Annotated in this window: 55 protein-coding genes and 2 pseudogenes (1 of these 57 only partly in view); 40 read left to right on the top strand and 17 right to left on the bottom strand. The window is 63.9% G+C overall.

Going from position 1 to position 57,140, the window contains the following annotated elements:
• From EN818_RS28530 to guaA, 3 genes are all read left to right on the top strand, one after another.
• Positions 1-65: the 3' portion of a PaaI family thioesterase gene (locus EN818_RS28530; protein ID WP_095809001.1), read on the top strand. 394 nt of this gene lie to the left of the window's left edge; 65 of the gene's 459 nt are visible here — the last part of the coding sequence; the start codon falls outside the window, past its left edge; the stop codon is at positions 63-65.
• 4 nt (positions 66-69) lie between these two features.
• Positions 70-708 carry a 5'-methylthioadenosine/S-adenosylhomocysteine nucleosidase gene (locus EN818_RS28525; RefSeq protein ID WP_129553362.1) on the top strand — a complete coding sequence of 213 codons (639 nt, stop codon included), beginning with the start codon at positions 70-72 and terminating at the stop codon, positions 706-708.
• Between the two features lie 71 nt (positions 709-779).
• Positions 780-2,342 (top strand): glutamine-hydrolyzing GMP synthase, encoded by a 1,563-nt coding sequence (guaA, locus tag EN818_RS28520; RefSeq protein WP_135906096.1) that lies wholly within the window; start codon positions 780-782, stop codon positions 2,340-2,342.
• Positions 2,343-2,624: 282 nt separating this feature from the next.
• Here guaA and EN818_RS28515 read toward each other — a convergent pair whose 3' ends face one another.
• Positions 2,625-3,437, bottom strand: coding sequence for a LuxR C-terminal-related transcriptional regulator (locus tag EN818_RS28515; protein ID WP_135906095.1), 813 nt, complete (start codon positions 3,435-3,437; stop codon positions 2,625-2,627).
• A gap of 118 nt (positions 3,438-3,555) precedes the next feature.
• On the opposite strand from EN818_RS28515, the gene EN818_RS28510 reads away from it, so the two are divergent.
• The 5 genes from EN818_RS28510 (at position 3,556) to EN818_RS28490 (ending at position 8,362) form a co-directional block, all read left to right on the top strand.
• Complete coding sequence (locus EN818_RS28510) at positions 3,556-4,692, top strand: ABC transporter ATP-binding protein (RefSeq protein WP_135906094.1); 1,137 nt, start codon at positions 3,556-3,558, stop codon at positions 4,690-4,692.
• Positions 4,673-5,836 (top strand): spermidine/putrescine ABC transporter substrate-binding protein, encoded by a 1,164-nt coding sequence (locus tag EN818_RS28505; RefSeq protein WP_135906093.1) that lies wholly within the window; start codon positions 4,673-4,675, stop codon positions 5,834-5,836. Before EN818_RS28510 ends, EN818_RS28505 begins: the two co-directional genes overlap by 20 nt.
• Positions 5,837-5,913: 77 nt before the next feature.
• Complete coding sequence (locus EN818_RS28500; protein ID WP_135906092.1) at positions 5,914-6,777, top strand: ABC transporter permease; 864 nt, start codon at positions 5,914-5,916, stop codon at positions 6,775-6,777.
• The gene (locus tag EN818_RS28495) at positions 6,777-7,589 is read left to right on the top strand and encodes an ABC transporter permease (RefSeq protein WP_129553256.1); all 813 of its coding nucleotides are present in this window, start codon (positions 6,777-6,779) and stop codon (positions 7,587-7,589) included. Before EN818_RS28500 ends, EN818_RS28495 begins: the two co-directional genes overlap by 1 nt.
• 11 nt (positions 7,590-7,600) lie before the next feature.
• Positions 7,601-8,362: a glucose 1-dehydrogenase gene (locus EN818_RS28490; protein ID WP_135906091.1), complete on the top strand. Its 762-nt coding sequence runs from the start codon at positions 7,601-7,603 to the stop codon at positions 8,360-8,362.
• A 156-nt stretch (positions 8,363-8,518) separates the two neighbouring features.
• Here the strand turns inward: EN818_RS28490 and EN818_RS28485 are convergent, their stop codons facing one another.
• Both EN818_RS28485 and EN818_RS28480 read right to left on the bottom strand, forming a co-directional pair.
• Positions 8,519-9,775 (bottom strand): ABC transporter substrate-binding protein, encoded by a 1,257-nt coding sequence (locus EN818_RS28485; RefSeq protein WP_135906090.1) that lies wholly within the window; start codon positions 9,773-9,775, stop codon positions 8,519-8,521.
• 331 nt (positions 9,776-10,106) lie between these two features.
• Entirely contained in the window at positions 10,107-11,147 is a 1,041-nt protein-coding gene (locus EN818_RS28480) for an aminopeptidase (RefSeq protein WP_135906089.1), read from the bottom strand.
• A gap of 247 nt (positions 11,148-11,394) precedes the next feature.
• On the opposite strand from EN818_RS28480, the gene EN818_RS28475 reads away from it, so the two are divergent.
• The 16 genes and pseudogenes from EN818_RS28475 (at position 11,395) to EN818_RS28400 (ending at position 22,605) form a co-directional block, all read left to right on the top strand.
• Positions 11,395-11,874: a hypothetical protein gene (locus tag EN818_RS28475; protein WP_135906088.1), complete on the top strand. Its 480-nt coding sequence runs from the start codon at positions 11,395-11,397 to the stop codon at positions 11,872-11,874.
• A complete protein-coding gene (locus EN818_RS28470; RefSeq protein ID WP_129553251.1) occupies positions 11,871-13,091 on the top strand; it encodes an Nramp family divalent metal transporter in 1,221 nt (406 codons plus the stop codon). The genes EN818_RS28475 and EN818_RS28470 overlap by 4 nt, the downstream gene beginning before the upstream one ends.
• Positions 13,091-13,450 (top strand): hypothetical protein, encoded by a 360-nt coding sequence (locus tag EN818_RS28465; protein ID WP_129553250.1) that lies wholly within the window; start codon positions 13,091-13,093, stop codon positions 13,448-13,450. Before EN818_RS28470 ends, EN818_RS28465 begins: the two co-directional genes overlap by 1 nt.
• A 2-nt stretch (positions 13,451-13,452) precedes the next feature.
• Complete coding sequence (locus tag EN818_RS28460) at positions 13,453-13,794, top strand: hypothetical protein (protein WP_135906087.1); 342 nt, start codon at positions 13,453-13,455, stop codon at positions 13,792-13,794.
• A gap of 150 nt (positions 13,795-13,944) precedes the next feature.
• Entirely contained in the window at positions 13,945-14,559 is a 615-nt protein-coding gene (locus EN818_RS28450; RefSeq protein WP_245518910.1) for a hypothetical protein, read from the top strand.
• Positions 14,556-14,948 (top strand): phage holin family protein, encoded by a 393-nt coding sequence (locus EN818_RS28445; protein ID WP_095807959.1) that lies wholly within the window; start codon positions 14,556-14,558, stop codon positions 14,946-14,948. The genes EN818_RS28450 and EN818_RS28445 overlap by 4 nt, the downstream gene beginning before the upstream one ends.
• Before the next feature lie 53 nt (positions 14,949-15,001).
• Positions 15,002-15,778, top strand: a complete 777-nt coding sequence (locus EN818_RS28440) for a hypothetical protein (protein ID WP_245518909.1) — start codon at positions 15,002-15,004, stop codon at positions 15,776-15,778.
• A gap of 129 nt (positions 15,779-15,907) precedes the next feature.
• Positions 15,908-16,237: pseudogene (locus EN818_RS28435) on the top strand (DUF892 family protein); the annotation flags it as partial.
• Positions 16,149-16,403 carry a hypothetical protein gene (locus EN818_RS33890; protein WP_245518913.1) on the top strand — a complete coding sequence of 85 codons (255 nt, stop codon included), beginning with the start codon at positions 16,149-16,151 and terminating at the stop codon, positions 16,401-16,403. The pseudogene EN818_RS28435 and the gene EN818_RS33890, both read left to right, overlap by 89 nt.
• A gap of 73 nt (positions 16,404-16,476) precedes the next feature.
• Complete coding sequence (locus EN818_RS28430) at positions 16,477-17,505, top strand: ABC transporter substrate-binding protein (protein ID WP_135906085.1); 1,029 nt, start codon at positions 16,477-16,479, stop codon at positions 17,503-17,505.
• Between the two features lie 11 nt (positions 17,506-17,516).
• On the top strand, positions 17,517-18,284 hold the full coding sequence (locus tag EN818_RS28425) for an ABC transporter permease subunit (RefSeq protein WP_135906084.1): 768 nt from the start codon (positions 17,517-17,519) through the stop codon (positions 18,282-18,284).
• Entirely contained in the window at positions 18,284-18,961 is a 678-nt protein-coding gene (locus tag EN818_RS28420) for an ABC transporter ATP-binding protein (protein WP_189523976.1), read from the top strand. Before EN818_RS28425 ends, EN818_RS28420 begins: the two co-directional genes overlap by 1 nt.
• Entirely contained in the window at positions 18,958-20,133 is a 1,176-nt protein-coding gene (locus tag EN818_RS28415) for an ABC transporter substrate-binding protein (RefSeq protein WP_135906082.1), read from the top strand. Before EN818_RS28420 ends, EN818_RS28415 begins: the two co-directional genes overlap by 4 nt.
• Complete coding sequence (locus EN818_RS28410; protein ID WP_135906081.1) at positions 20,121-21,083, top strand: PQQ-dependent catabolism-associated beta-propeller protein; 963 nt, start codon at positions 20,121-20,123, stop codon at positions 21,081-21,083. Before EN818_RS28415 ends, EN818_RS28410 begins: the two co-directional genes overlap by 13 nt.
• A complete protein-coding gene (locus EN818_RS28405; RefSeq protein ID WP_135906080.1) occupies positions 21,080-21,805 on the top strand; it encodes an ATP-binding cassette domain-containing protein in 726 nt (241 codons plus the stop codon). Before EN818_RS28410 ends, EN818_RS28405 begins: the two co-directional genes overlap by 4 nt.
• A complete protein-coding gene (locus EN818_RS28400) occupies positions 21,802-22,605 on the top strand; it encodes an ABC transporter permease (protein WP_129553240.1) in 804 nt (267 codons plus the stop codon). Before EN818_RS28405 ends, EN818_RS28400 begins: the two co-directional genes overlap by 4 nt.
• Here the strand turns inward: EN818_RS28400 and EN818_RS28395 are convergent, their stop codons facing one another.
• The 11 genes from EN818_RS28395 to EN818_RS28345 form a co-directional block, all read right to left on the bottom strand.
• Positions 22,606-23,022: a c-type cytochrome gene (locus tag EN818_RS28395; RefSeq protein ID WP_129553239.1), complete on the bottom strand. Its 417-nt coding sequence runs from the start codon at positions 23,020-23,022 to the stop codon at positions 22,606-22,608.
• Positions 23,003-23,881, bottom strand: coding sequence for a cytochrome c oxidase assembly protein (locus tag EN818_RS28390; protein ID WP_129553238.1), 879 nt, complete (start codon positions 23,879-23,881; stop codon positions 23,003-23,005). The genes EN818_RS28395 and EN818_RS28390 overlap by 20 nt, the downstream gene beginning before the upstream one ends.
• The gene (locus EN818_RS28385) at positions 23,878-24,156 is read right to left on the bottom strand and encodes a hypothetical protein (RefSeq protein WP_245454821.1); all 279 of its coding nucleotides are present in this window, start codon (positions 24,154-24,156) and stop codon (positions 23,878-23,880) included. Before EN818_RS28385 ends, EN818_RS28390 begins: the two co-directional genes overlap by 4 nt.
• Positions 24,157-24,220: 64 nt before the next feature.
• Positions 24,221-24,826, bottom strand: coding sequence for a cytochrome C oxidase subunit III (locus tag EN818_RS28380; protein WP_095807971.1), 606 nt, complete (start codon positions 24,824-24,826; stop codon positions 24,221-24,223).
• Positions 24,823-26,796 carry a cytochrome c oxidase subunit I gene (gene ctaD, locus EN818_RS28375; protein WP_135906079.1) on the bottom strand — a complete coding sequence of 658 codons (1,974 nt, stop codon included), beginning with the start codon at positions 26,794-26,796 and terminating at the stop codon, positions 24,823-24,825. The genes EN818_RS28380 and ctaD overlap by 4 nt, the downstream gene beginning before the upstream one ends.
• A complete protein-coding gene (gene coxB / locus EN818_RS28370; protein WP_135906115.1) occupies positions 26,793-27,788 on the bottom strand; it encodes a cytochrome c oxidase subunit II in 996 nt (331 codons plus the stop codon). The genes ctaD and coxB overlap by 4 nt, the downstream gene beginning before the upstream one ends.
• A 14-nt stretch (positions 27,789-27,802) precedes the next feature.
• Positions 27,803-28,336 carry a c-type cytochrome gene (locus EN818_RS28365; protein ID WP_095807974.1) on the bottom strand — a complete coding sequence of 178 codons (534 nt, stop codon included), beginning with the start codon at positions 28,334-28,336 and terminating at the stop codon, positions 27,803-27,805.
• The gene (locus EN818_RS28360) at positions 28,333-29,133 is read right to left on the bottom strand and encodes a substrate-binding domain-containing protein (protein WP_245518908.1); all 801 of its coding nucleotides are present in this window, start codon (positions 29,131-29,133) and stop codon (positions 28,333-28,335) included. The genes EN818_RS28365 and EN818_RS28360 overlap by 4 nt, the downstream gene beginning before the upstream one ends.
• A gap of 46 nt (positions 29,134-29,179) precedes the next feature.
• Positions 29,180-31,054, bottom strand: coding sequence for a methanol/ethanol family PQQ-dependent dehydrogenase (locus tag EN818_RS28355; RefSeq protein ID WP_281036018.1), 1,875 nt, complete (start codon positions 31,052-31,054; stop codon positions 29,180-29,182).
• Positions 31,055-31,059: 5 nt separating this feature from the next.
• Positions 31,060-31,785 carry a heme-binding protein gene (locus EN818_RS28350; RefSeq protein ID WP_245518907.1) on the bottom strand — a complete coding sequence of 242 codons (726 nt, stop codon included), beginning with the start codon at positions 31,783-31,785 and terminating at the stop codon, positions 31,060-31,062.
• Between the two features lie 382 nt (positions 31,786-32,167).
• Complete coding sequence (locus EN818_RS28345) at positions 32,168-32,413, bottom strand: hypothetical protein (RefSeq protein WP_095807976.1); 246 nt, start codon at positions 32,411-32,413, stop codon at positions 32,168-32,170.
• A 194-nt stretch (positions 32,414-32,607) separates the two neighbouring features.
• Here EN818_RS28345 and EN818_RS28340 point away from each other — a divergent pair.
• From EN818_RS28340 to EN818_RS28275, 14 genes and pseudogenes are all read left to right on the top strand, one after another.
• A pseudogene (locus EN818_RS28340) lies at positions 32,608-32,921 on the top strand (hypothetical protein).
• Between the two features lie 460 nt (positions 32,922-33,381).
• The gene (locus EN818_RS28335) at positions 33,382-34,356 is read left to right on the top strand and encodes a sugar-binding transcriptional regulator (RefSeq protein ID WP_135906077.1); all 975 of its coding nucleotides are present in this window, start codon (positions 33,382-33,384) and stop codon (positions 34,354-34,356) included.
• A 45-nt stretch (positions 34,357-34,401) separates the two neighbouring features.
• Positions 34,402-35,847 carry an extracellular solute-binding protein gene (locus EN818_RS28330; protein WP_135906076.1) on the top strand — a complete coding sequence of 482 codons (1,446 nt, stop codon included), beginning with the start codon at positions 34,402-34,404 and terminating at the stop codon, positions 35,845-35,847.
• Positions 35,848-36,005: 158 nt separating this feature from the next.
• The gene (locus tag EN818_RS28325; RefSeq protein WP_135906075.1) at positions 36,006-36,929 is read left to right on the top strand and encodes a sugar ABC transporter permease; all 924 of its coding nucleotides are present in this window, start codon (positions 36,006-36,008) and stop codon (positions 36,927-36,929) included.
• A gap of 9 nt (positions 36,930-36,938) precedes the next feature.
• Positions 36,939-37,796: a carbohydrate ABC transporter permease gene (locus tag EN818_RS28320; protein ID WP_095807981.1), complete on the top strand. Its 858-nt coding sequence runs from the start codon at positions 36,939-36,941 to the stop codon at positions 37,794-37,796.
• A 5-nt stretch (positions 37,797-37,801) separates the two neighbouring features.
• On the top strand, positions 37,802-38,920 hold the full coding sequence (locus EN818_RS28315; protein WP_135906074.1) for an ABC transporter ATP-binding protein: 1,119 nt from the start codon (positions 37,802-37,804) through the stop codon (positions 38,918-38,920).
• A complete protein-coding gene (locus EN818_RS28310) occupies positions 38,917-40,041 on the top strand; it encodes an ABC transporter ATP-binding protein (protein ID WP_129553231.1) in 1,125 nt (374 codons plus the stop codon). Before EN818_RS28315 ends, EN818_RS28310 begins: the two co-directional genes overlap by 4 nt.
• Positions 40,041-41,594, top strand: a complete 1,554-nt coding sequence (locus tag EN818_RS28305; protein WP_135906073.1) for an FGGY-family carbohydrate kinase — start codon at positions 40,041-40,043, stop codon at positions 41,592-41,594. Before EN818_RS28310 ends, EN818_RS28305 begins: the two co-directional genes overlap by 1 nt.
• A gap of 8 nt (positions 41,595-41,602) precedes the next feature.
• On the top strand, positions 41,603-42,643 hold the full coding sequence (locus EN818_RS28300) for a 2-hydroxyacid dehydrogenase (RefSeq protein WP_135906072.1): 1,041 nt from the start codon (positions 41,603-41,605) through the stop codon (positions 42,641-42,643).
• Positions 42,644-42,688: 45 nt separating this feature from the next.
• The gene (locus tag EN818_RS28295) at positions 42,689-44,206 is read left to right on the top strand and encodes a glycerol-3-phosphate dehydrogenase (protein ID WP_135906071.1); all 1,518 of its coding nucleotides are present in this window, start codon (positions 42,689-42,691) and stop codon (positions 44,204-44,206) included.
• Complete coding sequence (locus tag EN818_RS28290; protein WP_135906070.1) at positions 44,206-45,279, top strand: class II aldolase/adducin family protein; 1,074 nt, start codon at positions 44,206-44,208, stop codon at positions 45,277-45,279. The genes EN818_RS28295 and EN818_RS28290 overlap by 1 nt, the downstream gene beginning before the upstream one ends.
• On the top strand, positions 45,276-46,550 hold the full coding sequence (locus tag EN818_RS28285; protein WP_135906069.1) for an FGGY-family carbohydrate kinase: 1,275 nt from the start codon (positions 45,276-45,278) through the stop codon (positions 46,548-46,550). Before EN818_RS28290 ends, EN818_RS28285 begins: the two co-directional genes overlap by 4 nt.
• On the top strand, positions 46,547-47,413 hold the full coding sequence (locus tag EN818_RS28280; protein ID WP_245518906.1) for a TIGR01459 family HAD-type hydrolase: 867 nt from the start codon (positions 46,547-46,549) through the stop codon (positions 47,411-47,413). The genes EN818_RS28285 and EN818_RS28280 overlap by 4 nt, the downstream gene beginning before the upstream one ends.
• Before the next feature lie 15 nt (positions 47,414-47,428).
• On the top strand, positions 47,429-48,394 hold the full coding sequence (locus EN818_RS28275) for a TIM barrel protein (RefSeq protein ID WP_135906068.1): 966 nt from the start codon (positions 47,429-47,431) through the stop codon (positions 48,392-48,394).
• Between the two features lie 55 nt (positions 48,395-48,449).
• Here EN818_RS28275 and EN818_RS28270 read toward each other — a convergent pair whose 3' ends face one another.
• The 3 genes from EN818_RS28270 to EN818_RS28260 form a co-directional block, all read right to left on the bottom strand.
• Positions 48,450-49,238, bottom strand: coding sequence for a hypothetical protein (locus tag EN818_RS28270; RefSeq protein ID WP_135906067.1), 789 nt, complete (start codon positions 49,236-49,238; stop codon positions 48,450-48,452).
• A gap of 242 nt (positions 49,239-49,480) precedes the next feature.
• Entirely contained in the window at positions 49,481-50,203 is a 723-nt protein-coding gene (locus tag EN818_RS28265; RefSeq protein ID WP_129553223.1) for a hypothetical protein, read from the bottom strand.
• Positions 50,204-50,300: 97 nt separating this feature from the next.
• A complete protein-coding gene (locus EN818_RS28260; RefSeq protein ID WP_135906066.1) occupies positions 50,301-53,093 on the bottom strand; it encodes a glycosyltransferase family 25 protein in 2,793 nt (930 codons plus the stop codon).
• Positions 53,094-54,258: 1,165 nt separating this feature from the next.
• Between EN818_RS28260 and EN818_RS28255 the strand changes: the two genes are divergently transcribed.
• Together EN818_RS28255 and EN818_RS28245 are read left to right on the top strand one after the other, a co-directional pair.
• A complete protein-coding gene (locus tag EN818_RS28255) occupies positions 54,259-54,573 on the top strand; it encodes a hypothetical protein (protein ID WP_135906065.1) in 315 nt (104 codons plus the stop codon).
• An 85-nt stretch (positions 54,574-54,658) separates the two neighbouring features.
• Positions 54,659-57,140: DUF4347 domain-containing protein (locus EN818_RS28245; RefSeq protein WP_189523978.1), on the top strand; the 2,482-nt coding region annotated here is incomplete at its 3' end.

Genomic DNA, 57,140 nt, shown 5'->3' with positions numbered 1-57,140 from the left:
AGCTGATCGCAACCATGACCGGCACCATGATGACGGTGGTCGGCCGCGACGGCATCGAGGGGTGATCTCATGGCAAACACCGCGCGGATAGCGCAGAAATCCGTTCTCTTCGTCATGGCGGCCGACGCCGAATATGGGCCGCACCTCAAAAGACTGTTCACGCCGCTGATGATCGGCGTCGGCCCCGTTGAGGCCGGCGTTCGCCTGGGCGCCGAGCTCGCGGCGTCGAAGGGGCAGGGCGCGCTCCCCGATCTCGTCGTCTCGCTGGGTTCCGCGGGCAGCCGAACCCTTGAGCAGGCCGAGATCTACCAGGCGGTGTCGGTCAGCTACCGGGATATGGACGCTTCGCCGCTGGGCTTCGAGAAGGGCGCCACGCCGTTCCTCGACCTGCCGGTGACCGTGCCGCTGCCGTTCGTCATCCCCGGCATCAAGAGCGCCACGCTTTCCACCGGCGGCGCGATCGTGACCGGCAACGCCTATGATGCGATCGCCGCCGACATGGTCGACATGGAGACCTTCGCCTGCCTGCGCGCCTGCCAGTTGTTCGGCGTGCCGCTGATCGGCCTGCGCGGCATTTCGGACGGCGCCTCCGATCTCCGGCATGTCGGCGACTGGACCGAATATCTGCACGTCATTGACGAGAAGCTTGCCGCCGCCGTTGGGCAGCTTGAACAGGCCATCCTGTCCGGCGCGGTTCGCCTCGCCTGAGGCTGGAAAGGACCGAAAGCCGCAGCGCGCAACCCATTGCGCCGACTCGTTTCTTTCTCTAAAGGCTCGCCATGACGACAGCCAATCATCCCGACTCCGTACTGATTGTCGATTTCGGCAGCCAGTTCACCCAGCTTATCGCCCGCCGCATCCGCGAGGCCGGCGTCTTTTCCGAGATCGTGCCGTTCCAGTCGGCGGAAGCTGCTTTCAAGCGCATGAAGCCGAAAGCGGTGATCCTGTCCGGCGGCCCAGCGTCGACCGGCGACATCGGCAGCCCGCGCGCGCCGCAGATCGTCTTCGACGCCGGTGTTCCGGTGCTCGGCATCTGCTACGGCCAGATGGCGCTCTGCGTGCAGATGGGCGGCGTCGCCGAGAGCTCCAACCACCGTGAATTCGGCCGCGCCTTCGTCCACATCGAGAAGGAGAGCCCGCTGTTCGAGGGGCTGTGGGCACCAGGCCAGCGCCATCAGGTTTGGATGAGCCACGGAGACCGCGTGATCGAACTGCCGCCGGGCTTCGAGGTATTCGGCAAGTCGGAAAGCTCGCCCTTCGCCATTTTCGGCAATGTCGAGCGCCGGATGTACGGCATCATGTTCCACCCCGAGGTGGTGCATACGCCGGATGGCGCCAGGCTCCTGAGGAACTTCGTCCACAACATCGCCGGCATCGAGGGCGACTGGACGATGCGCGCCTATCGCGAGCACGCCGTCGAGGCGATCCGCAAGCAGGTCGGCAAGGGTAAAGTGATCTGCGCGCTGTCAGGCGGAGTCGATTCCTCCGTTGCGGCGCTCCTGATCCACGAGGCCGTCGGCGAACAGCTGACCTGCATCCTTGTCGATCACGGCCTGATGCGCAAGGACGAGGCGCAGAGCGTGGTGGAGATGTTCCGCCAGCACTACAATCTGCCGCTGATTCTAGTCGACGCTTCCGATCGTTTCATCTCGGCGCTAGAAGGCGAGTCCGATCCCGAGAAGAAGCGCAAGACGATCGGCCGCCTGTTCATCGAGGTCTTCGAGGAAGAGGCCAAGAAGCTCGGCGGCGCCGACTTCCTGGCTCAGGGCACGCTCTACCCCGACGTCATCGAGAGCGTCTCCTTCTCCGGCGGCCCGTCGGTGACGATCAAGTCGCACCACAATGTCGGCGGCCTGCCCGAGCGCATGAACATGAAGCTGGTCGAGCCGCTGCGCGAGCTGTTCAAGGACGAGGTCAGGGCGCTGGGCAAGGAACTCGGCCTGCCGGAGAGCTTCATCGGCCGCCATCCCTTCCCGGGTCCCGGCCTTGCCATCCGCTGTCCGGGCGGCATCACCCGCGAGAAGCTGGAGATCCTGCGCGAGGCCGACGCCATCTATCTCGACGAGATCCGCAAGGCCGGCCTTTACGATGCCATCTGGCAGGCGTTCGCCGTGCTCTTGCCGGTGCAGACCGTCGGCGTCATGGGCGACGGCCGCACCTACGAGTTCGTCTGCGCGCTGCGCGCCGTCACCTCCGTCGACGGCATGACGGCCGACTTCTATCACTACGACATGAACTTCCTCGGCGCCGCCGCCACCCGCATCATCAACGAAGTGAGGGGCATCAACCGCGTCGTCTACGACGTCACCTCAAAGCCGCCCGGCACAATCGAGTGGGAGTAAAGCCTGCCATCCCAGGCTTTGCATGGGTTTAGCCATGCCGCGGGCATTCGTCACCTCTTGTGCGTGATTTCACTGGGTCTGTCGGAACCAGGAAGTGTGATTGGAGGAACCATTGAGATCGGCGGCCTTTGTCTGCGCGCGCGCCCGGCATGGTCTCACCGTACCGTATGCCGACCACATCGGGTCCGGCTCGAGGTGTTGCGGCATGGCAATCGCATGTGGCGCGGCCAGTTCGCCAGCAAGCTGACCGATCGGCACGTCCCACATTGCCATAAGCCCTGGTCAGCCGATGCGCGCGTCGATGATCTCGACGAAGCGACCGAAGAGGCCGGCCTGGGACTTGATCTTGAGCTTGCGGTAGATGTTGCGGCGGTGGACCTTGACGGTCCCGGGCACGATCCTGAGCGCCCTGGCGATCGATTCAGTCGAGTGGCCCTGAAGCACCAGGTCAACGACCTGCTTTTCCCGCGAGGTCAGCGACAGGCTTTTCCAGATATGTGCGCGATCGAGTTCGCTGGCTGGCGCAACGATCTCGCCCGGCGATGGGATCGCGATCTCGTCAGCAGGCAGGGCCGGCCAGCGCAGCCTGCAGAAACCAATCACCGCCGGCGCCATGTCGCGCAGCCGCCTGGCGTCGGCGGTGCCGAACGGCCCCGAGGCGCGCTGGCGCATCAGCGACAGCACCAGCGCATCATTGCCGGCCAGCGGAACGAAGAAGCCGACCTCCTCGGCGAGCCGGGTCTGGCTGTAATAGGAACGGTAGTATTCGCTGGCATAGAAGCGGTCCGGTGCCAACTCGCGCATGCGCCAGAAACCCTCCTTGCGCTCGACCGCGGCGTGATGGAAGGGGTCGAGCAGATAGGGCCCTTCCTGATAGAGCGCGACGAAGACATGGCTTTCGGCCGGCGAGAAGGTCTCGAACAGCAGCGGCGGCCGCGCGGCACCCCGATAGCCGAAGATCACGCAGTGGTCGAAGCGGACATGACCGCGTAGCCAGCCGACGATCGCCTTGCCGAAATGGTCGCCGCCGGTCTCGCGCGCCGCGGCGATCACGGCGGCGAGCGCATTGTAGTCGTCACTGCGGGAGGTGGCCAATCCATACCCCTCTAAACGATAAAATCGGCTAAATATACCACCTGGGAGGTATATACTAGCCAGTATTGGCTCTGCTAGCGTCGTGACATTGCCTCACGCTGTCGCTGGAGCCCGTGGCTTGACTGCAGTGCCCGATATCGAGTTCCGCGCGGTCACCAAGCGCTACGGCGCCGTCACCGCGGTGAGCGGTATCGACCTTGCCATCCCGCCTTCCGCCTTCGTGGCGCTGCTCGGACCCTCCGGCTGCGGCAAGACGACTTGTCTGCGCATGATCGGCGGCTTCGAGCAGCCGAGCGAGGGCCAGGTGCTGATCCGCGGCCGCGACATGGCTGGAACGCCGCCCTATCGGCGCCCGGTCAACATGGTGTTCCAGCAATACGCGCTGTTCCCGCATCTCGATGTCGAGGAGAACATCTCCTACGGGCTGCGTCAGGCGAGGCCGCGGCTGTCCTCCCGCGACATCGCCCGGAAGGCGGGCGAGGCGTTGGCCATGGTGCAGCTATCCGGTTACGGGCGCCGCAAGATTCACGAGCTTTCCGGCGGCCAGCAGCAGCGCGTCGCGCTCGCCCGGGCGCTGGTCAACAAGCCGGCGGTGCTTCTTCTCGACGAGCCGCTGGCGGCGCTCGACAAGAAGCTGCGCACCGACATGCAGATCGAGCTGCAGAACCTGCAGCGCGAGATCGGCATCACCTTCGTTCTGGTCACCCACGACCAGGAGGAAGCGCTGTCGATGAGCGACTTGGTTTGCGTCATGAATGGCGGCCTTGTGGTGCAACTGGGCCAGCCGAGCGAGATCTATGACGAGCCGGCCGATCTGTTCGTTGCGGATTTCGTTGGCAAGACCAATCTGCTCAGGGGCAAGGTGACGGGGCTCTGCGGCGACCTCGTCGATGTCGCGCTCGACGACGGCACGGTGATTGCGGCGCGCAAGCGGGTGCCGCTCAGCCGTGGCGAGGCCGTTTCCGTCAGCCTGCGGCCGGAATCGCTGAGCCTTTCAGCACCCGGCAGGGGCAGCCTGCAAGGCGTCGTCCGCAACCGCATATTCCTCGGCTCGACCGCCGAATACGCGATCGAGGTGCCCGGCATCGGGTCGCTGCTCGCCAAGGCCGATCATGTGATGGGCGGGGGCAATCTCTTCAAGCCGGGCGAACCCGTCGCCATCGGCTTTGCCGCCGGAGCGCCGCTGGCGTTTTCGCAGCCCAAGAACAACGGGACCAACCAGAGGGAAGACCAACATGTCGAAATCGTATCGTGACGGACTGCCGATAAGCCCTGAAAAATTCGTCGACCAATTGATGCGCCTGAAACGCGGCTCGATCAGCCGGCGCGACTTCCTGGGCCTTACCGGCCTTGGCGTCGCCACGGCGGTAATGGCGCGCGAGCTCGGCATCATGCCGGCGCCCGCCTTTGCTGCCGAGAGCCTTGGCGATCGCATGTCGATCGCCACCTGGCCGAACTACCACGATCCGGCGACGTTCGAGAGCTTCAAGGCTGAGACCGGCGTCGCCGTCGAGGTCAACGTCTTCGGATCGAACGAGGAAATGCTGGCCAAGCTGCAGGCCGGCGGTTCGGGCTGGAGCCTTTTCGTGCCGACCAACTACACCATTTCGACCTACAAGAAGCTCGGCATCATCGAAGCGCTGGATATGGCCAAGCTAGGCAATTTCGACGGTTCGCAGGAAGATGCGCGCTTCACGGCCGAAGGCACGATCGATGGCACGATCTACGCCGTGCCGAAGAACTGGGGCACGACCGGCTTTGCCGTCAACACCAAGAAGCTCGCCAAGCCGATGTCGAGCTGGAAGGAGTTCTGGGACACCGCCATGGCCGAAGGCGACGGCCGCAGCATGGTGCATGACTACCAGCTGACCACCATCGGCAATGCGCTGAAATACTATGGCTATTCCTTCAACTCGCTGAAGCAGGACGAGCTCGCCAAGGCAGAGGAATTGCTGCTCAAGGTCAAACCGCATCTGTTCGCGGTGTCGAGCGACTACCAGCCGTCGATGCGCTCCGGCGACGCCTGGATGACGATGTGCTGGACCAATGACGGCGCGCAGCTCCATCGCGACATTGCCGAGATTGCCTATGTGCTCGGCAAGGAAGGCGGCGAGATCTGGACCGACTTCTACGCCATCCCGAAGGATGCGCCCAACAAGCCCGCCGGATACGCGCTGCTCAACTACCTGATGAACCCGAAGATCGCTGTGAAGGAGCATCTGGCCAATGGTGCCCCCTCGATCGACGCGCGGGTCAATGCGCTGCTGCCGAAGGAGGTGCTCGACAATCCGATCCTCTATCCGGCCGCCGATCTTCTGAAGCCGCTCGAGTTCGGCGCCGCGGCGACACTGACCGATCCGGGCCGCGCCGAGCTGATGGCGCGCTTCAAGTCGGCTTGAGCCGGACCGGCGTCAAGTCCGATCCAGACAAATTGACCGGCGGATGTTCGTCCGCCGGTGCCGAAACGGCTTTCTCGATGCGCGGTACTCGTTTTCGCAAAAATCTGGTGACGGCGCTGCTGCTTGCTCCAGCAGCGCTGTGGCTGATTGTCTTCCTGGTGCTGCCCTTCATTGCCATCGCCATCTTCAGTGTCGGCGAGCGGGCGCCGGAAGGCGGCTACCAGGCCGCGCTCACATTCGCGCAATATGCAAATCTGCCGGCGCGGGCGAACGCGTTCTGGAACACGATGGTGCTGGCGCCGGTCGGTGCGCTGGGCTGCCTGCTCGTCGCCTACCCCGTCGCCTATTATCTTGCGCTGCGCGCGCCGCAGCGCTGGCGGCTGATCCTGCTCGCCCTGATCGTCATCCCGTTCTGGACCAGCCTTTTGATGCGCACCTATGCCTGGCTGTACATCCTTGGCGGGCGCGGCATTCCGGCCCTGCTTGCTTATGTCGGGATCGAGGATCTGCGGCTGATCAACACGCCGGGGGCAGTGCTGCTCGGGATCGTCTACGGCTACCTGCCGCTGATGATCCTGCCGATCTATGTCAGTCTGGAGCGGCTGGATCGTCGGCTGCTGGAGGCGTCCGCCGATCTCGGCGCGACGCCCTTGTCGACATTCATCGGCGTGACGCTGAGGCTGTCGCTTCCGGGCGTGATGACCGGCTTCTCGCTGGTGATGATCCTGCTGCTCGGTGAATATCTGATCCCGACCCTGCTCGGCGGCGGCAAGGTGTTCTTCATCGGCAACGCCCTGGTCGACCTCTTCCTGCAGTCGCGCAACTGGCCGTTCGGTTCGGCCATCGCCATCACGCTGGTGCTGGTCTCGGTGGTGGTGCTGATCCTTGCCAACCGCATCTCGACCCGGCTCTCCGGCGCCCGCCCCGTGGACTTGATCTGATGCGAGCCTTCGTCGTCGCCGTTTTCGCCTTCCTCTATCTGCCGATCGCACTGGTCGTGCTGTTCTCCTTCAACGCCGGCCATCACGCCAGCGAGTTCACCGGCTTCTCGACGCAATGGTACGGCAAGGCGCTGTCCAACCCGTTCCTGGTCGAGGCGCTGAAGAACAGCCTGATCATCGCCACGACCAGCGCTCTGCTTGCGGCCTTCTGTGGCACCGCCGCGGCGCTCGGGCTGCAGCGTGTCGGAGCGCGCACGCGGGCGCTGTTCGAGGCGCTGCTGGGTGCCGCGATCGTCGTTCCGGGGGTCGTGATCGGCATCTCGACACTGGTCGCTCTGGTACAGCTCTTTGCCGTCGTCAATCCGTTCCTCGCTTCGCTATGGCCGGCCGACCAGCCGCCGCGGCTTTCTCTCGGCTATGGTTCGATCATCGCCGCGCACGGCCTGTTCTCGATGGCGCTCGTGACGATGATCGTCGGCACGCGGCTGAGCAGCCTCGACCGCAATCTGGTCGAGGCGTCGAGCGATCTTTACGCTACGCCGCTGACGACGTTCCGCGCCATCGTGCTGCCGCAGATCATGCCCGCCGTGATAGCGGGCTTCCTGCTCGCCTTCACCTTCTCTTTCGACGACTTCATCGTCGCCTTCTTCGTGGCTGGCGCGCAGACGACCTTGCCGATCTATGTCTTTGCTTCCATCCGGCGCGGCGTGACGCCGGAGATCAACGCCGTCGCGACGATCGTGCTAGCCGCGTCGGTGCTGCTCGTCCTGCTCGCGCAATGGCAACTCGGCCGACGAAAACCATCGCCTTGAAAGACACATCCATGATTCTCAAAGATCGTATCGCCGTGGTGACCGGAGCCGGCTCGGGCATCGGACGCGCCGGCGCCACAATCATGGCAAGCGAAGGGGCGGTCGTCGTGGTCGCCGACCGGGACCTCGTTGCGGGCGAAGCCACCGCGTCCGGCATTCGCGATGCCGGCGGCCGCGCCGAAGCTGTCGGCACCGATGTCGGCGACGACAGGGCGGTGGAGGAGCTGATCGCGGGAACGCTCGGCAGGCATGGCCGGATCGACATCTTGCACAGCCATGCCGGCATCCAGGTCGGCGGCACGCTGACCCAAGTCAGCACCGACGGCATGGATGCCTCGTGGCGCATCAATGTGCGGGCCCAGTTCCTCGCGGCCAAGGCGGTCATGCCGGCGATGATCGCGCAGGGCGGCGGCGTCATCCTCAACACCGCCTCGAATTCGGGCGTCTTCTACGACCGCGAGATGATCGCTTATGCCACCTCCAAACACGCAGTGGTGGCGATGACGAGACAGATGTCGCTCGATTACGCAAAGTATAATGTGCGGGTCAACGCGCTTTGCCCCGGCTGGGTCGACACGCCGTTCAATGAGCCGTTCATTGCCCAGATGGGCGGGCGCGACGCTATCGAACGTTACGTGCGGATGAAAATTCCGATGGGGCGCTGGGCAAGCGCTGAGGAGATCGCCGAAGCCATACTGTTCCTCGTCTCCGATCGCTCTTCCTTCATGACTGGCCAGGCGCTGGTCGTCGACGGTGGAGAGAGCATCGGCTGAGCGCTGGCTCGCTTTGATCTCTCGGGCGGTAAGCAGGAATTCGGTGCACGATCGGGTGGAGCGCCGCTATCGTCTACCTGCGCTGGCGGCGACCTTGGGCCGGCTGGCCGATCGGCACGTAGCTTGCGGCTTCGCCGCGGATTGGCGTCGCCGGCATCAGGATACCGGGCCATCGTACCCCTTGTCGGGCAGGCAACGCACCCTGACGCCGACAATCTCGTCCCAGCCGTTGGTTATGACGTCCCTCGCCCTCTCCTGGTCCTCGAGCGTCGGAAATATCTTGTCTGGATCGTGGATATCGGGATGTTGGAGCCTCCCGCGCCAATCGATTGGGACCGATCCATTGCGAACGAGGTCTGCGATCCGGATCGGATAACATTGGCCTTTCAACCATGCGAGCTGCACCTCGTCTGAGTAAAGGTATTCCATCCAAAGCCGCGCAGCGTTCGGATGCTGAGCACTGGCGCTGATCGCCTGGACATAGAGACCCGCGGTGAAGCCGGTCCTTGGCCTGACGACTTCGATCCTCGCTGTCCCGCCAAGGCGGTCGCGGTCGGCGAGCGCAAGGTAATCCCAGCGAATCAGGATCGGCGTGCGGCCCTGAACAAGCGAGTTGGGATCCCCGATTACGGGCACGAAATTGCCTTTCTCATTGAGATCGGCGAAGAACTTCAGCCCCTGAGCGGCGGCTTCATCCGCATTGCCCTTTGTTCCGGACAAGCCCGCCGCCAAGATGCTCTGGATTGCTTGATTTGAAGAGACGTTGCCGGCGAGTCCAACCGAGTTTCGATACTCCGGCGCAGCAAGATCCGTCCAATCCTGCGGGATCTTGGCGACGAGGTCAGCGTTGATCTCGAAGGCGATGGCTCCATAGTAGCCGCCATACCAATGCGCTTGCGCATCTTTGGCGCCTCCCGGGATTGTCTCCCACTTTGAGACTTTGTACGGCAGCAACAGGCCTTCCTGTTTTGCCGATGAGGCGAACGACACGCCGACCTCGATTACATCCGGGATCTGGTAGTCGGCCTTGGCTCGCCCGGCCTTGATCGCCTCAATCTGATCGGCTGAGCTGGCACTGGGTCGAAGTTCTTTGACCGTAAGACCGTATCTGGCCTTGAAACCATCTATGATGGCGCCGTATCCGCACCAGTCGCGCGGCAATCCCATGACGGCAAGCTGCCCTTCCGCTCTGGCCGCTGCGACCAGGTTTTGCATCGGATCGGCGGCCGCTGCATGGGCGCAGACCGATACGGCGCCTGTTGACAGCGCGGCAGCTCCGGCCAGGCCTGCTGCCTTGAGCGCATCCCGGCGACTTATCGGTCGATGATCATCAAGAGATTCAGTGCTGTCTGTATGTTCTGCGCTTGATCCACGTCTCACGGTGCAATCCTCCGCTGGCTGGGTTCGTCGCATCTCCACGTTGTCGGTCTTTTGGGCGTCGATAATCGTTCTGCAGGGTGGTGGCACGCATTCGCGTCACGTGTCCCGAGGGCGACTATAGCATTTTGCGAAGCCGGGATATGCAGGTGAGAGCGGACAATGAAGGTCTGTTGATCGCGCTCGCCGTCGCTCACAACTGGTACACCGGTTACCATGATCCGGTCACCGGCTATGAATGCTGCGACGACAAGAAGGACTGTGGGGTCATCAACCCGCGATTTGTCGAGCCGCTGCCCGGCGGCGGTTTCAATGTGCGCACCGACAGCGGCAGCAAAGCGCCGCTGCCCATCCTTGCTGGTTCATGTCAATCACATGTATCTGCAGCCCTGAGCGCTGCAGCACGGGAAGGCTTGTGCAAATCCGCGATCCGTCGAACAGAAGCGTAGAACCTTGGATAGTCCCCGGAGCACAAGTCGAACAAACGAAGAAACGCCGGAACCTGTTCGCCGTAGACAGCAGTCGCGGCGAGCTTTGCGTTGTTGATCGGCGCCTCGAACCAGGCGTCGTATCCCCGGTATCCGGCCCACTGCTTGTCGCGCATGTGCCGGTAGCGGATCCGCAGCTTTTCGATCGTCGCCGCTTTCGCAGCCGCCATCCGCTCCGGGCTACGGGAACTTTCATAGACCTGCCTCAACTCGTCCCGAGCATTCGACACCAGTCCGAGAAAATCGGCCCTGCGCTTGCGATCGGCTTCGTAGCGGCGCAATCCGGCGCGATCGCCGGCTGCGCGGAGCCATTTCCTGACGCCGGTGGTTTCAACGGCAACAGCGAACGCCTCGTTGAACGCGGAGTCGTCATCGACATAGATGCGCTGATGCGCCAGTTCATGAAAGATAAGGCTTGCAAGATACGTGTCGTCCTGACGGAGCATGGTGCTTAGCAGCGGGTCGCTGGACCAGCCCAGTGTGGAATAAGCGGTGACGCCCGTGACATAGACGTCCAACCCCTGTCTATGAAGCTCGAGGGCGCTTTCAGCCGCGGATTTGCGAGCAAAGTAACCCCGGTACGGAACGCAGCCGAAAACCGGAAAGCACCATGTTCTTGGCGCGAGCGAGAATTGCGGCGCGGCAAAAACGGCCCAGGTCACAGCGTCCCGACCGATGTCGACATAGCTGCGGTAGCTGTTGTTTTCGGGCAGTGCCAGTTCATCGGTCGCAAACCGTCGTATGGCGCTGGCCGACGTCAACTTGGTGCGCAAAGCTTTAGGCGTCGAAGGGTCATGGATCAACTTCCCGACATTCCTTCGCGCGGCCATGATCTGCGCATGACCCTCCAACGACTGCGCGTAGTAGGAGATGCTGGTGCAGCCGGCCACTCCGCAGGCCACCAGCACCGCGGCAAGCATTCGAAGAACGCGCTTCACAGCCTGCCCACCGCTGCTCATCTCCCCTGGAGCAAATGTCTTGATCCCCGCTCTCAAACAGGCGCAGGAATTTTCGTCAAGGTCTGGCGGGGCAGCGGGTCCGACTTTCGACTTCGGCAGGATTGGCAAATGCTGCCCCACGCGGGATGCCGCGCTCCTCTCGAAGCTGCCAGATTAGCGGCTGCAATCTGGCCCTCGCGCCGTTCCCCCTGACGGCGGAACTTTCCAGGTGGCAACCGCTTTTATCTTGATGGTTCCTGGCGGTCGCGACGAGGGCAAGGTATGGGGTGGCGTTGCTCGGGCGATCCGTCTTGCCCTGCCGCTGGCGGCACTCGCATCCTGCTCATCGTCCGAAACCATCGACGAGCAATCCAAGCTTGCCGCCTCGACAGCCCAGTCCGCTGTGCTGGTGACCGACGCCTGGATTGCGGGCGCGGCGCCGTCCCCCTACGCAAAGGCCGCCTTGCAATCCTTCGCCGAGACGCTCGGAGAGTGCGATCGACAAGTGAGGTCGATCAGTTCCCCTGATGCTACCCAGCCAACCGATCTAACGGCGGCGATGAGACGCCTGTCGGAGGCCGCGGGCCGGGCCGGAACCGCGGTCGGCGCCGACGAACGGGCACAGGCCGGCCAGGCACGGCAGGACCTTCAAGCCGCCCAATCGAGGCTCGGCGAGGCCTACGCGGCGTATTTCGCGCCGCAACGATGAAGAAGCTCCTTGAAATTTCGCTTGGCATCGTCACCAGCGTTGGCGGCTTCCTGGAGGTCGGCTCCATGGCGACGGCTGCGCAGGCCGGTGCCTTGTTCGGCTTCCAACTGGTGTGGGCGATCCTGTTGGGAACCATCTGCATCATCTTTCTCGTCGAAATGGCCGGCCGCTTCGCCGCCGTCAGTCACCACACGATCGCCGACGGTATCCGCGAACGCTTCGGCTTCAACGCTTTCCTTTGGCCGCTGCTTGCAGTCTTGCTGGTCAATTTTCTGGTTCTGTCGGCGGAGATAGGCGGCGTTGCCATTGCCGCCGAGCTTGCCACAGGGATCGGCTTTCAGTGGTGGGCGCTGCCGGTGGCCTTCGTCGCTTGGCTGCTGTTGTGGAAGGGCACATTCGGCCTCATCGAGAAGGGGGTCTCGATGCTGGGTCTGGTCACCCTCTGCTTCGTGGTCGCGGCGGTGATGCTCGACCCGGATTGGAAACAGCTTGCCGCCGGCGCCGTGCCCAGCCTGCCGCATCATGATGGGCCGAACTACTGGTTCATGGTCGTCAGCATTCTCGGCGCTTCGATATCGCCCTACCTCTTCATGTTCTATTCCTCGGGCGCGATCGAGGATCAATGGGACAAGAGCTATCTCGGCACCAATCGGGCCATTGCCTGTCTCGGCATGAGCTTCGGCGGAACGATTTCTGTCGGCGTGCTGATCGTGGCTGCGCTTGCGCTCGGCGCACATGGCGTCAACCGGGTGGACGACTACAACCAGCTCCCGCTGATGCTGATTCCCATCTTCGGCTTCTGGGGCTTCGTCCTCTTCGTCGCCTCGCTTGGCATAGCCTGCTTTGGTGCGGCGCTCGAAGTTGGCCTCCAGCAGGCCTATCTCGTCGCGCAGGGCTTTGGCTGGACCTGGGGCGAGAACCTCAAGCCGCGAGAAGATCCGGGATTCAGCTTGGTCTACACGCTGACGCTGTTCCTTGCCGCCGTCCCGATAGCGCTCGGTCTCGACCCGCTGAAGCTCACCATCTTCTCGATGGCACTCACGGCGGCCAGCCTGCCGCTGACGGTGGTCCCATTCCTCTTCCTGCTCAATGACGAGCGCTATGTCGGCAAGCATCGCAACGGCATCGTGTCGAACGCAGCCGTGATCTTCATCATCGCGCTCGGCTTCGTCCTGGCCGTTGTGAGCATTCCGCTGCAGATTTTGGGAGGCACTTGATGCAACTGCTTCGCGACATTCTGGATAAACAGGTCGTCGACCGCGAGCAGGTCAAGATCGGCAAGGTCGACAGCTTGGTCGCCGAACTGAGGCAAGGCAAACCGCCGAGGATCGTCGCCGTCGAACTTGGATCGATCGCGCTGGCTCGTCGGCTTGGCGCGAGACCAGGGCAATGGGCCGCACGGCTCACGGCAAGGTTGCGCGGGAAGCGGTACGCTCGCCCGCACCGCATCGCCTGGCGCAAGGTGCGCGACATCGGCGTCGACATAGAATTCGACATCGACGTGCGCCGCACCAGAATCTTCGCCTGGCAGGACTGGCTGCGCGATCACCTTGTCGGTCGAATCCCGGGAGCCTGAGGATGGCGAATGTAAACCTCGAGCTTCTGGCCGGTCGCCGCGTCCTCTCGCAAAGCGGCAAGAGCATCGGCCGCCTCGAGGAGATCATCGCGGAGGCGGATGGCGAGGATCTCGTCGTCACGGAATTCCACGTAGGCATCTTCGCCGCTTTCGAACGTCTGTCCGCCTCGATGATAGGCACTGCGTTGCTGGATTTCTTTGCGCTGCGCCGCCGCCAAGGCCTCTACCGCATACCCTGGAACAAGCTCGATATTTCCGATCCCGCACATCCCAAATTGCTTTGCGACGATCAGGAGCTTGCAGGCTTCAAGGCCACCGATCCCCGGCCAAAAGCTGCCCGCTAAAAAGCTGCTCATCGAAGGGAACATCGCAGCCTGCGTGGAGTTGGATTGCCATGGAGGAGCCTGCGCCATGAACAGTGTCATCTATCTCATCGGTCTCGTCGTCGTCGTGCTCGCGGTGCTCTCTTTCCTCGGCTTTCACTAGGAGGCACCATGCAGCGTGACAATGATAAGGGCCGCGAGCCCGCCGACTTCGCCCGGGCGAAGAGCGAAATTTCCGATCGTCTTCAGCAAGAAACCCAGAGCGCCGCAGAGGTGCTTCACGATGCGCGTGACGAGGCTGCCCGCAGGGCAGGCGACTATGCCTCGGAAGCCAAGCACGCCCTGTCCGAAAAGGCGGAGGAAACGCAGCGCGACATCGGGTCGAGCCTGGCGGCGTTCGGCGGCGCCTTGCGCGCCGCAAGCGAACATCTCGCCAACAATGACCAAAACGCGGCATCAAAGTTCATGCTCGAAGCCGCCGGCGGATTGGAAGGGCTTTCGTCCTCCTTGAAACAGAAGCCTTTCGGGCAGGTGCTTGAGGACATGCAATCCTTCGGTCGGCAAAATCCTGGAACGCTGATCGCCGGGTCGGTGTTGGCCGGGCTGGCACTCGGGCGATTCATAAAGGCTTCGCCGCCCGAGGCAGACGGCTCGACCCGGGCCGCAACCGGCCCCGGCAATTCGGCGCAGACACGTGTGGAACCAGGCCGGCCCCGGGACAAGTCCCCATCCTCCTGGGGCTCCGACGGTGGCTTCCCCAGCAAGGCAGCGGAGCTGAAGAGATGAGCACTCAGGACAATCCAAGCCTCGCCACGCTGATCGGCGATCTGGCCCAGCAGGTGAGCACGCTCGTCCGAACGGAAGCCAGGCTCCTGCGGGCCGAAATCTCAGAGAAGGCCAGCAAGGCTGGAGCCGGTGCCGTCGAAGTGCTGGGTGGCGCGATATGCCTGCTCGCCGCGCTGATGGTGCTGTTGCAAGCGCTGGTCATTGCCTTGACCCGCTTGGGGCTCGGCGCCGGATGGTCCTCTCTGCTCGTCGGGGTGGTGGTCGCGGGGCTGGGTGTCATCCTGATGCGGACCGGCATGGCAAGCATGGCGCCGTCCGAACTGACGCCCGACCGCACCGAGGAACAACTGAGACGCGACGCCGCCATGATCAAGGAGCAAGCGAGATGAGCGACAAATCCGCAGCCGAACTCGAACGCGAGGCCGAAGCCGCGCGGGCAAGGGTGGTGGATACCGCCGACTCCATTCGCGACAAGATGACTCCAGGACAGCTGTTCGACGAGTTTACCGAGCTGTTCGCGGGCGGGGACTCGCAGATGCTCCGCAACCTGAAGGCTCAAATGCGCGACAATCCCTTGCCGCTTGCCGTGGTCGGCGCGGGTCTTGCCTGGCTGATGTTGGGCAGCGGCCCCTCGGCTGCAAGCACCGGCTATGCAGCCCCCCGCAATCCGGGCCAGCCTGAAGGCGCCTCCGGATCCGGCGTCGGCGGCATGATTTCTGATGCGGCCGGATCGGTCACCGCTGCTGCCAGCGGAGCAGCCGACACGATCTCGGGCATGGCCAGCAGTGCCTCGGAATCAGTTGCGAGTTCTGTTGCAGGAGCAGGCTCAGCCACCAGCGACATGGCGGCGAGAGCCAGTCGCTCGGCGCAGGAACTGCTCCAGAACCAGCCGTTGGCCGCAGCAGCGGTCGGTCTCGCGGTGGGAACCGCGATAGGCGTGATGCTGCCCCATACAGCGGTCGAAGACGAGCAACTGGGCGGCTACCGCGAAAAGCTTCGCGACACCGCCGAAGCCACGCTCGAAGAAGGCCTCGACGCGGCAAAGGAGGTTGCAGCCGAAGCCTATCGGACAGCCAGCGACGAAGCTGGGCGGCAGGCGTCGGGCGAAGGCACGCTGGCGGACAAGGTTAGCGAGGTTGTCAGGTCCGCCGCCGACAAAGCCGACGAAGCAGTGCGGGAGCGGTTTTCCAATTCGGAGCCGCCTCCCCAAAAAACGTAGCCGCTGTTCAATAACCGCCTTCAAGAAAAGTCGAACTGTCTGCGGTTCGGACAAGCACCAATCCAGGAGATGACCAATGCCGCAAGCGCGCGAATGGATCATCCGATGGCTTAGGGACAAGCGGAGACGATGCTGTCCGGCCAACTGAGCCGGCTCGATCGCTGGCCCGAACTCAAGGAGCAGATTCGCGGTCACCTGGAAGAAACCACGGAACAGACCAGGCGGTTGAAGATCAGCCTCGACCGTCTCGGCGAGGGGTCCTCCATGATCAAGGATGCAGGCGGCAAGCTGACTGCGATGGCGCAGTCGATCAGCGGCATATTCGCCGGCGACGATGAAGGGGTCTCTGGCCAGCTACACGTTCGAACATATGGAGATCGCTTCCTGCACCACTCTCATCGCTGCGGCTCGCACCGCTGGCGAGCCGAGGTCGCTCGCGTCTGCGAGCAGAAACTGCGCGAAGAGGAAGCGATGGCTGAGTGGCTCAAGATCAACCTGCCGAAGGTCACGGAGACGTTCCTGGGGCGGGCCGATGCCGATCGCGAGAGCGCAAAGCGCTAAGGAGCCCGCCTCGACGCTCAAGAGACATGCGACGGCGCCACGACGTCACCATTGCCGGACCTGACCGTTTTGCGAGCAATCCAGGAACATTCCTGGCCCAAAAAGGTTGGGAGCGTTCAGTCGCGTCCGGAGCGCTCGTGCTGATCTCGAATGTCCAACAAGAGCCGGCGACCCAAGCTGTTCGCGCTTGTGTTTCGCGACGCGCGCTGCTTGCGGGACTGTCTGCCTCGCTCCTGCTCGGCACGGTTGCCGCAGCCCAATCGGCAATTGTTCGCTTTGGCGTCCTTGGCTTCGGCACCGCCGCCTGGGAGCTGGACGTGGTCCGCCGCCATCGGCTGGATACCTCGAACGGCGTTACGATCGAGGCGCGAGAACTGGCTGGCCCGGAGGCCGGCAAGACCGCACTGCTCGCCGGCAGTGTCGACGTCGTCGTCACGGACTGGGTTTGGGCCGCGCGCCAGCGCAGCGAAGGCGCCGATCTTGCTTTCCTTCCCTATTCGCGCGCCGTTGGCGCGCTGGAACTGCCCGCCGGCTCGTCCGTGCGCGGCCTGTCGGAACTCGACGGAAAAAGACTCGGCATTGCTGGAGGTCCGCTCGACAAGAGCTGGATCCTGTTGCGAGCGCTCAGCCTTCGTCAGACAGGACATGACATGGCCGAGCGCGTGCAGCCGGTGTTCGGCGCGCCGCCGCTGCTGGAGCAGGAATTCCTGGCGGGGCGGCTGGACGCGGTGCTGACGTTCTGGAACTTCGCGGCCCGGCTGGAGGTCAAAGGCGCGCGGCGGCTGCTGAGTGTTGCGCAGATCCTGCAGGGGCTGGGCGCCCCGGCCGAATTGCCGATGCTGGGCTACGTCTTCAATGAGAGCTGGGCGCGCGCAAACCCCAAGACGCTCGCCAACTTCATCAACGTCACCAAGGCCGCCAAATCCTTGCTCGCTACCTCGGACGAGGAATGGCAGCTCCTGGCGCCGCGGCTTGGGACCGGCGATCCACGCCTGCAGGCCGCGTTGCGCAATGCCTATCGGGACGGGATCCCGCATCGCTTCGGCAACGACGAACGGGACGGCGCGGCGCGTCTGTTTTCGATCCTGGCCGACCTCGGCGGCGAAGCCTTGGTCGGCAAGGCAAAGAGCCTCGATCCCGGCGTTTTCTGGACAATACCCGCCTGAGGCTCAACACCATGACCGACATCTCAGCCGCTTCCGCAGATAGCCAGCGTTGGCAGTCGACCGCGGCGATGTTCGCGATGCTTTTCGTCTGGCAGGCCGTGTCGGCGATCGTCGCCAGCCGTCTGTTTCCAGGCCCGGCGGAGGTTGTCGCGGTTCTCCTTAACGAAGCTTGGCACGGTGATCTGGCGTTCCACCTCGGCATCTCGCTCGCGCGGGTCGCGGTAAGCCTGACCATCGCCATGGTGGTCGGCGCGGCGCTGGGTTACGCCGCTGGCCGCTCGCAAGGCGCCGACCTTTGGCTAAAGCCCTGGATCGTTCTGTTCCTCAACGTGCCGGCGCTGGTCACCGTGATCCTGATCTATGTCTGGCTCGGGCTCATTGAGACAGCGCTGGTTCTGGCGGTTGCGCTCAACAAGATCCCGAACGTGGTGGTGACGATCCGAGAAGGCGCCAGCCGGCTGGACAAGGACCTGGCCGAGATGGCCGAGATCTACCGCTTCGGCCAGGCGACCGTGTTGCGCCATGTCGTGCTGCCGCAACTGGCGCCATTCTTCATGGTGGCTTTGCGCAGTGGCCTGGCGCTGACCTGGAAGATCGTCCTTCTCGCCGAACTGCTTGGCCGCTCGAATGGGGTGGGCTTCCAGTTGCAGGTCTACTTCCAGAACTTCGATGTGCCGCGCATCATGGCTTACGCCATCAGCTTCGGCATGGTCATGCTGGCGCTTGAATATGGCCTGCTGGCGCAGATGGAGCGCCGCTTGACCGGATGGCAGCGCTGATGCTGGAGATCAGGATCGAGGAGAAGGTCTTTCCGACCCAGGGCGGCCGCAAGCGCCGCGCGATCTTCCGAGATTTCGCGCTGGATGTGCCGCTGGGGCAGGTCTGCGTCCTTGCCGGGCCGTCCGGCGTCGGCAAGTCGACGCTGCTGTCGATCGTATCGGGCATCGACCGTGGATTCGGCGGGACCATAAGCGGTCGTGCGCTTCCGGTCGGCATGATGTTTCAGACCCCGAGGCTGCTGCCCTGGCTGACCGCCTTGCGGAACATTGAGCTGGCAATCCCGGGACGACAGCATGAGGCACCGCGATGGCTCGCGGCTGTCGGCTTAGAAGATCACGGGGAAGACCATCCGCAGCGCCTGTCGGGAGGCATGGCGCGGCGTGTGGCGCTTGCGCGCGCCCTTGCCGTCGAGCCGGCGCTGCTGCTGCTGGACGAGCCATTCGCTTCGCTCGACGAGACAACGGCGGAAGCGATGCGCCTGCTTCTCGGCGGTATCTTTGCAAAGCGGCGGCCGACCACTCTGCTGGTCACCCACGATCTGGCGCACGCATCGGCGCTGGCCGACCGCGTCGTCGTTCTCGAAGGCTCGCCGGCCGGCATTACGCGCGATGTCGCGATCGCCCGAAGCCATGGATCGGCGCCGCCGCGGGCGGGGCAGGGGGGCAGTGTCGGATGAGGCTGGCGCTGACTGTTCTCATGCTGCTTGCTATGGCAGTCCCCGGCTTGGCGCAGCGCCAGACGATGACGATCGGCTATCTCGGCGAGCAGCGCAATTCAGCTTTGCCGCTGGGGCCGCTCGACGAGGACGTGAGTGATGATGGCCTGCAGGGTGCGCGGCTCGGCATTGCCGATGATGACAGCACCGGCCGCTTCCTTGGCCAGCATTTCCGCCTCCAGGAGCGGATATTGAAACCGGGCGAGGCGCCGGCCGGTGCGATCAAGGACTTTGCCGGCGCAGACATCAGCTTCGTCGTCGCCGATCTCGATGCCGACCGGCTTCTGCAGGCGAGCGCCTCGCCCGGCGCGGAGCGGATGACGCTTTTCAACAGCCGCGCTCCCGACGACCGCCTGCGCCAGGAGGACTGCCGCAGCAATGTGCTGCACACCATTCCGAGCCGTGCCATGCTTGCCGACGGCCTGGCGCAATATCTGGTCTGGAAGCGCTGGCAGCATTGGTTCCTGCTCGTCGGGCCACATCCCGAGGATCAGGCGATGGCGGCCGCGTTTCGTCGGGCGGCGACGCGTTTCGGCGCCGAGATCTCGACCGAGCAGACCTGGACATTCCGGCCGGCCAACGGACGAGCCGACACCGGGCACGTCACATTGCAGACCGAGATTCCCGCCGCCACGCAGGTTGGTGACTATGACGTGCTCGTCGTCGCCGACGAGGCTGACGAATTCGGCGCTTACCTCGAAGGCCGCACGGCCTTGCCGCGGATCATCGTCGGCACGCAGGGCCTGGTCGCGACCGGCTGGAGTCCGGTCAACGAAGAGTGGGGCGCCAGGCAATTGCAGGATCGCTTCCGCAGGCAGGCCGGGCGCTGGATGCGCCCCAGAGACTACGCCGCCTGGCTCGCGATGCGCAGCATCGGCGAGGCGGCCACCCGCCTGCACGGTCTCGATCCGGTCGCGATCGGCAAATATCTGCGCAGCGATGATCTCCTCCTCGCCGGCTTCAAAGGACAGGGATTGAGCTTCCGTCCGTGGGACGGCCAGATGCGCCAGCCCATTCTTATCGCCGGCTCGCGACTGCTCGTCTCCAGTTCGCCTCAGCCTGGCTTTTTGCATCAGCGCACGCCGCTCGACACGCTGGGCATCGATCGCGAGGAAAGCGAATGCAAGTTCTGACCGCGCTTCTCCTGGCGACCTTCGCTCTTGCTGGTCCCAGCGCGGCCGAGACCATCTATGTGTCCAACGAGCAGGACAACACGGTGGCAGTGGTGGATGGAGGCAGCATGACGCTGTCGGCAACGATCGACGTCGGCCGGCGCCCGCGCGGGATGGCGCTCTCGGTCGACGGGAAGGAGCTGTTTGTCGCCGAAGGCGATGACAACCGCATCGACGTCGTCGACCTCGCCAAACGACAGGTGGTCGGCCAACTCCCTTCGGGAACCGATCCGGAATTCTTCGTTGTCCATCCGGACGGCAAGCGGCTGTTCGTCGCCAACGAGAACGACAATCTGGTCTCGGTGGTGGACATCGCGGCTGCCAAGATCGCCGGCACCGTCGATGTCGGCGTCGAGCCTGAAGGCATGGCGGTCAGCGCCGATGGCCGCTACGTCGCCTGCACCTCCGAAACCACCAGCATGCTGCATCTGATCGACGCCGGCACGCTTGAACTCGTCGACAATCTGCTGGTCGACACGCGGCCGCGCGCGGCAGCGTTCTCGCCCGACGCCAAGCAATTGTGGGTCTCGTCCGAGATCCGCGGCACGGTCACCGTGTTCGACACGGCGACACGCGAACAAACCGGCAAGATACGGTTTGAGGTGCCGGGCATCCGACGCGAAGGCGTGCAGGTGGTCGGCATCGAAATGTCCCGCGATGGGGCGAGCGCCTATGTGGCGCTCGGACCCGCCAACAGAGTTGCCGAGGTCGACGCCAAAACGCTCGCGGTCCGCCGCCTCTATCTCGTCGGCCAGCGGCCGTGGCACGTCGCGCTCTCCGATGATCAGAAGCGGCTGATCAGCGCCAACGGCAATTCCGGCGACATCTCGTTCATCGATCTGGAGAACCAGGAGGTGGTGAAATCGCTGCCGGTGGGGCGCGGCCCGTGGGGAGTCGTGATCGGGCCATGAACGCTTTGTCGGTCGCCAATCTGGGTCACAGCTTCGGGAACAGACGAGTTCTCGACGGCGTGTCATTCTCGGTAGCGGAGGGCAGGATGTGCGTCCTGCTCGGACGCAATGGCGCCGGCAAGACGACGCTGTTCTCGCTGATCACCGGCCTTTATCACGCCCGTGCCGGTTCGGTGCGCGTCTTCGATCACGCGATGGACGCCAATCCGGCCGCCGCGCTTGCGCGAATGGGTGTCGTCTTCCAGCTGCAGACGCTCGATCTCGATCTGACGGTAGGCGAAAATCTGCGCTACCACGCCGCCCTCCACGGGCTTACCAAGACGGTGAGCCACGAGTGCTCTGTCGAGGAACTCGGCCGTCTGGAGGTGCTGGACAGGATCGACGACCCGGCCCGGGTGCTTTCAGGCGGGCAGCGGCGGCGGGTCGAGATCGCGCGTGCTTTGATGCACAAGCCGCGCCTCCTGCTGCTCGACGAGCCGACCACCGGGCTCGACCTGCCGGGCCGGCGCGCGCTCGAGCGCCACGTGCGCGCGCTTTGCCGGGAGCGTGGCATCGCGGTGCTGTGGGCGACGCATTTTCTCGAAGAGCTGGCGGCCGATGACGATGTCGTGGTTCTCCACCAAGGCACGGTGCGCTGGGCCGGCCGTGGCGATCGGATCGCCGCCGATGTCGGGGTCGCCGGCATCGCCGAGGCATTCGACTTGCTGACGAGATCGCCATGAAGACGGACCACGCATTGCGGGCGCTCGATGGCATCCTGCGCAGGGAAATGCTGCGCACGCTGCGGCAGCGCGGCCGGCTGCTTTCGGCGATGGTGCGGCCGCTTGTCTGGCTGGTGATCTTCGCCGCCGGCTTCCGCTCGGTGCTCGGCCTGTCGATCACGCCGCCCTATCAAACCTATGTCCTCTACGAGGTTTACGTCGTGCCCGGACTGGCTGCGATGATGCTGCTCTTCCATGCCATGGCAAGTTCGCTGGCGATGGTCTACGACCGCGAGATGGGCAGCATGCGCCTGCTGCTGACGGCACCGCTGCCGCGCTGGTACCTGCTTGCCGCGCGCCTGCTGGCCAGCGTCATTGTCGGCCTGCCGCTGGTCTATCTCTTCCTGCTCATCGCGCGCTACTGGGACGTGCGGCCGCCGGTCCTCGGCTATCTCGCGGTTTTTCCGGCGCTTGTGTTGTCGGGGCTGATGCTCGGCGCATTCGGCCTGCTTATCTCCTCAATATCGACCCAGATGGAGAACTTCGCCGGCGTCATGAACTTCGTCATCTTCCCGATGTTCTTCGCCTCGACGGCGCTCTATCCGATCTGGCGCTTGGCCGAAGCTGGGCCGGTGCTGGCAACCGTTGCCGCCTGGAATCCGTTCAGTTCGGCGGTCGAACTGATCCGCTTCGCGCTCTACCTGCGCTTCGATCCGGTTTCCGCACTCATCGTCCTTGGCTGCCTCGGTCTTTTCTTCCTGACAGCTGTGATCGGCTATGATCCAGGCCGCGGCCTCTGGTCCCGGCGCTCTGCAAGCTGATCACTTCAAGGCGTAGAGATAGGCCGCGATGTCGCGCGCCTGCTGCTCCGTGATTTTCGTCGAGGGCATGGCGGTGTGCGGATTGATCTCCCGGGCCGAACGTATCCAGCGGATCATGTTTTGCGGATTGTTCGCCATCACGCCGCCAATGTAGACCCGGCCTGCCAGGCTTGCGTCGAGGCGCGGACCGACCTGGCCTTGCGCGCCCGCAACGCCACTGATCGTATGACAGCCGGAGCAGCCATTCGCCGTCATGATCGGAATGGCGCGCTCCCCAACGCCGCCTGTAGCGACGTCCGCCTCGTGCCTGACGCGATCGCTTCGGTCGGACCACAAGGTCATCCCGGAGATGATCGCAACCAGCAGGACAAGAGCGGCGCTGGCCCCGGCAACAAGCCTAGACAGCGCGGAGTGCATCTCTCGCCTCCCTTGTTGCGCTCGTCCGGATCCACAGCCCGGCGAGCAGCAAGGCGGCCCCGCCATAGACCAGCCCGGCCGGAACCCACATCACCAGCCCGGCAAGCTGCTGGTCTTCGAGCGGGCTCAGGTTCCATAATCCAGCGCCCGCCGCGTTCTGCGGATACCAGAGTTTCGGCGACAGCAGCAGCAGAACGCCGAGCAGGCCGGTATGCAGCGAAGTGAAGAACAGATGCATGACCGCGCTGCCATAGGCCTGCTGGCGGCCGAGGCGCGGCAGAAGCACCCACCAGAAAAGCAGGGCGGTGCCGAGGAAGCTCGCATGCTGCGCATAGTGCGGCACGCCGTGCCGCAGGGCAGCCTCGAACAGGACGGGGATGTGCCAGATCCAGATTGCAATGCCGTGGATGATTGTCGCGTTGAGGGGACGGCTGGCAAACCTCCAGAGAGCCTGCAGCACGCTGCCGCGCGTGAACTTTCGCATGCCCCGCCGAAGGGCGGCGGGCAAAGCCCAGATCAGCACGGCGGCCGGGCAGGCGGCGACCAGCAGCGGCGCGGCGACCGCCATCAGCAGTTCATGCTCGGCCATATGCGCAGTGAATATTCGTTCGCCCAAGGCGTGGATCGGGCTGACGAGCGTTCCCGTCAGCACAGCCCAGCCTGCAGCGAACAACAGCGCCTGCCGTGTCCGCAGAGGCCTGCCCTGGGCGCTGCGGCGCCACAGCCGGACCGCGCCCATCGCATAGAGGAGCGCAATCGCGGCAAGCGGAAATGTTATGGGAAGCGCGATCGTCCATCCGACCTCGGGCGCGCCGGCACCATAGCAGATCGAGGTCGAGAAGAACGCGTCGAAGCTCATCGCAGGCACTCGTCGAGAATAAGCGCGGCGCTGCCCTGCATGACGATGACGAGAGCAAACAGCGACGCCGAAAACATGCCGAGATCGGCGACGAAATCCTCGGTGCTGCGCGTGCGCTCCGGTTTGAAGGCAGCGCCGCCCCGGCGCTTCGCCTGCCACGACAGCGCACCTCCGAGAAGCGAGAGCAGGACGAGCAACAGCGCCACGGGAAGCACGACCGGCACCTGGCGATTGCACTGCCAGGGCACCAGGGCGTAGTTCAGCTGCGTCGACACGGCCCATGCCAACGGGCCGGACAGGAGCCCAGCCCAGGATATGCCTAACCGCAAAGCGCGCATCTCAGCCTAGCCTCGGGACCCAATAGATAAGCAGATAGATCGGGATCCAGGTCAGCACCACGAAATCCCAGTAAAAGACGTTGTCGCCGACGTCGCCGAAGCGGCGGCCGTTGTAACCATGGCGCGTGAACATCAGCACCGTCAGCACGATCGTATCGCCGACATCGGTGATGAGGTGCGTGGTGTGAAGGCCCAGCAGCACCCACAGCATCGAGCCGTAGGCATTGGTGTCCCAGTAGATATTCAGCGCCGGGAACTCGAACCAGCGCACGATGAGCGGGGCGATGCCGAGCAGCGACATGACCACCAGCCAGATTCGCACCGGCGTCATGGCGCAGTGCTCGGCGTGGCGGTTGAGGATGTGGTTCGGCACCACGCTGACGATCAGAAGCAGGGTGACGATGGTGCCCGGCCAATGGTTGGGTTGCGGTGCGCCGAGCGGCCATTCGGACCATGACAGCGCCAGGTAAAGATAGGCGCCGGCCGCCAGCGCGAAGCCGGTGCCTTCCAGCGCCATGAAGCCGAGCGTGCCCCACCATGTCGGGCTGCGCGGACCAACCCCAAAGCTCGGCAGGGTTGAAAGATCGGCGACGGGGCGCTGCTTCATTCCTCGTCCTCCGGATCGCCTTTCGGCCAGAACCATCCGATTAAAGTGACGGCGATTGGTACCGCGCCCCAAACGATCGCCCACGGCGTGAAGATCGAGTAGAGGAAGGTGGCGCCGACCGCGACGGCGGCAAGCAGCGGCCAGATCGATGGCGTCGCCGATTTTTCCCGGATATCGGGGCGGGCTTCGGCCACCGTGGAGATGAGCAGCTCGCGTGCATCGACCCGAAGCCCCGTCGCTACAGGCATTGCCTCGCGTTCGGCCCAGAGCGGCTCGACATGGGTGACGACCGGAATGCGCGCGAAATTGTAGCTTGGCGGTGGTGACGAAGTCGCCCATTCCAGCGTGCCGGCATCCCAGGGATTGTCACCCGCGGGCACACCCCTCATGGCGCCATGCACGAGGTTGAAGGTGAACAGAACGAAGCTCAGAAAGAAGAGCGCCGCGCCGGCGGTGATGAAGAGATTGATGTTCCCCCAGCCAAGCTCGGCCGGATAGGTGTAGACCCGTCGCGGCATGCCCCACAAGCCGACGATGTGCATCGGGAAAAAAGCCGCGTTGAAGCCGATGAAGGCCAGCCAGAAGTGCAAGCGCCCGAGGGCCTCGCTCATCATCCGCCCCGTGATCTTGGGAAACCAGAAATAGGCTGCGCCAAGCAGCGGAAACACCGATCCGCCGATCAGCACATAATGGAAGTGGGCGACGACGAAATAGGTGTCGTGCACCTGCAGGTCGAGCGGCACCGAGGCGAGCATGACGCCGGTGAGGCCGCCGATGACGAAGATGAAGAAGAAGCCGAAGACGAACAGCAACGGTGTGCGGATCACCGGCCTGCCGTCCCACAATGTCGCGAGCCAGCAGAAGATCTGCAAGCCGTTGGGAATGGCGATCATCATGCTCGACGCGGTGAAGAAGCTGGCGCCGAGCTTCGGCAGTCCCGTCGCGAACATATGATGGACCCAGAGGCCGAACGACAGGAAGCCGACCGCGATCAGCGACAGGACCAGACCGAGATGGCCGAAGATCGGTCGCCGCGCGAAGGCGGGAATGATCGCCGAGACCATGCCCGTCGCCGGCAGGAAGATGATGTAGACCTCGGGATGGCCGAAGAACCAGAACAGATGCTGGAACAGCAGCGCGTCGCCGCCCTCGGCCGGATTGAAGATGTGCGTGCCGACCAGGCGGTCGAGGATCAGGAAGGTCGAGGTGATCATCACCGCCGGCATGGCGAAGACGACGACGAAGGAGGTGACCAGCATCGCCCAGACATAGAGCGGGATCTTGTCCAGCGACATGCCGGGCGCGCGCTGCTTGAGCACGGTGACGATGGTGGCGACGGCGACCGCCAGCGACGATACCTCGGTATAGGTGATCATCTGCGCCCACACGTCGGCGCGCTTGCCGGGGGCGAATTCGGGTCCGGACAGCGGCACATAGGCGAACCAGCCGACGTCAGGCGCCATCGAGAGGGCGAAGGAAACCCAGGCAAAAATGCCGCCCGAGACGTAGATCCAGTAGCTGAAGGCGTTGAGGCGCGGGAAGGCGATGTTGCGGGTGCCGACCATGAGCGGCACCAGGTAGATGCCGGTCGCCTGCACGATCGGCACGGCGAACAGGAACATCATCGTGACGCCATGCATCGTGAACAGCTGGTTGTAGAGGTCTGGTCCGATCAGCCCGCGCCGCGGTCCGGAGAGCTGGATTCGCATCGCGACCGCGTTGAGTCCGCCCAGGCACAGAAAGACGAAAGCCGTTATCAGATAGCGCCGCGCAACGATTTTGTGGTCGACGCTTGACAGCGCGCCGACGATGCCGGACGGCGTCCGCCACGTCTGCGTCAGCCAGCGCTGCAGACTGGCGTCGTCCATGCCGGTGTCGCGCGGCCCGTCCCGTTCGGGGGCAAGATCGCCCTTACCGGCGGTGTCGCGCTGCGGCAAATCGCGCTCGCTGGTCAGGTCGGCGCTGCTCATCTCAGCCCCTCGAGATAGGCGACGATCGCGTTGAGCTCGTCGCCGTTGAGGCTGACCACCGGCATGTGGGCGCCGGGCTTGATGCCTTGGGGATCGGCTATCCAGGCGGCGAGATTGCCGCGGCTCATCGTCAGGGTTCCGGCCGCGAGCGTCTGCCGGCTGGCTATATGGGTAAGATCGGGCGCAACCGTTCCGCCGGCCCTCGTGCCGCCTATTCGGTGGCACATCACGCAGGGTCGCTTGACAAACAGGTCTCCGCCGGCCTTGGCCTCGCCGCTCGTCGGCGCGGCGGCCGGCTGCAACTGCTCGTTCAGCCAGGCATCGAATTTCGGCCGCGGCTCGGCGACGATGAATGTTCCCATATTGGCGTGCTGGGCGCCGCAGAACTCCGCGCACTGGCCACGGTAGATGCCCGGCTTGTTCGCCTCGATATCGAGCACGTTCATATGGCCGGGGATGAGGTCCAGTTTGCCGGCCAGGCTCGGGATCCAGAAGGAGTGGATCACGTCGGTCGAGGTCACAATCAGCCGGACCGGCTCGCCGGCAGGGATGTGGATCTCGTTCGCCGTCGTCAGGATCCGGCTTGGCTGCGCGTTCTCGTAGCGTACTTCCCACCACCATTGGTGCCCGGTCACGCGGATGGTCAGGGCAGCATCCGAGCCGATCGCCGCCAGCGTGCGATTGGCGAAGAAGCTGAGCAAGGTGAGCCTGATCAGGATCAACGCCGTCACGCCAAGCGCGGCTACGACCACGCGGAACTTGCGGTCGTCGGCGCCGGCGTCGAGCACAAGCGGCTCGGTGCGTTGGCGCGAGCGCAGGACCAGTGGTGCAGCCAGAGCGATCATCACCAGCACCCACACCGCCGCGCAAAGCCCGGTGAAGAACCAGATCAGCCATGCCAGCTCACTTGCCGCGGGACCTTTCGGGTCGAGCGCCGATTGCCAGCCTGCGCATCCCTGCAGAAACAAGACGCAGGCCATGGCGGATGCCATCGAGCCGAGGCGCCTCACGGCGATTTCCCCAATGTTGCGGCATCCGGCAGGCGGTTTTCCGACGGATGCACCATCATGTCGTCATTGCGCGACGGCGCGGCTGAAGAGGGCGCCTTGCCGCTCAGCGAACGCACGAAGGCGGCAAGCTCCCAGATCTGGTCGTCGGGGATCTTGTCGCGGAAAGCCGGCATGCCGTTCGGCCGTCCGTCGCGGATGGTGGCGTGGATGCTTTCCATCGAGCTGCCATAGACCCACTTTTCGTCCATCAGCGCCGGTCCCATGCCGCCGCCGCCATTGGAGTGGCATCCCGAACAGTTGAACCAACCGAACAGCCGCTTGCCTTCGCTGAGGTGAAAGGCGTTCGCCTCGAAACCGGCGGCCTTGTTGTCGCTGGGCGAGGGCCGTCCGCCGCCCGGTTCCAGCGTCGTCACCGGCGTCGGCTGCTCGCCGGACCCGAGCGAGGATTGCGGTCGCGTGTCCCGCTCCTCGCGCTGGCAAGCGGCGAGCACCAGAGACGCGCACAGCAGCATGGCGAGGCCGGGCTTCATCGCACCGGGCTCCCGGCGGCATCGAGGCGGGGAACGCTATACTGCGCCAGCACCGCGTCGATCTCCGTCTTGTGCTTGGATAGCGCGGCATCGACCTCGCCGCGCAGACGGTCGTCTTCGCGCCGGACGCCCATGGAGATGTCATAGACCATCGGCAGCAGAGGTCCGTCGATGCGGGGCGCGACCGGCCTGATCCTGAGCGGCACCTTCTGTTTCGCGGCGAAATAACCGGCGAGCGGTCCCCACACGACCGCGAGATCGATCTCGCCGCCGGCCACCGCCTCGACGATCCGCGCCGGAGGATTGGGGGCGGAATAGTCGCCATAGACGGGATAGCCGACCAGACGGCCGACGATGCCGCGGCGGCCGAGCGCCTGGACCGGCGGCGAGTTGGCGCCGTCGTCGCCGATGAGCTGAACGCCGATGCGAATGTCACGCAGGCGCGGGTCGTTGAATGACGAGATATCCGGGCCGTCCTGTCTTGTCACGAAGACGTAGGAGGAGCGGTAGTAGGGCGTGGTGGTGCGCAGCATTTCAACATTGGCCGGCGTGCCAAGCACGAGATCGCAGAGCCCGGCCTTCAGCGTGTTGCGGACGAAACCGCGTCGCTGTGCCCACCATGTGTAGGTCAGGCTGGCGCCGAGTTCGGCGGCGACGATACTCGCAATCTTGTTCTCGAAGCCCTGGCCGGCCGTGTTGGAAAAGGGCATGTTGTTTGGATCGGCGCAGACCCTGAGCTCGCGCGCTTCGGCAGCAGCCGCCGCAAGCAGCAGGGCAAGCGCCGCGACCCAGGCCATGAGGCGCTGGAACGCCTTTCGCCGGCGCAAGCTCAGGCCGAACGCATCAGGGCAGCCGGAACACATAGAGCGTGCCTCCCGGCGTGGTCACATTTTTCAGGTCCTTCATCACGTTGACGAAACCCAGCGCAGCCGTTGCGTCGCGCGGGTCGAGGTCGCCCGAGACGATGGCGCCGGCCCAGCCGCCGACGCCCGACAGGATCGCGACATACTGATGCCCGTCGGGACCGCGATAGGTGATGGGCTGGCCGATGATGCCGGACGAGGTCTTGAACTGCCAAAGCAGATCGCCGGTCTTGGCGTTGACCGCCTTGAACCAGCCTTCCATGGTTCCGTAGAAGACGACGTTGCCGGCCGTGGCGACGGCACCGCTCCATACCGGGAAATTCTCCTTCAGGCTCCAGGCCGGCTTCGCAGTGGCTATGTCCCAGGCGGTGAAGGCGCCGCGATTGCCGCCGGGCCCCGGGATCATGCGCACGTTCATGCCGACATAGGGCGTGCCGGCGATGTAGTTCACCTCGACGCCCTCTTCGTCCATGCACAAATTGTTGTGCGGGATGTAGATGAGGCCGGTCTTCGGCGAGAATGCCGAAGGCTGCCAGTCCTTCGCGCCGGAGGCGGTCGGGCAGATGTTGCGCACAACCTTGCCGGTGCCCGTCTTCTTGTCGGGGTTTTCGATCAGGCGGCCGGACTTGAGATCGACGCCCTTGCTGGAATTGACCGGCCCATAAGGCGTCGCCGAGAGGACCTCACCGGTGGCCCGATCCAGAACATAGAGGTAGCCGTTGCGCTCGGGCCGGACCAGCACCTTGCGCGGCTTGCCCTGCCAATTCATGTCGAGCAGGATCTGTTCGTTGATGCCGTCGTAATCGTGAAGGTCGTGCGGGGTCCACTGATAGAACCATTTCGCCGCGCCGGTGTCGGGATCGCGCGCGAATATTCCTGCCGTCCACTTGTTGTCGCCCGGCCGCAGGTCCGGATTCCATGGCCCGGGATTGCCGGTGCCGTGAAAGATCAGGTCGAGGTCGGGGTCGTAGGAGATCCAGCCCCACATATTGCCGCCGCCGATCTTCCACGCCTCCGGCGGCCATGTGGTGACGCCTAGGTCCTTGCCTTTGTCCATGTCGTAATGCGGCTTGAAATCGGGCCCGATCAGCACATCCTTGTCTGGGCCGGTGCCGAAGGCCGTCCAGACGACATGACCGTCGCCGGCATCGAGCGCCTTGACCCAGCCGCGCACGCCCATCTCGCCACCCGAGTTGCCGACCAGCACTTTGCCCTTCACCACCAGAGGCGCCATGGTGATGGTCTCGCCCATGTTGATGTTGCCGATATGCGTGTTCCAGATCGGTTTGCCGGTGTTGGCGTCGAGGGCGATCGTGTGGCCGTCCAGCGTATTGAAGAATATGCGTCCGTCGGAAAAGGCCGCGCCCCGGTTGACAACGTCGCAGCAGGCAACGCCTTGCGCCGCAGGTTCGGGGTTGGGCTCGTACTTCCATTTTATCGGCGCGCCGGGCTTGGAAAGGTCGAGCGCGTAAACGAAGTTGGGAAACGGCGTCACGATGTACATCGTGTTGGCGATGACCAGCGGCGCCGCTTCCTGGCCCTTGTTCACGCCGGTCGAAAAGGTGAAGGCGACCTGCAGGTTCTTGACGTTGCTTTCGTTGATTTCCGAAAGCTCGCTGTAGCGGGTCGAGGCATAGTTCTTGGCCGGCATCGTCCATTGCCCGTCATCGGGCGGCGCGGCCGATGCCGGCGGCGCTATCGCCGGTATCGCGGCGGGCTGCTGCGATGCGGCGGTCAGGAACGGGCAGCAGGCCAGCACGACGACAGCAAGGATCCTCGATCCAGGAAGGCTGCGCGCTGTCGCAGCGTCGCCAGCTCGCCGCTCGCCAAGGCACTTCTCTGTCCATTGCGGCATGCTCTTCATTTGGCAACGGAGCCCCCGACTCCAGCCCCCAGTTCCGCGGCGATATCGGCCTCCTTGCCCGCGCACAGCGGATGGCCCCAGCCGGATGCGCTTTTGCCGCCGGGATCGAGGTCGTAGACGATGGCGTCCTTGCGATTGGGATTGACGCCGGCCGGAACCTTGTCGAGGCCGAGCGCCGCCCGAACGCGCCAGGCGACATTGTGATCGGCGCAGGAGGAATCGCCGCTGATGCCAAGACCGCCGACGATCGTCTTGCCGTCATAGAGGGCGAGGCCGCCGCCAAACACCACCACGCCACCGATCGGCTTGCCGATCAGCGGATCGTTGACGCTGCCGAACGTCCTGGCCTCGCCGGCAAAGGCCGCCGCCTGGTTGACCGGATTGGTTGCCTGCAGGCCGAAGAGCGGGCCGCCCGGCTGGACGCCAGCATAGAGATTGGCCGTCGACAGAGCCATCTGAGCCAGGCTCAAGCCGTTGGCCGTGTTGGCCTTTTCGGCGGCGATCAGCCGGCTGCCGGGCCACTGCGCATCGATGCTGGGACCGCTGAAGGCGACCGCGCAGACCGTGCCGTCGCGAGCCACGATCGCAGCCCATTCGTTTGTTTCGAAGCCGCCATTGGCCGGCCCTCCGCTCGCCTTGACGCTGGCCTTCAGCGCGGAGAGCAACTTGTCGTGATCGGCCGGGCAGGGCGCTTGCGCCCAGGCCGTATCGTGCTGCAGCAAACCGATCGCCAAACCCACGAGGCTGACAGCTAGTGAAAGAAACCGACGGCGATCCATGGGCCTCAAAGCATTTTGTTGACTTCGGCACAGGCGAAGCGACCGACGCCTGATGGCGACGCCACGTCCACCATCGCTGCAGGCTGATCTCGCTCTTGCTGCGCGCCTCCGAACTGGCCTGCCGCGGCTTTGTTCCTGGTTACGCGTGGAATATTGGGCTGGATCCTGCCCCTTGGGCTGCGAACCTCACCGCAGAGTCGCGGTTCTGCTCCTCCGTTGTGACCGAAGCCTGCCCGATCCACGGGCGGGCTTCGCTCCTTCGATGGGCGGGCAAGGTTCGCTCTGGAGACGAGTAGTGCGCCAGGATTTGGCGCCAAGCGACCCGTCAGCCGGGTTCTCGCGCCGACGCTCGTGTTCTGCGATATGCCGCCAATAACGCTGCCTTGGCAGCTTCCCTGCGCTTCTTGATCTCCAGCGCTCTCAGGAAAGCGAGAGCGCCTACGTCGCAGGCATGTCTTGAAGGTCCGTTGGAACTGATGATTATTCTGGCCTGGTCCAGCGTCAGCCCATGCCTTTCCGCGAAGGCTTGTGGGTCATAGGCGTCGTTCCAGTTCGCTATCGGCTTGGTCATCTTGTCTCCTGGCTGGCTTGTGAAGCACAGAACGCGCTGGACAGGCCAAGGTTTCAAAGCCTGAAATCCGCTGGCCGTGTTGGTGAGTTCGCCGCACGCCGGGAGGCATTTCACAGCCGGGCGCCCATCATTTGTGATTGACCGCCCTCGGGTTCGGCGCGCTACCCCTTGAGCAAACCAGGATCGACGGGACCATGAACCGCCTTCTATTCCTCTTGGCCGATTTCCTGTCCCGACCGCCGGGCTTCTATCTCATCGTCGCCGCGATGGCCGCGTGCACGCTGCTGGTGCATTTTGGCCTGACCAACGTCGTCACCTATGCATTGTCGGTGGCCGCCATCATCATCACGGGCGTCGTCCTCATCCAAAACTATCGCGACACGGCTGCGATCCACGCCAAGCTCGACGAGATCGTCCTGCGATCGAATTGGTCGGTCTGGAGCACGCCGACCCGGAGGAGATAAAGTCGAAACTGGCGCAGCTTGAGGCGGAGGCAGCCTCCAAGTGAAGCTGACGGCAACGCGCTGCCAGGTTCCGGGGAACAAGCGCTGTGGTCCCGCGTTCGCACGCAAATGGAGCAGCTTCGTTCAGATTTCGCAGCGATGGCGCAGCCTGGCTATTGGATTGCCATTGGCCTTTTGCTGCTCCCTTACGGCGTGGGAGTGTTCTTCCTGGTGAGGACGTGCCACTGCCTGTGACTTAACGCCAGTTTCGATAGCGGCGAGGAGTTCCATGCGGGCGCAGACGATGCCGTCTGACGGCTAAGCGCGATCTGCACAGTCCTCAATCTGTCGTAGCGACGGCGTCCCCGCCGCCAGGCCGCTGGGATCAGAAATCCACGTGAATCGCTGTACGCCGCTCCGGGCACTGACACGGCTTTTGCGCTGTAGGGCATTCGCCCCACTTGACTTCCGCGGCGCGCTGTGAAAAATTTTGCAGCAACTGATAAAAATATCAAAAGGGCGGAAATGGTTGGGTTCGGCAACGGCCTCCTGCGCGACGACGAGACCAGCATGGCCGCCCGCGCCGCCTGGCTTCACTACGCCGGCGGCCTGACCCAGTCGGAGGTCGCCAAGCGGCTCGGCCTCACCAGCCTCAAGGCGCATCGCCTCATCACCAAGGCCAACCAGGAAGGCTTGGTGAAGGTCTATATCGACGGCGAGGTGTCGGAATGCGTCGCGCTCGAGGACGAGCTTTCTCACCGCTATGGTCTCGACTACTGCGAGGTTGTGCCGGATTTCGACACCGAGGACCTGCCGCTCAAGGCGCTCGGCATTGCCGGCGCGCAATTCCTCAAGCGCGAAGTCGAGCGCGGCGAGGACACGCTGATCGGCGTCGGCCATGGCCGCACACTCGCGGCTTGCGTCGAGTACCTGCCGCGTGCATCCGCGGACCAGATCCGCTTCGTCTCGCTGCTCGGCGGCTTGACGCGCAAATTCTCCGCCAACCCGCACGACGTCATTCATCGGCTGGCTGAACGCACCGGCGCCGAGGCCTACGTCATGCCGGTGCCGATGTTCGCCAACACCGTCGAGGATCGTGCCGTGCTGCTCGGTCAAAAGGGCATCAGCGAGGTCTTCGATCTGGCAAGGTCAGCCGACCTTCTGCTTGCCGGCATCGGCACTGCCGAGCAGGAGGCCTCGCTCGTTGCCACCGGCATGATCGGCAAGGCCGAGATGGAGGAGACCCGGCGCAACGGCGCGGTCGGCGAACTGCTCGGCCACTTCTTCGACGAGGCGGGAAGGCCGGTGGCGACCACGGTTTCCAGCCGCGCGCTGGCGTTGGCGCGCGAGGACATCGCCAACCGCAGGATCGTCGCCGTCGCCGGCGGCAAGATCAAGGTTCGCGCCATCAAGTCAGTGCTGGAGGGGCGCTTTCTCAAGGGCTTGATAACCGACGAGCGGACGGCGCGGTCGCTCGTGGAACAGACGCCGGTCGGGTAGCCGGCACCGCTTTGGTTGAAACTACCCTTTGGAGGAGAAGAGGACATGCATGAGAAAGAGAAAGACCTGATCGATGCGTTCCTGCGCGAACAAGTCGACCGCCGAGGGCTGATCAAGGGGCTGGGCGCCATGGGCCTTGCCGCCGGCACTGCCGGCATCCTGCTCAATCTTGGCCAAACGCGCGCACTCGCCGCCGATTTCGACTGGCAGGCGCACAAGGGCAAGACCATCAAGCTCCTGCTCAACAAGCATCCCTATGCCGATGCGATGATTGCCGACCTCGACAATTTCAAGCAGCTGACCGGCATGAACGTCACCTATGACGTGTTCCCGGAAGACGTCTATTTCGACAAGGTGACGGCGGCGCTCTCGGCAAGCTCGCCGGAGTACGACGCCTTCATGACCGGCGCTTACATGACCTGGACCTACGGCCCGGCCGGCTGGATCACCGACCTCAACGAATGGATCAAGGATCCGGCCAAGACCAATCCGAAATATGCCTGGGATGACTTCCTGCCCGGCGTCAGGAACTCCTGCGCCTGGAACGGCAAGCCCGGCGGTGCGCTCGGTTCAGAAGACGCCAAGCAGTGGTGCATTCCGTGGGGTTTCGAGCAGAACAACATCACCTACAACAAGGCGATGTTCGACAAGGCGGGTGTCAAGGTTCCCGGCAACATGGACGAACTGGTCGCCGCGGCTGCCAAGCTCACGAAGGATGTCGGAGGCGGCGTCTACGGCATCGGCGTGCGCGGCTCGCGTTCCTGGGCGACGATCCATCCTGGCTTCCTGTCTGCCTATGCCAATTTCGACCAGAAGGACCTCAACGTCTCGGCCGACGGCAAACTGTCGGCGGCCATGAACACCGCCGAATCCAAGGCCTTCCACAAGCAGTGGGTGCAGATGATCCAGGAGAGCGGTCCGAAGGACTGGTCGACCTACACGTGGTACCAGGTCGGCACCGATCTCGGCGCCGGCGCTTCGGCGATGATCTTCGACGCCGACATCCTCGGCTACTTCATGAATGGCGGCTCCAACAAGATGGCCGGTCAGCTCGCCTTCGCCGGCTTCAAGGCCAATCCGGCCGCCAAGGCGCCGACGCCGAACATCTGGATCTGGTCGCTGTCGATGTCCAACTTCTCCAAGGACAAGGACGCCACCTGGTACTTCATGCAGTGGGCCTCCGGGCTCGATCACTGCCTGTTCGGCGCAACCAAGATGGACTTCGTCAACCCGGTCCGCCAGGCGGTCTGGAAGGACGAGATGTTCCGCGAGAAGCTCAACAAGAGCTATCCTGGCTATGTCGAGATGTTCGACGCTTCCGCGCCAGGCGCCAGCATCAAGTTCACCGCGCAGCCGCTGTTCTTCGATCTCACCACCGAATGGGCGGCGACGTTGCAGAAGATGGTGGCCAAGGAAGTGCCGGTCGACGAAGGCCTCGACAAGCTGGCCGAAAGCATCAACGGCCAGCTCAAGGAGGCTGGTCTCGGCTGACGGTTGACAGGGCTGGTCCGCCTCGCGCGGGCCAGCCCGGAATTTGAGGACAACTTCGCGACGCGGTGCCAAAATCCGGCATCGCCATCTCGCCCCACCGGCCGCCTTGCTCCCTGGGCGGCCGGCAGGCGGTAGCACAGGATTGACGGAACAGCGCGATGACCGCGGCCACCATGCACAAAACCAGGCCCTCCGGCCTCAGGATCAGCAAGAGGGTGTTGCCCTATCTCCTGAGCCTGCCGGCCTTGCTGGTCTGCATCGGCATCCTGATCCCGTTCCTGACTTCCGTCGTCTATTCCTTCCAGCGCTATCGGCTGAGCCAGCCCTGGGCGCGCCAGTTCAATTGGGGCGACAATTACATCTCCTTCTTCACCGATCCGAAATTCTGGAACACGCTGGAGATATCGCTGCTTTATGCCGGCATCACCGTCGGGCTGGAGCTGCTGCTCGGCCTCGGCATCGCCATGCTGCTGCAGAAGCGCACGACGCTGAACAATTTCATCTCGATCATGCTCTTGATGCCGCTGATGACGGCGCCGGCGCTCGCCGCGCTGATGTGGAAGCTGATGACCAATCCGGGCTTCGGCGTGCTGAGCTATCTCGCCAGCCTCGTCGGGCTGCAGGATTTCCGCTGGGCGTCCTCGCCCTCCACGGCGCTACTCACAGTCGTGCTTGTCGACATCTGGGTCTACACCCCCTTCATCATGATCCTGCTGCTTGCCGGCCTGCGCAGCCTGCCGACGCAGCCTTTCGAGGCGGCGGCACTCGACGGGGTGCCGAGGAGCTTCGTCTTCTTCCGCATCACCTTGCCGATGCTGACGCCTTACATCCTGACGGCGACGCTGTTCCGCTTGCTCGATTCCATCCAGCAGTTCGACATCATCTACGCCATGACCCAAGGCGGGCCCGGGGACACGCTGACCGTCTTCCAGGTCGAGGCCTATCTGAACTTCTTTCAGTCGACCAATGTCGGCCGCTCAGCGGCGCTGATGATCATCCTGTGGGCGATCACCTATTTCCTATCCAACATCTTCATCAAGAACTGGCTCAGGCTGCGCGAACGCGCGCGCGGCCTGTCATAGGAGCCCGGGATGGAACACACCTCGCTTCTCGAACGTGTCCTGCGCGGCGCAGCGCTGACCCTGGTCGTGGTCTTCTTCATGTTTCCGATCGCCTGGATCTTCATGATGTCGTTCCAGACCAACGAGACGATCCTGCGCATCCCGCCGCAGCTGGTCTTCGAGCCGACGCTCGCCAACTACACGGCGCTGATCACCGGCAAGCTGGTCACCGCCGCCGGCACGCTCGACATCGCCTTCATGCGCAACCTGTGGAACTCGGTGTTCCTGTCGGTGACCTCTGTCGCGCTCTCATTGCTGCTCGGCGTGCCGGCTGCCTATGCGTTTGCCCGCCATAAGTTCCGCGGCTCTGAAGACATCGCCTTCACGCTGCTGTCGTTCCGCTTCGCGCCGGCGCTGTTGGTGCTTCTGCCTCTTACCCTCTATTTCCAGAAGCTGGGGCTGGCCAACACCTATATCGGGCTGATCTGGGTCTACCAGCTGATCTGCCTGCCGCTCATCCTGTGGATCGTGCGCGGCTATTTCGAGGACATTCCGGCCGACATCGAATACGCCTACCGCATCGCCGGCCATTCCTGGTTCGCCACCTTCCGCAAGATCGCGCTGCCGCTTGCCGGGCCAGGCATTGCGGCTGCTGGCCTGCTCGCCTTCATCTTTGCCTGGAACAATTTCGTCTTCGCGCTGGTGCTCGCCTCCGCCGACAAGCAGCCGGTGACGGTCGGTGCGCTCGCCTTCATCACCTCTTCGGGCATCCAGTACGGCCAGATCTCGGCGGCGATTGTCCTGTCGATCACGCCGACGCTGGCGCTGGCGCTCTATGCGCAACGCTATCTCGTCGAAGGTCTGTCGCTCGGTGCTGTGAAAGGGTAGTTCGGATGGCCAGCCTCGAGCTCAAGAACATCGTCAAGCGCTACAAGAGCCAGACGGTCCTCGACAACCTGTCACTGACTGTGGCCGATGGCGAGACGCTGGTCCTGTTCGGACCCTCCGGCGCCGGCAAGACCGTGCTTCTGCGGCTTGTCGCCGGCGTCATCGACCCTGACGAGGGCGAGATCCTCATCGGCGGCGAGGACATGACCGATGTCGATGCCGAATTCCGCGGCGTCGGCATGGCCTTTCAGAACTTCGCGCTGTTTCCCCATATGAGCGCCTTCGGGAACATCGCCACGCCGCTCGAGGCCAAGCGCACGTCCGAAAGCTCCATCAAAACCGGTGTTGAAAGCGTCGCCAAGCTGCTGAAGATCGGCCATGTGCTCTCCCACAAGCCGCGCGCGCTGTCCAACGGGCAGAAACAGCGAACCGCGCTTGCCCGTGCGCTGGTCGGCTCGCCGCCGCTGCTCCTGCTCGACGATCCGCTGCGCAACGTCGATGCCAAGCTGCGTTTCGAGATGCGCCTGGAGCTGCCGCGGCTGCTCGCCGACCGCGGCGCGACCGTCATCTACGTCACCCAGGACTACAAGGAGGCGATGGCGCTCGGCGACCGCATTGCCGTCATGTCGCAAGGCGTGGTCATGCAGCTCGGCACGCCCGAGCAGATCTACCGCGAGCCTGCCAATATCGAGATCGCACGGCTGTTCGGCGATCCGACCATCAATCTGCTCGACGTCAAGCCGCAGCGCGATGGCAAGGGCATCTATATCGGGCTGTCGAATGTGCAGGTGCATCTGGCGGGCGCGCCCGAGGCGGCGATCGGTCGTGACTGCATCATCGGCCTGCGGCCCGAGGCGCTGCATTTCGCTGGCGAGCGCGAACCGGGCGCCATTCCGGTAACGGTCGAGGCCGAGACGCCGCTCAATGAGAAGATCGTCACGCTGGTGCGCACCGTGCGCGGCCGCGAAATCCTCGTCTCGCGGCCGGCCGGCACGCCGGGGCACAGCGGCGGCAAGACCCATATCGCCGTCGATGCGAAGAGCGCGCTGCTCTTCGACCAGGCGAACGGCGAGCGCATCGGCTCGAAGAACGTCGTCAATCTGCGCAACGGAGAAGCGGCATGAGCACCAGTGCCCTAAGCATTTCCGGTGTCGACAAGTTCTATGGCCCGATCGATCGCGGCGTGCATGCGGTCAAGAACCTGACGATCGAGATCGCCAAGGGCGAGATCGTCGCGCTGCTGGGCTCCTCGGGCTGTGGCAAGACTTCGACTTTGCGCATGATCGCCGGCTTCGAGGAGGTCTCGCGCGGCGAGATTTCGGTGGCCGGCCGCAAGGTGCACATGCTGGCGCCGGTGAGGCGCAATGTGGCGATGGCCTTCGAGGGCTATTCGCTCTATCCGCCGCTCACCGTGCGCGAGAACATGGCCTTCGCCCTGAAGGCCTCCAGGCTGCACAAGGGCGACGTCGAAGCCAAGGTCGCCAACATCGCCAAGCTGCTCGAGATCGAGGACATTCTCGACCGCTATCCAAGCTCCATCTCGGGCGGCCAGCAGCAACGCGCCAGCCTCGGCAGGGCGTTGATCCGCAATGCCGATCTGCATCTCCTCGACGAACCGATGGGCCAGCTCGAGCCGCAACTGCGCGCCGTCCTGCGTGGCCGCATCAAGCATTTCATCAAGGAGCGCGGCCTGACCGCGATCCTGGTCACCCACGACCAGACCGAGGCCAACGCTCTGGCCGATCGCATCGCGGTGATGGAGGGTGGCGTGCTGCAGCAGTTCGACACGCCGCAAAGGATCAAGGAACGGCCGGCGAACCTGTTCACCGGTACCTTTGTCGGCGAGCCGCCGATGAATGTATTCGAAGCGTTTGTCGGAAGCGCCGCCGGCAAGGTCAATCTGCGGCTCCCCGACGGCCTCTCGCTCGACTACGACCAGGATGCCTTCAGCGCGCCGGTGCGCGACCTGCTTCTGAGCCGGGAACGAGTCGTCATCGGAGTCAGACCCTATGCGGTCCGCCGTTCCAAGGACGGCGTTCCGGCCACCGTCTCTGCCAATCAATGGTTGGGCGACCAGACGCACATCGCGGCCGATTTCGCCGGCGGCTCGCTGGTTCTGGTCGAGCATGACCGCACGCGCCTGGAACTGGGCGAGCCGATCAAGGTCAGCATCGACCCGGCCAATCTGCACGTTTTCGACCAGGCGAGCGGCAACGCCATTGCGCACGGCATGGAGCTCGCCTGATGCGGGATGTGCTGATCGGCATCGACGCCGGCACGTCTGTCATCAAGTCCGTCGCTTTCGATACGGCGGGCCGCCAGATCGCGGCCGCGGCGCTTCCGAACCGATACGAAACCTTGCCGGGCGGCGGCGCCGAGCAGGATTTGGCGCGCACATGGACCGATACAGCCACCACCTTGCGCCAGCTGGCTGAGAAGGTGCCCAACCTCGCCGAGCGCGTCATCGCCATTTCCGTGACAGGGCAGGGCGACGGCACATGGCTGATCGACAAGCGGGGCGAACCGGTTGCAAAAGGCTGGCTATGGCTCGACGCGCGTGCGGCCGGCATCGTCGACGAGATCCGCGCCAGGCCCGAAGACCGGCTGCGCTTCGAGAGGACCGGCAGCGGCCTCGCTGCCTGCCAGCAGGGCTCGCAGTTCGTGTTCATGAAACGCAACATGCCGGGCATGCTCGGCCAGGCGGCGACCGCGTTCCACTGCAAGGACTGGCTCTATTTCCGCCTGACCGGCGAGCGCGCCACTGATCCTTCCGAAAGCACCTTCACCTTCGGCGATTTTCGCACCCGCGAGTATGACGATGACGTGCTCGAGGTGCTGGGCTTGGCAGACCTCAGGCATCTGCTGCCGCCGATCGTCGACGGCACCAGGCAGAGCGCCAGTCTTTCGCAGGAGGCTGCCGAAGCGACGGGGCTCACTGCCAGCACGCCGGTCGTGCTCGCCTATGTCGACGTCGTCTGCACGGCGCTCGGCGCCGGCCTGTTCGACCGTCAGCGCAAGCCGGGCTGCTCGATCATCGGTTCCACCGGCATGCATATGCGGCTGGCCGAGACGCCGGACGAGGTGCTGCTCAACGAAGCCAAGACCGGCTACACGATGACCATGCCGGCGCCCGGCGTCTTCGCCCAGATGCAGTCGAACATGGCGGCGACGCTCAACATCGACTGGGTGCTCGGCCTCGCCTCCGGCATCCTCGCCTCGCAAGGCATCACGCGCTCGAACGGCGAGATGATCGCGCTGGTCGAACAATGGATCGCCTCGTCGCAGCCGGCATCGCTGATCTATCAGCCCTATGTCTCGGAGGCCGGCGAGCGGGGGCCGTTTGTCGACGCCAATGCCAGGGCCGGCTTCGTCGGCATTTCTTCGCGGCACAGCTATGCCGACATGGTGCGCGCGGTCTTCGAGGGCCTCGCCTTCGCGGCGCGCGATTGCTACGCCGCCATGGGTCCGCTGCCGAGCGAGATCCGCCTCACCGGCGGCGCGGCCCGCAGCCCGGCGCTGCGCAGGATTCTCGGCGCTGCCGTGGGCGCTGACATTCGCATCAGCGCGCGCGAGGAGGCGGGGGCGGCTGGCGCGGCGATGATCGCCGCCGTCTGCGTCGGCCTCTATCCGTCGATGGACGACTGCGTCGGCGAATGGGTGACACCGCTGCTTGGCCGGGCCGAGCCCAGCGACCGGGAGCTCGCCGCCAAATACGAAGCCATGGCTCCCTCCTACGCAATGGCACATGAGGCGCTGCGCCCGGTCTGGCGGTTGATGGCTGCATCGAAGGTGAATTGAGAACTGGCATGCACAGAAAGATTGCGATCATCGGCGACCGCTTCATGCTTCCGGATGTGTTCCGGTCTCAGATTGAGAAGGCGTGCGGCGACAGCCTCGACATCCGCACCCTCGAAACCGCCTGGCCCGACCAACCGATGGAGTTCGGCAATCCGGCGCTCGGCCTCGACAAGATCAAGGAGTATTTTGGCCATCCGGACGAGGTGGTCGGCTTCATCGGCGATGCCGAGATCCTGGTCACCCAGCTTGCGCCACTGTCGGAAGGCATGATGCGGCGCCTTCCGGCACTGAAGCTGGTGGCGGTTTCGCGCGGCGGTCCGATCAACATCGACATGGCTGCCGCCAGGGCCCACGGCATCCGGGTCGTCAATGTCCCCGGCCGCAACGCCAGCGCCGTCGCCGAATTCACGATCGGCGCCATCCTGGCCGAAACGCGCCTGATCCGCGTCGGTCACGAGGCCCTGCGCAAGGGCGAGTGGCGCGGCGATCTCTACCGTGCCGACCGCACCGGCCGCGAGCTCAGCGAAATGACCGTCGGCGTCGTTGGCTACGGCAATATCGGCACCAAGGTGGTGCGCCTGCTGCGCGCCTTCGGTTGCCGTATCCTGGTCTGCGATCCCTATGTGCAATTGAGCGCGGAAGACCGCAACGCGGGGGTGGAATTGGTCGCGCTGGACGACCTCCTTGGCCGTTCCGATGTGGTGACGATCCATCCCCGGGTGACCGATGAGACGAGGGGCCTGATCAACAAGGAAAGCATCGCCAGGATGAAGCCCGGCGCCATCTTCATCAACACGGCGCGGGGGCCGCTGGTCGATTACGACGCGCTCTACGACGCGTTGCTTTCCGGCCAGATCGCCAGCGCCATGCTGGAGACTTTCGCCGTCGAGCCGGTGCCTGCCGACTGGCCGTTGCTGCAGCTGCCGAACGTGACGCTCACCCCGCACATCGCGGGCGCGTCGGTACGCACCGTCACCTATGCGGCCGAGCAGGCGGCCGAGGAGGTGCGCCGCTTCCTTGCCGGCCTGCCGCCGGTCAATCCCTGCTGAAGGCGCCGCGACGATGCACAGAAGCGGTATCGGAGATCAGCGCGGATGACCGGCGGCAGCGAGATCGTCGACCTCTTCATCATCGGCGGCGGCGTCAACGGCGCCGGCATCGCCCGCGATGCGGCCGGCCGCGGCCTGTCCGTCATCCTGTGCGAGAAGGACGATCTTGCCGAAGGCACCAGTTCCCGCTCCGGCAAGCTGGTCCATGGCGGCCTGCGTTACCTCGAATATTACGAGTTCCGCCTGGTCCGCGAGGCGCTGATCGAGCGCGAGGTGCTGCTCGAATCCGCCCCGCACATCATCTGGCCGATGCGCTTCGTGCTGCCGCACAGTCCCGACGATCGGCCGGCCTGGCTGGTGCGGCTCGGCCTGTTCCTCTACGACCATCTCGGCGGCCGCAAGCGGCTGCCCGCCACGCGCATGCTCGACCTTCGCAAGGCGCCGGAGGGCGCGCCGATCAAGGATGCCTTCAAGCGGGGCTTCGAATATTCGGATTGCTGGGTCGACGACGCCAGGCTGGTGATCCTCAATGCGCTCGATGCAGCCGAACGCGGGGCGAGGGTCTTCACCCGCACTGCCTGCACCGCCGCCCGCCGCGAGAACGGCCTGTGGGTCGTCGAGATGCGCGACGGGAGCACCGGCGTGAAGACGACGGTGCGGGCGCGGGCGCTGATCAATGCGGCCGGCCCTTGGGTCAACGACGTCGTCAACCGTGTCGCCGGTCAGAACTCCAAGCGCAATGTTCGCCTGGTCAAGGGCAGCCACATCGTCGTGCCGAAATTCTGGGAAGGGCGGCAGGCCTATCTCGTCCAGAACGACGACAAGCGGGTGATCTTCATCAATCCCTACCAGAACGATCTGGCGCTGATCGGCACCACCGACATTCCCTACGAAGGTCGGCCCGAGGACGTCAAAGCGGACGGCAGCGAGATCGACTACCTGATCAAGGTCGTCAACCGCTACTTCAAACGTGGGCTTTCGCGCGGCGACCTCGTTCACTCCTTCTCCGGCGTTCGGCCGCTCTATGACGACAATGCCGACAACCCAAGCGCGGTGACCCGCGACTACATCTTCGAACTCGACGCGCCGGAAGGCCAGGCCCCGCTGCTGTCGATCTTCGGCGGCAAGATCACCACGTTTCGCAAGCTGGCCGAGCACGCGCTGGATCGCATCCGGCCCTTCTTTCCGAACATGGGCAAGGCCTGGACTTCCGATGCGCATCTGCCCGGCGGCGATATTGCCAACGCCGACTTCGAACAGTTCCTCGGCGATCTTGGCCGCGACTATCCGTGGATGCCGGCCTCCCTGCTCAAGCATTATGGCCGCCTCTACGGAACGCGCACCCGCGCCCTGGTCGGCGCCGCCAGCTCCGTCGCTGACCTCGGGCGGCAGTTTGGCAGGGACTTCTTCGAACGCGAGGCCGCTTATTTGCTCGAACACGAATGGGCTTCGACAGCCGCCGACATTCTGGACCGCCGCACCAAGCATGGGCTGCATCTTTCGCCGCCGGAGCGTGCGGCCTTCGAGGACTGGTGCGCCAATCGATTGGCGAAGGCAGGCTGATGGCTGCTCGCATCGATCAGGAGGACGCCGAGTTACAGGCGCTTCGTAGTCTGTCGGCCAGCGTCGGCGCCGATCCGCTGCTCGTCCAGGGCGCCGGCGGCAACACCTCGCTCAAGCAGGCTGGTCTGTTGTGGATCAAGGCGTCCGGCACCTGGCTGATGAATGCGGCGGCCAGCGATATCATGGTGCCTGTGGAATTGGCGCCTTTGCTCGAGGCGGTGGCGCGACGCAGCCCGGCGGCGGAGAAAGCCGACCAGTTCACGCCGGCCGATCTCAACCTGCACCGGCTGCGGCCTTCCATCGAAACCACCGTGCATGCGCTGCTGCCGCAGAAGATCGTCGTCCACGTCCATTGTGTCGAGACCATCGCCGCTGCGGTTCAGGCCAACGCCGAAGCGCTGCTTGCCGAACGCCTGCGCGGTCTCGACTGGGCTTTCGTGCCCTATCGCCGGCCGGGCCTGCCGCTGGCGCAGGGCATGGCCGAGCGGCTGGGGCCGCGCACCGACGTGCTGGTGCTCGGCAATCACGGGCTCGTCGTTGCCGGCGACACCGTCGCCGAGGCGAGCCTGCTGCTGCGGCGCGTCAGCGGCCTGCTTGCCCGCCCGGCGCGTGCCGCTCCGGCGCCCGATGTTGACGCGTTGCTGCGACTGGCCATGGGCAGCGACTACCGCCTTCCGCGTGCCGTCGAGGCGCACGCGGCGGCGACCGACCTCGTCAGTTGCCGCATCGCGGCGTCCGGCAGCCTCTATCCCGACCACGTCATCTTCCTGGGTATCGGATCAGTGATCGCTGGCCCGAAAGAGAACGCCGCCGCTGTCGCCGCGAGGATGAGCGCGTGCGGCGAGCCATCTCCCGTATCGATCCTGTTTCCCGGCAAGGGCGTCCTGATGCGGCGTGACGCCGATGCCGGCGCCGAAGCGATGGCGCGCTGCCTGGCCGATGTCGCCGCGCGCGTCGATCCGGCGGCGCACGTCAACTATCTCAGCCCGCAGGAGAATGCCGAGCTGCTCAACTGGGACGCGGAGAAATATCGCCAAGAGTTGAACCGGCGCAGCGGGGCATCGCTGCAATGACCGGGCTCGTCGTCGGCATCGACGTCGGCACCTCGGGCGTGCGCGCCGTCGCCATGGACGCGAGCTTTGCGATCCACGGCCAGGCTGGCGTCGCGCTCGCCGATTTCGGGACCGATTGGCGGGACCCGGCGACATGGTGGCGCGCGATCGAGGCGGCCCTCACGGCGCTGTTTGCTCGGGTCGATGCCGGCCAGGTTCGCGCGCTTGCCGTCGACGGCACCTCCGGCACCATGCTGCCGGTCGACCGCGCCGGCGAGCCGCTGAGCGGGGCATTGATGTATTCCGACAAGGTCGAGGACGCCGCCATTCTCTCGGCGATCGCTGCCGAGGCGCCGCCGGAAAGCGCAGCGCATGGCGCCACCTCCGGCCTTGCCAAGCTGCTGCTGTTCCAAAGCAGATTGAGGCCGGCCCGGGTTCTCCACCAGGCCGATTGGATCGCCGGCCGTCTCACCCGACGTTTCGCCGTTAGCGACGAGAACAATGCGCTTAAGACCGGTTATGACCCGGTTCGGCGCCGCTGGCCCGATTGGATCGGCAGGACCGGCGCCGACATGGCCTTGCTGCCGCAGGTCGTTCCGCCGGGGACGGCGATCGCAGCGATCAGCGCCGAGAGCGCGAAACGCTTCGGGCTGGCCGGCGATGCAGTGGTGGTCGCCGGCACCACTGACGGCTGCGCCTCCTTTCTTGCCACCGGAGCCGCCCGCGTCGGCGACGCCGTCACCGCGCTCGGCTCCTCTCTGACGCTCAAGGCACTGTGCGAGACGCCCCTGTTTGCGCCTCAGTTCGGCATCTACAGCCACCGCATCGGCGACGCCTGGCTGGCCGGCGGCGCGTCGAACACCGGCGGCAAGGTGCTGGCGCATTTCTTTCCCGTCGAGCGCATCGTCGAACTCTCCGGGTCGATAAAGCCGGACCGGCCGACCGGCCTCGATTATTATCCCTTGATTGGCCCCGGCGAACGCTTTCCGATCGCCGATGCCGGCCTCGCGCCGCGCCTCGAACCGCGCCCGGCGGATGACGCGCTTTTCCTGCAGGCGATGTTGGAGGGCATTGCCGCCATCGAAGCACGCGGCTACCGCCAGCTTGCCGATCTCGGCGGGCCGGAGCTGCGATCCGTTCGCAGCGTCGGCGGCGGCGCGCGCAACCCGGCGTGGACGGCAATCCGCGGGAAGAAGCTGGGCGTGCCCTTTCTTGATGCGCTTTGCGAGGAAGCGGCGGCCGGAACGGCAAGGCTGGCACTTCAGGGCGCACGCCAGGCGGGGCTTCTGTGAGCAGCGCCACGACCAAACCCGTGGCGCTGCGAGACCTTGCTGACCTCGCCGGCCGCTACGATCATTTCCTCATCGATCAGTTCGGCGTCCTCCATGACGGCAGCGTCGCCTATCCAGGGGCGATCGAGGCGCTGTCGAAACTGAAGGCCGCCGGGAAGTCGGTTGTGCTTTTGTCCAATTCCGGCAAGCGGTCGGCCCCGAACGAGGATCGCCTGGTCGGGCTAGGCTTCAAGCGCGGCTCCTGGGATATCTTTCTCAGCTCCGGGGAAGTCGCCTGGCGGCGATTTGCCGGGCTGGCAGGGCACCCCGGCCTTGCGTCCGGCACACGCTGCCTGCTGATTGCGCGCGATGGCGACAGGAGCGCTGTCGACGGGCTCGATCTCGAGCTGGTCGATGACGCCGGCCGCGCCGACATCATCCTGCTGTCGGCAAGTGAAGGCGACCGCTTCGAGCTCGACCACTATCGTCATTTGCTGGCGCCTGCGGCGCAGGCCGGCGTGCCGTGCCTGTGCACCAATCCCGACAGGATCATGTTGACCAGATCGGGGCCGCGTTTCGGCGCCGGCCGGATCGCCGAGCTGTACGAGGAACTCGGCGGCCGGGTCGAATGGATCGGCAAGCCGTATGGGGCGATCTACGAGGCCGCGCTCGACAGGCTGGGCAATCCTGCGCGCGAAAGCGTTGTCGGGATAGGCGACAGCGTCGAGCACGACATTGCCGGCGCTTCTGGTGCCGGCTTGTCATCGGCGCTTGTGCGTTCCGGCATACTAGCCGCGATGAGTGGTCAGGAGCTTGACGAGCTGTTTGCCGGTCACGGCGCCCGGCCGGACTTTGTCCTGCCAAGCTTCGTCTGGCAGGCCTGAGCAGGAGGTGAGATCTTGCCTTTCACACTGTCGCTGAACACCAATCCCCTGGTCAACCGCTTCGCTGATCCAGACGATCTGATCGACGCCATCGCCTATGACATCGGCATCAGGGACGTCCAGCTCACGCATGAGTTCGTCAATCCCGGCTGGCCGGCGGCGACGATCGCTAAGTTTATCCGGCTGTTCCGCGCAGCTCTGGCGCGCACCGGCGTGCGCATCACCTCCGGCATGACCGGTCCCTATGGTCGGCTCAACCATTTCGGCCACCCGGATGCCGATGTCCGCCGCTACTATGTCGACTGGTTCAAGACCTTCGCCGACATCTCGGTTGAGCTTGGCGCGAGCGGCATCGGCACGCAGTTCGCCATCTTCACTCATAAGGACTATGACGATCCCGAACGCCGCGCCCGCCTCCTCGACATCGCGATGGAGTGCTGGCGCGAGGTCGCCGAGCACGCCAGGGCGGCCGGATTGACCTATCTGTTCTGGGAGCCGATGTCGGTCGGCCGCGAGTTCGGCCAAACCATCGAGAGCTGCCGGGCGCTGCACGAGCAGATCGAGGCCGCCGGTCTTGCCATTCCGCTGAAGATGATGGTCGACATCGACCATGGCGACGTGACGTCGAGCAATCCCGCCGACATCGACCCTTATGCCTGGGCCGAGGCTTTCCCGCGGGAGTCCCCGATCATTCACATCAAGCAATCGTCGATGAACAAGGGCGGCCACTGGCCCTTCACCGAGGCCCACAACAAGGATGGCCGCATCACGCCCCAAAAATTCCTAGAGACGGTGCGGCGCGGCGGCGGCACCGACAACGAGATCTGCCTCGAGCTGTCGTTTCGCGAGCGCGAGCCTGTCGACCATCAGGTCGTCGCCATGATCCGCGAGTCGGTCGACTACTGGGCGCCTTTCATCGATCCCGGCAGGTCGGCTTTGGCCCCACGCAGCACGGCTCCGACATCCAGACGCGGCGTCTGACGGCTTCGGTTCGCATGTGAGCTGGGGCGCCTAAGCGATCGGGCGAGGGGATGCGCTAAGCAATATGCAGCATGTCGCGCAAGTGCTGCGGCAGTCGCGGTGAAGCCTGCAGATCGGCACAGCTTTTTGCCCATTGCGACAGATAGTCGGCGATCGGAATGCCGCTGCGCCCCGGCCAGCGGTTGAGCGCGCCCAGCGCCTCAACGCAATCCGGCACCCGTTCGTATTCCGCCAGGATGTTGAGGGCCATGGGTTTTGCGAATGGATTGAGGTTCGGAACCTCGATTTCGCTTTGGTGATTGGCGAACCAAAGGGCTGGATCCTGGGTAAGCCCCTGGGCGTCCGCCAAAGCGGCGTAGCCTTTGATGATGTTCTCGCGATACTTGCCAATGGCGTCGCCGAAGGCGTTGTCGCCTGCGAAGGGCGGGTTCTTCTTCCAGTCCTTCGCCAAGCGACCCAGTCCGCGCAGCGAGAAGGCTTCGACCATGGCTTCCTCGAGCCATTGGCAGGGCGGGGCAGGTTTGGCATCGGCCTGCCAGCTGTTGGCAAACACATGGCCGAGTTCATGCCCGAACTGGTAGGCAAGCTTCGACCAGTCCCGCTCGCCGATATCGACGATGATCCAGGCCATGCTGCTGCCGTCGCGATGCAGCCAGATGGCCGGTGGCCCGGATGTATGTTCCTCGACGCGCAGTCGCGTCGGCTGGCGATCGGAGACCAGGCGGACCCCGTCAAGGCATGCGTGCCGCATGCGCTCGACCACCTGAACGGCCGCACCCTCCAGCATGCCGCCCCAGTCTCCGGCAAGCTCGATCGGGGCGGTGAGAAGGGAGGTCGAGGGCACGGTTTCGGGAGATGACGGCGATGGGGCCGTGGAATTGCCCTGCGTGCTACTGCTTCGCCGCTTGACCATTGTTGAAACCGACGCGAGGGCCGCGAGGACGAAAACCAGCCCCGTAAATTCTCGCCTTCTCAGCAACCGACGTCACCTCATGATTGCTGGCAGTAGAGATGGGTTCGCGGTTGTACATTTCTTGACGAGTATGCAGGAGCGCAAATGTTGGATCCGATCGCATTCATAATTTTTTATCTTCCGAACACACGGCGAGAAAGGAGCGCGTACTGGATTGCCTCAGCTCTACCAAGTTGAGACAAAAACATGGCTTGTTGCCGCCTGGCCTCCTCATGACCGTAACCACTGCCAGGAGGGTGTATTACGGAAACTGACGCATCCCGCATGACCGACAGCTTGTTCGCGAAGCTGTAGGCGCAAGCTGCCCAATCGATTCCCCAGCCAAGATTGTTGTCGCTATATTCAAGCGTGCGCAGGAATCTAACGACGGAAACCGTCAGCGCCCATACGATGCAGTCTGTCATCGCAACGACCTTTAGATGTGGATCGCGCGTATTCATGATCTCCACGTTTCGCGTGGGGAACGCCGTGTTGTCGATTTCGGGAGACCAAATCCCCAGACTCGAGTCATTATAGAATCGCTTGTAGCACAAATCGACCAACTTACCAAAATCATCGGCTAGGACGTCTCCTTGTATCTGCAAGAGAATATCGCCATCAAAACATTCAAGAGCTCTTTTGAAGGCCATTCCGTAGTAATGACTGCTATCAATCTTCAGCCAATCGTCATTGATGACACCTTCTGGAATAGGATCCAGAGAAGAGTCAATGACGGTAGCTTTTGCAGACCGAAGGCGTGCCTGTTGATATATCCTGGTGACGTTGTCGACCTTATTTGGCCAACAAAATATTATTGTGTGTATACGCAATCCGTTGTTTGTAGATGTATGGTTCAAGGAAGATCACTCGCGCCGGAGTTTACATATGATCCAATGGCAGTATGAGACTGTCTCGGAGCGGAAACAGCATCAGTCAGGTGCTAGCTGTTCCTTTCTAACCGTGGTCCGTAGTTGTTCGATCTGAAGGCAGCCCGTCATCCAGGACAACGAGTTGCGGCATGCAGAGGTAAGCCTGCATCGAGCCATAGGCCCCACACATCGCGCAATCGATGCCGGTGTCGTCCAGCACCACGGGAGTCCCGGGAAATGGGACAAGGCGGCTTCGCAGCGGCAGCAACTTCTCGAGAAGGATTCGCGCCCCTCTTGGCGAGACGGTGTAGGCCTGCGTTCCAAATGAATGCTGCAGGCGGATGAGCGATCTGGGGAACTTTTCCGACTGAAACAACGCAGTTCTGTTGGCGTAGCGGCGATCGTAGAATTCCAGCTTGGCGTTCGTAAGACCGAAATCCAGCCAGATGAACGAGGGATCAATTATATAACCCCACTGTATCAGGTCCCAACCTGCCGGCGCTCGGGACAGGATGTCGGCGGACTCCTCCATGAATCGATACGATGCGCGAACGTCATCTTCAAAGACGGTAATCGTCCTGTTCTCCGAAACCGACCGCTTCCACAAATCGATATGAGATAGCGCGCATCCCAGTGTCCCCGGGGGATAGGGACAGTCATCGGTGATCATACCGTCCTCGATGAGCGCGTTCCTGTCCAGGGAAGCGCCGTCGACGGCCGACACGCGAACCGTATTGTGCATCAGATGCCAATTATGACTTTGATACCTGTTCCAGCGCTCGGCGCTGCGGTCCAGGTTGATCAGATGTATCTTCGGCGGGTCCGTCAGCTCGGGTCGCGCCAGCATCGGAGCGGGCCCAGAGCCCGTAGCGCCGCTCAACAAGGGGACGTCGCCCGCGTTGCGCAAAAGCTCGCCTGCGCGTTCGATCCCGCCACTCACGTAATATTCATGATCGCCGAAGGTGATGTAGCCGTAGACCTGCCGGTTATCCATGTACTGGACGATGCCGGATCGTCGGGCGCTGTCGGCAAAGATGACATATTCATATCGCGATGTGCCGTCCTCATATGTCAGCTCGGTCAGCACGTCGGCGCGCACAAGATAGGTGCAGTGCACGAGCGGCATCTCGATGACGCCGCGCACATGGCGGTTGAGGACCCAGCCATATTGATCGCACTTCGCATAGTAGCCGTTCGCGTCGACCTCGGCGTGGTAGTTCGAATAGTATTGGCCCGGCGAGATGGAGCGCAGCAGCGGCGCCACGATCGGCAAGTCGAGCGCGACCAGCTCTCGCAGCGTGGCCGACCGCACGAAATTGTCGACGTCGACGACGAAATAGAAGTCGCAATTGTGCTCGAGGGTCTTGCGCAGGCTGATGTTGCGGATCCGGCCAAGCACCTTGAAACGCGTCTCGTTCCATTCGTGCTCGCGAAACTTCTCGACCCGGTCGGCTACGTCCGAACTGTCGAACTCGACCGCCGCATAGAGGTGGCCGACGCGCTCCACCCACTCGCGCAATATCTGCTCGGTTCTATCGGTGTTGTTGTTTGTTCGGATGTAGAGGACGATCGAGTCCTTAGGGTAGTCGAGCGACTCGATGCATGCCAGGTAAAGCGGGAGCGCGGATTCTTTCTGTTTGGCCAATATCGCGACCAGGACGCGCGGTGTGCCCCTTAGCCGCGAGCGCAGCGGACGCTGCGCAACCAGCCTGTGCTGCTCGACCAAGCTCTCGGCGCCGAGCCTTCCCAATTCCGGTGACTCGCGGACCTGGAGCTTGTCGGAGGCGAAACGGGCATTGGCGGCCACGCGCTTCACCATGTCCGGCGGCAATTTGTCGGAAGCCAGCAATTTCAGGCAGGCATCGAGCGACTCCCGATATGCGCCCGCCCAATATGCGTTGACCGAAAACTCGTCGAGCAGCCCGTAGTCATATACCCAAGGCTGAACGAACAGGCCGACTGGCTCCTTGAGGTCCAGGCCGCGACGCGCAAACTCCTGCCCTTCGGCGTTCCGGCCTTGGTTGCGGCAATAGTTGCTCGCTGCGTGCAGAGCTTCCCCGCGAGTGGGTACGGTCTGGGTCGCACGCTCGTAAACCGCGACGACCTCTTCGAAGTCCCGCCCGAGGGCTGCCATGAGGTTGCCGGCCTCGAGCAGGCTTACGTAGATCTCCTCGCTCCAAAACCCAAGTTCGGCGCGCTTCAGATAGTGTTGCAGCGCCTTTTCACGTTCACCGCAATCTCGGTAGCTCTGCGCGAGATAGAAGGTGTAGCGCGAGATCAGGAACGGGTCGGTCTCGGTTGTAAGCGCATTCTCCAGCACGGCCGCATCGTCCTGGTATTTTCGCGGGTTCTGACTGCGGGCTCCGCCGCGTCCTGTCGCAATGCGGAACCCCTCGGCGTTCTGTCTCGTGATGGGGCCTGGAGGAGCCTCGAGATATTCGTGCAGCACACCTTTGAAGGAGAAAGGCAGTCGGTTGCGGCAGATCTGCGGGCGATAGAACGAAATGCCGCCATGAGACACCTCGACGTCGTACAAATCGTGTTCCATCCGCGATTTGAAGACGGTGGGCTCGAAGTCGGGATCCTGGATCAGCACATCGTCGGCATCGATGATCATCGCATAGTCGACAGTCTCAACCTCACGCAGTCTCTCGAGGGCGAAGCTGCGGTTGTATGCAAAGTCCCGCCAGGGCTCGTCGATGACGGCACCGGCGACGTTGTGTGCAGTGAGAAAGCCGCGGATGAGGTCTTGCGTGCCGTCCGTGGAACCCGTGTCGACGATGAGAATATAGTCGACAAGCGGCAGGACGCTGGTCAGGCATTGCTGGATGACTTTCGTCTCGTTCTTGACGATCATACACAGGCCGATGGTGCTCATGCCAATCCCTCAGCGCGGCGGCGTTTCTTGCACGCCTGTTCGAAATTGTGAAAAGGGGGTGCTTGCGGCCCGCCGCGCACACCAGGCGCTGCGAACCAGCACCTGCAATTTGCCGTTTCAAAATCGACGATCATTTGAGGCAAAGATGTTTGCCGCTTGTCATGTTTTTGACTGTCGCCCCTCGGATGACTGCGAGCTGAGACAATCATATTTGCACCGCTCTGCCATCTGCGACAGCAATCCTTTTAGATGAGTATTCATCCGAGTTTACGCTCTATGCATGCCCCCGCGCGATCATTGCCAGGCCTTGTGGCAAAACTCGCGGGTTCTATCGGGCAAGTTGCGCTTTTTCGGGCGGTTTCAGGTCGCCCGCTACCACGCCGCCTTCGCCTATGGTGAGCCAGCCTTTTCGCAACGGCAAGAGCCGGCCGGACCTCCCCGAACAAATCGAGACGCTGCCAGGCAGGGCAGGACCTGGCCGCAAGCAATTTTTTCTTGACTAGCGGCACCGGTCTAAGCCTCGGATTTTCAACGTCCTTCCGACCGGGCCCATAGTGCATCGCAGTTCTGCTATTCATAAGTTGTAAACTAAACCATTTACAAGGTTATAAATTTCGAATTTACTAATGTCTAATGTAACGGGAGGGTATCCGCGATCGAGCGAAAGGACCGCCGTTTCGCGTATGTCTGCTGAGCTAGTAGGAGTATCCGGGAGCAAGCCCTTCATGCGTGAAGGCGCACTGCTTTAGGCGTGCAAGCGTATCGTCGGGTCAGCTTCAGCCTGTGATCCACGGTCGGCCGTCTCCCCATTGATGTTCCATCGCCAGTAGTCGGTTCCCTCTCGCAGTCGTCGTCGAGAAAATCGCGACACGCGTGATGGAGTTGACAGTGGTTCGAGTGATATCGCCCACCAAACGGTGTCGCGCTGGCGCGGCTTCCCGTCTCGCTCTGTCTCCGCCCTGCCCAAAACTCGCCGCCCTCAAGAGTTCACCAGCGACTGCCATGCGCTCGTCTCGGAAGCTGCGGCGCTTTCATGAACTTGGAACTTTTTCGGCTCTCGCCAACGTGGCCCGCCCAGGCCGGCGGCGGGCGCTCCGCACTGACTGAAACCCAAAGGACGAAAGAAAAGCGGCGGCGCAAGTCGCAACCGATCGAGGAGGATGTAATGAGCTACACAGCGAGCTTTGCGGTCATGGAAGTCACCGTCCGAGGCGTCCTGCCCATAGGCGACTCGACCGAGAACGTAACCTATTTCGTGCTCGACACCGCCAAGAACTCGATCGTCGGTCAGGTCATTCTTCCCAAGGCCGTCAAGCGAAGCCTCGCCGTCGCGCTCACCGTCAAGGTCCCAAGCACTGCCGGCTCATTGGCGATCGGCACGTTTGACGATGGCGGCAATTTCCAGGTCGCGAGCTTCCTGCGGGTGGAGATCCCTGCGGTTCAACGTCCCGATGGTGCCGTCGGGGCGCCCGGAAGATGACGCCGCTGCTTGTTCCCGTCGCTCGCCGGTCAGGTCGGTGAGCGGTTTCCCCTTGAATTGAATTCAAAGCCAACAGGAGCCGGTTATGGCCCGCGTCTCTGAAATTCTCTTTCTGGATCCTTCGGTCTCCGACGTTCAGACAGTTCTCGGCAATCTGAGGCCCGAAGTCCGGGCTGTCGTGCTCGACGGCCGCCGGCGGCCGGCGCAGCAGATCGCCGCTGGCCTTGAAGGCCACGAAGGCCTGGATGCGGTCCACATCATGGCGCACGGCGCGCCTGGGCGGGTCGTGTTCACTGCGGGAGAATGGTCGGTCGAAAAATTGCAGGATGCGGCTGATGGTTTCGCCGCCATCGGCAGGGCGCTTGCAGCAAATGGCGAGCTTCGGCTGTGGAGCTGCCAAACAGCGTTCGGGGATGCCGGCGAACGGTTCATGGCGACGCTGGAAGAGGCCGTTGGCGCGGACGTTTGTGCCTCGACGTCGCTGGTCGGCGCGGCCGGCCTTGGCGGAGCATGGGATATTGCCGTTAGTTCGTCCAAGACGTTGCCGCCGCTGACCCCGGAAGGTGTGGCAAATTACGCGGGAGTCCTTGTGGCGGGCGACCTAACGCTCACTGGAACGATCGACCCGGGTTCAAGCAATAACATCAATACTTACTATTTGGTCGATACAGATGGTACGATAATTACAACAGATGACACGGTTGTTGGAAGCTTTCAGTTGCCATCAGCAGCCAACGCTGCGGTACCAAATTTTTCGATAACAGTAACAGTTCCAGAAATTGGACATAACTATCTAATATACGACTCGGGCTTCCATCTATACGGTTCGCTTAATTTTGTCGCCGACACTGACCCCATCACTCCTGGCGATCAACCAGGTTATCAATTTGTTACTGCGCCGATCAACAACATCGGCGCTCCGGGCAACAATGGCAATCACTTTACTGGTGGCCTCTTAAGTATCGCGAGTTCTGGCACCGTCGGTCCGACAGGCCCGGCAGGTGCGACCGGCGCCACGGGCGCAACCGGGGCCACTGGTGCTACGGGCGCTACCGGGGCCACGGGCGCGACCGGCGCGACAGGGGATACCGGCGCCACGGGCGATACCGGCGCCACGGGTGCGACTGGCTCGACCGGAGCCACAGGTGACACCGGCGCAACGGGGGCGACCGGCGCCACAGGCTCGACCGGTGCGACAGGTGACACAGGTGCAACGGGTGCAACAGGAGCGACGGGCTCGACCGGTGCTACCGGCGCGACGGGCGATACCGGCGCCACGGGTGCGACTGGCTCGACCGGAGCCACAGGTGCCACTGGCTCGACCGGAGCTACAGGTGCCACTGGTGCCACAGGCGACACGGGTGCGACGGGAGCGACTGGCGCAACGGGTGCAACCGGCTCAACTGGCGCCACGGGTGCGACTGGCTCGACCGGAGCCACAGGTGCCACTGGCGACACCGGCGCAACCGGAGCCACAGGCTCGACCGGTGCGACGGGTGCTACTGGCTCGACGGGCGCTACTGGTTCTACCGGAGCAACCGGCGCGACAGGTGCAACCGGAGCGACTGGTGCGACCGGAGCAACCGGATCGACCGGAGCAACTGGGTCGACTGGAGCGACTGGAGCAACCGGCTCGACCGGAGCGACAGGGTCGACTGGAGCAACCGGGCAGACAGGTGCGACTGGTTCCACCGGAGCAACCGGGGCTACGGGCTCAACTGGAGCAACCGGAGCTACTGGCGCGACTGGCTCTACTGGAGCGACAGGCTCGACCGGCGCGACTGGAGCAACTGGGTCGACTGGAGCCACAGGAGCGACTGGCGCAACTGGGTCGACTGGAGCGACTGGAGCAACCGGCTCGACCGGAGCGACAGGGTCGACTGGAGCAACCGGGCAGACAGGTGCCACTGGTTCCACCGGAGCAACCGGGGCTACGGGCTCAACTGGAGCTACTGGCGCGACTGGCTCTACTGGAGCGACAGGCTCGACCGGCGCGACTGGAGCAACTGGGTCGACTGGAGCCACAGGAGCGACTGGCGCAACCGGCTCAACTGGGGCCACAGGTGCAACTGGTGCGACGGGAGCTACCGGACCGACAGGGTCGACCGGTGCGACAGGTGCTACGGGCTCGACTGGCGCCACTGGCGCGACCGGAGCGACAGGCTCGACCGGAGCCACAGGTGCCACTGGCGACACCGGCGCAACCGGAGCCACAGGCTCGACCGGTGCGACGGGTGCTACTGGCTCGACGGGCGCTACTGGTTCTACCGGAGCAACCGGCGCGACTGGTGCAACCGGAGCGACTGGTGCGACCGGAGCAACCGGATCGACTGGTGCGACCGGAGCAACCGGATCGACCGGAGCTACTGGCGCGACTGGCTCTACTGGAGCAACCGGCTCGACCGGAGCGACAGGGTCGACTGGAGCAACCGGGCAGACAGGTGCGACTGGTTCCACCGGAGCAACCGGGGCTACGGGCTCAACTGGAGCAACCGGAGCTACTGGCGCGACTGGCTCTACTGGAGCGACAGGCTCGACCGGCGCGACTGGAGCAACTGGGTCGACCG

Source organism: Mesorhizobium sp. M3A.F.Ca.ET.175.01.1.1 (genome assembly GCF_004791945.1).
Taxonomy (GTDB): domain Bacteria; phylum Pseudomonadota; class Alphaproteobacteria; order Rhizobiales; family Rhizobiaceae; genus Mesorhizobium.
Note: the sequence above shows the minus strand (reverse complement) of the source record. Positions and strands in the feature narration are given on the sequence as shown.

Bases quoted from the DNA above. Each gene is read 5' to 3' on its own strand.
- EN818_RS28525 (WP_129553362.1), top strand. From the start codon at position 70: ATGGCAAACACCGCGCGGATAGCGCAGAAATCCGTTCTCTTCGTCATG.
- guaA (WP_135906096.1), top strand. From the start codon at position 780: ATGACGACAGCCAATCATCCCGACTCCGTACTGATTGTCGATTTCGGC.
- EN818_RS28505 (WP_135906093.1), top strand. From the start codon at position 4,673: ATGTCGAAATCGTATCGTGACGGACTGCCGATAAGCCCTGAAAAATTC.
- EN818_RS28500 (WP_135906092.1), top strand. From the start codon at position 5,914: ATGCGCGGTACTCGTTTTCGCAAAAATCTGGTGACGGCGCTGCTGCTT.
- EN818_RS28495 (WP_129553256.1), top strand. From the start codon at position 6,777: ATGCGAGCCTTCGTCGTCGCCGTTTTCGCCTTCCTCTATCTGCCGATC.
- EN818_RS28490 (WP_135906091.1), top strand. From the start codon at position 7,601: ATGATTCTCAAAGATCGTATCGCCGTGGTGACCGGAGCCGGCTCGGGC.
- EN818_RS28485 (WP_135906090.1), bottom strand. From the start codon at position 9,775: ATGCGACGAACCCAGCCAGCGGAGGATTGCACCGTGAGACGTGGATCA.
- EN818_RS28480 (WP_135906089.1), bottom strand. From the start codon at position 11,147: ATGCTTGCCGCGGTGCTGGTGGCCTGCGGAGTGGCCGGCTGCACCAGC.
- EN818_RS28470 (WP_129553251.1), top strand. From the start codon at position 11,871: ATGAAGAAGCTCCTTGAAATTTCGCTTGGCATCGTCACCAGCGTTGGC.
- EN818_RS28465 (WP_129553250.1), top strand. From the start codon at position 13,091: ATGCAACTGCTTCGCGACATTCTGGATAAACAGGTCGTCGACCGCGAG.
- EN818_RS28460 (WP_135906087.1), top strand. From the start codon at position 13,453: ATGGCGAATGTAAACCTCGAGCTTCTGGCCGGTCGCCGCGTCCTCTCG.
- EN818_RS28450 (WP_245518910.1), top strand. From the start codon at position 13,945: ATGCAGCGTGACAATGATAAGGGCCGCGAGCCCGCCGACTTCGCCCGG.
- EN818_RS28445 (WP_095807959.1), top strand. From the start codon at position 14,556: ATGAGCACTCAGGACAATCCAAGCCTCGCCACGCTGATCGGCGATCTG.
- EN818_RS33890 (WP_245518913.1), top strand. From the start codon at position 16,149: ATGGAGATCGCTTCCTGCACCACTCTCATCGCTGCGGCTCGCACCGCT.
- EN818_RS28425 (WP_135906084.1), top strand. From the start codon at position 17,517: ATGACCGACATCTCAGCCGCTTCCGCAGATAGCCAGCGTTGGCAGTCG.
- EN818_RS28420 (WP_189523976.1), top strand. From the start codon at position 18,284: ATGCTGGAGATCAGGATCGAGGAGAAGGTCTTTCCGACCCAGGGCGGC.
- EN818_RS28415 (WP_135906082.1), top strand. From the start codon at position 18,958: ATGAGGCTGGCGCTGACTGTTCTCATGCTGCTTGCTATGGCAGTCCCC.
- EN818_RS28410 (WP_135906081.1), top strand. From the start codon at position 20,121: ATGCAAGTTCTGACCGCGCTTCTCCTGGCGACCTTCGCTCTTGCTGGT.
- EN818_RS28405 (WP_135906080.1), top strand. From the start codon at position 21,080: ATGAACGCTTTGTCGGTCGCCAATCTGGGTCACAGCTTCGGGAACAGA.
- EN818_RS28400 (WP_129553240.1), top strand. From the start codon at position 21,802: ATGAAGACGGACCACGCATTGCGGGCGCTCGATGGCATCCTGCGCAGG.
- EN818_RS28395 (WP_129553239.1), bottom strand. From the start codon at position 23,022: ATGCACTCCGCGCTGTCTAGGCTTGTTGCCGGGGCCAGCGCCGCTCTT.
- EN818_RS28390 (WP_129553238.1), bottom strand. From the start codon at position 23,881: ATGAGCTTCGACGCGTTCTTCTCGACCTCGATCTGCTATGGTGCCGGC.
- EN818_RS28380 (WP_095807971.1), bottom strand. From the start codon at position 24,826: ATGAAGCAGCGCCCCGTCGCCGATCTTTCAACCCTGCCGAGCTTTGGG.
- ctaD (WP_135906079.1), bottom strand. From the start codon at position 26,796: ATGAGCAGCGCCGACCTGACCAGCGAGCGCGATTTGCCGCAGCGCGAC.
- coxB (WP_135906115.1), bottom strand. From the start codon at position 27,788: ATGGCATCCGCCATGGCCTGCGTCTTGTTTCTGCAGGGATGCGCAGGC.
- EN818_RS28365 (WP_095807974.1), bottom strand. From the start codon at position 28,336: ATGAAGCCCGGCCTCGCCATGCTGCTGTGCGCGTCTCTGGTGCTCGCC.
- EN818_RS28360 (WP_245518908.1), bottom strand. From the start codon at position 29,133: ATGGCCTGGGTCGCGGCGCTTGCCCTGCTGCTTGCGGCGGCTGCTGCC.
- EN818_RS28355 (WP_281036018.1), bottom strand. From the start codon at position 31,054: ATGCCGCAATGGACAGAGAAGTGCCTTGGCGAGCGGCGAGCTGGCGAC.
- EN818_RS28345 (WP_095807976.1), bottom strand. From the start codon at position 32,413: ATGACCAAGCCGATAGCGAACTGGAACGACGCCTATGACCCACAAGCC.
- EN818_RS28335 (WP_135906077.1), top strand. From the start codon at position 33,382: ATGGTTGGGTTCGGCAACGGCCTCCTGCGCGACGACGAGACCAGCATG.
- EN818_RS28330 (WP_135906076.1), top strand. From the start codon at position 34,402: ATGCATGAGAAAGAGAAAGACCTGATCGATGCGTTCCTGCGCGAACAA.
- EN818_RS28325 (WP_135906075.1), top strand. From the start codon at position 36,006: ATGACCGCGGCCACCATGCACAAAACCAGGCCCTCCGGCCTCAGGATC.
- EN818_RS28320 (WP_095807981.1), top strand. From the start codon at position 36,939: ATGGAACACACCTCGCTTCTCGAACGTGTCCTGCGCGGCGCAGCGCTG.
- EN818_RS28315 (WP_135906074.1), top strand. From the start codon at position 37,802: ATGGCCAGCCTCGAGCTCAAGAACATCGTCAAGCGCTACAAGAGCCAG.
- EN818_RS28310 (WP_129553231.1), top strand. From the start codon at position 38,917: ATGAGCACCAGTGCCCTAAGCATTTCCGGTGTCGACAAGTTCTATGGC.
- EN818_RS28305 (WP_135906073.1), top strand. From the start codon at position 40,041: ATGCGGGATGTGCTGATCGGCATCGACGCCGGCACGTCTGTCATCAAG.
- EN818_RS28300 (WP_135906072.1), top strand. From the start codon at position 41,603: ATGCACAGAAAGATTGCGATCATCGGCGACCGCTTCATGCTTCCGGAT.
- EN818_RS28295 (WP_135906071.1), top strand. From the start codon at position 42,689: ATGACCGGCGGCAGCGAGATCGTCGACCTCTTCATCATCGGCGGCGGC.
- EN818_RS28290 (WP_135906070.1), top strand. From the start codon at position 44,206: ATGGCTGCTCGCATCGATCAGGAGGACGCCGAGTTACAGGCGCTTCGT.
- EN818_RS28285 (WP_135906069.1), top strand. From the start codon at position 45,276: ATGACCGGGCTCGTCGTCGGCATCGACGTCGGCACCTCGGGCGTGCGC.
- EN818_RS28260 (WP_135906066.1), bottom strand. From the start codon at position 53,093: ATGAGCACCATCGGCCTGTGTATGATCGTCAAGAACGAGACGAAAGTC.
- EN818_RS28255 (WP_135906065.1), top strand. From the start codon at position 54,259: ATGAGCTACACAGCGAGCTTTGCGGTCATGGAAGTCACCGTCCGAGGC.